Origin of the sequence: Streptomyces sp. HB132 (assembly GCF_016909575.1) — a bacterium.
GTDB lineage: Bacteria > Actinomycetota > Actinomycetes > Streptomycetales > Streptomycetaceae > Streptomyces.
The window spans coordinates 625764-681981 of sequence record NZ_JAFBGA010000003.1 but is presented as its reverse complement, the minus strand read 5'-3'; the positions used below and the strand labels follow the sequence as shown (position 1 = coordinate 681981).

General features: G+C 70.7%; 55 protein-coding genes, 1 tRNA gene and 1 pseudogene (1 of these 57 running past the window's edge). 25 read left to right on the top strand and 32 right to left on the bottom strand.

The window, feature by feature from the left end; all coding sequences use genetic code 11:
• On the top strand, nt 1–790 hold the 3' portion of the coding sequence (locus JOC24_RS10825; protein ID WP_205019974.1) for an EI24 domain-containing protein. It extends 2 nt beyond the left edge of the window; 790 of the gene's 792 nt are visible here — the last part of the coding sequence; its start codon straddles the left edge of the window (only 1 of its three bases is visible, at nt 1); it ends in the stop codon at nt 788–790.
• Between the two features lie 28 nt (nt 791–818).
• Here JOC24_RS10825 and JOC24_RS10820 read toward each other — a convergent pair whose 3' ends face one another.
• Both JOC24_RS10820 and JOC24_RS10815 read right to left on the bottom strand, forming a co-directional pair.
• Complete coding sequence (locus JOC24_RS10820; RefSeq protein ID WP_205019973.1) at nt 819–1811, bottom strand: aldose epimerase family protein; 993 nt, start codon at nt 1809–1811, stop codon at nt 819–821.
• 11 nt (nt 1812–1822) lie between these two features.
• A complete protein-coding gene (locus tag JOC24_RS10815) occupies nt 1823–2737 on the bottom strand; it encodes an SGNH/GDSL hydrolase family protein (protein WP_205019972.1) in 915 nt (304 codons plus the stop codon).
• Nucleotides 2738–3100: 363 nt separating this feature from the next.
• On the opposite strand from JOC24_RS10815, the gene JOC24_RS10810 reads away from it, so the two are divergent.
• Complete coding sequence (locus tag JOC24_RS10810) at nt 3101–3595, top strand: DUF3145 domain-containing protein (RefSeq protein ID WP_205019971.1); 495 nt, start codon at nt 3101–3103, stop codon at nt 3593–3595.
• 64 nt (nt 3596–3659) lie between these two features.
• Here the strand turns inward: JOC24_RS10810 and JOC24_RS10805 are convergent, their stop codons facing one another.
• The 9 genes from JOC24_RS10805 to JOC24_RS10765 all read right to left on the bottom strand — a co-directional run bounded on the left by JOC24_RS10805 (nt 3660) and on the right by JOC24_RS10765 (nt 12318).
• On the bottom strand, nt 3660–4514 hold the full coding sequence (locus JOC24_RS10805) for a histidine kinase (RefSeq protein ID WP_205019970.1): 855 nt from the start codon (nt 4512–4514) through the stop codon (nt 3660–3662).
• Between the two features lie 21 nt (nt 4515–4535).
• Entirely contained in the window at nt 4536–5147 is a 612-nt protein-coding gene (locus tag JOC24_RS10800; RefSeq protein WP_205019969.1) for a hypothetical protein, read from the bottom strand.
• Between the two features lie 11 nt (nt 5148–5158).
• Nucleotides 5159–6610 (bottom strand): hypothetical protein, encoded by a 1452-nt coding sequence (locus tag JOC24_RS10795; protein ID WP_205019968.1) that lies wholly within the window; start codon nt 6608–6610, stop codon nt 5159–5161.
• A gap of 50 nt (nt 6611–6660) precedes the next feature.
• Nucleotides 6661–7110, bottom strand: coding sequence for a hypothetical protein (locus JOC24_RS10790; protein WP_205019967.1), 450 nt, complete (start codon nt 7108–7110; stop codon nt 6661–6663).
• A gap of 305 nt (nt 7111–7415) precedes the next feature.
• Nucleotides 7416–8678 carry a beta-ketoacyl-ACP synthase II gene (gene fabF, locus JOC24_RS10785; protein ID WP_205019966.1) on the bottom strand — a complete coding sequence of 421 codons (1263 nt, stop codon included), beginning with the start codon at nt 8676–8678 and terminating at the stop codon, nt 7416–7418.
• Nucleotides 8679–8757: 79 nt separating this feature from the next.
• Complete coding sequence (locus JOC24_RS10780) at nt 8758–9006, bottom strand: acyl carrier protein (protein WP_028439857.1); 249 nt, start codon at nt 9004–9006, stop codon at nt 8758–8760.
• 63 nt (nt 9007–9069) lie between these two features.
• Nucleotides 9070–10101, bottom strand: coding sequence for a ketoacyl-ACP synthase III (locus JOC24_RS10775; RefSeq protein WP_205019965.1), 1032 nt, complete (start codon nt 10099–10101; stop codon nt 9070–9072).
• A 13-nt stretch (nt 10102–10114) separates the two neighbouring features.
• Nucleotides 10115–11029, bottom strand: coding sequence for an ACP S-malonyltransferase (locus JOC24_RS10770; RefSeq protein WP_205019964.1), 915 nt, complete (start codon nt 11027–11029; stop codon nt 10115–10117).
• Nucleotides 11030–11118: 89 nt separating this feature from the next.
• Nucleotides 11119–12318: a PucR family transcriptional regulator gene (locus JOC24_RS10765; protein WP_205019963.1), complete on the bottom strand. Its 1200-nt coding sequence runs from the start codon at nt 12316–12318 to the stop codon at nt 11119–11121.
• A 78-nt stretch (nt 12319–12396) separates the two neighbouring features.
• On the opposite strand from JOC24_RS10765, the gene JOC24_RS10760 reads away from it, so the two are divergent.
• On the top strand, nt 12397–13068 hold the full coding sequence (locus JOC24_RS10760) for a pirin family protein (protein WP_205019962.1): 672 nt from the start codon (nt 12397–12399) through the stop codon (nt 13066–13068).
• A gap of 10 nt (nt 13069–13078) precedes the next feature.
• On the opposite strand, the gene JOC24_RS10755 is transcribed toward JOC24_RS10760, so the two are convergent.
• The 5 genes from JOC24_RS10755 to JOC24_RS10735 form a co-directional block, all read right to left on the bottom strand.
• Complete coding sequence (locus JOC24_RS10755) at nt 13079–13729, bottom strand: DUF4232 domain-containing protein (protein ID WP_205019961.1); 651 nt, start codon at nt 13727–13729, stop codon at nt 13079–13081.
• Between the two features lie 468 nt (nt 13730–14197).
• Entirely contained in the window at nt 14198–14599 is a 402-nt protein-coding gene (locus JOC24_RS10750; protein WP_205019960.1) for a hypothetical protein, read from the bottom strand.
• Between the two features lie 50 nt (nt 14600–14649).
• Entirely contained in the window at nt 14650–15174 is a 525-nt protein-coding gene (locus JOC24_RS10745; RefSeq protein WP_205019959.1) for a hypothetical protein, read from the bottom strand.
• A gap of 351 nt (nt 15175–15525) precedes the next feature.
• Nucleotides 15526–15720, bottom strand: a complete 195-nt coding sequence (locus tag JOC24_RS10740) for a DUF397 domain-containing protein (RefSeq protein WP_205019958.1) — start codon at nt 15718–15720, stop codon at nt 15526–15528.
• Entirely contained in the window at nt 15680–16528 is an 849-nt protein-coding gene (locus JOC24_RS10735) for a helix-turn-helix domain-containing protein (RefSeq protein WP_205019957.1), read from the bottom strand. Before JOC24_RS10735 ends, JOC24_RS10740 begins: the two co-directional genes overlap by 41 nt.
• Before the next feature lie 84 nt (nt 16529–16612).
• Here JOC24_RS10735 and JOC24_RS10730 point away from each other — a divergent pair.
• Nucleotides 16613–17023, top strand: a pseudogene (locus JOC24_RS10730) (ATP-binding protein); the annotation flags it as partial.
• 2 nt (nt 17024–17025) lie between these two features.
• Here JOC24_RS10730 and JOC24_RS10725 read toward each other — a convergent pair.
• Nucleotides 17026–17847, bottom strand: a complete 822-nt coding sequence (locus JOC24_RS10725) for a serine hydrolase domain-containing protein (RefSeq protein ID WP_205019956.1) — start codon at nt 17845–17847, stop codon at nt 17026–17028.
• Nucleotides 17848–17933: 86 nt separating this feature from the next.
• On the opposite strand from JOC24_RS10725, the gene JOC24_RS10720 reads away from it, so the two are divergent.
• Nucleotides 17934–18389, top strand: coding sequence for a MerR family transcriptional regulator (locus JOC24_RS10720; RefSeq protein ID WP_205019955.1), 456 nt, complete (start codon nt 17934–17936; stop codon nt 18387–18389).
• Nucleotides 18390–18394: 5 nt separating this feature from the next.
• The gene (locus JOC24_RS10715) at nt 18395–19411 is read left to right on the top strand and encodes an aldo/keto reductase (protein WP_205019954.1); all 1017 of its coding nucleotides are present in this window, start codon (nt 18395–18397) and stop codon (nt 19409–19411) included.
• 85 nt (nt 19412–19496) lie between these two features.
• Here the strand turns inward: JOC24_RS10715 and JOC24_RS10710 are convergent, their stop codons facing one another.
• A complete protein-coding gene (locus JOC24_RS10710; RefSeq protein WP_205019953.1) occupies nt 19497–20519 on the bottom strand; it encodes an ABC transporter permease in 1023 nt (340 codons plus the stop codon).
• A complete protein-coding gene (locus JOC24_RS10705) occupies nt 20516–21502 on the bottom strand; it encodes an ABC transporter ATP-binding protein (RefSeq protein ID WP_205019952.1) in 987 nt (328 codons plus the stop codon). Before JOC24_RS10705 ends, JOC24_RS10710 begins: the two co-directional genes overlap by 4 nt.
• A gap of 215 nt (nt 21503–21717) precedes the next feature.
• On the opposite strand from JOC24_RS10705, the gene JOC24_RS10700 reads away from it, so the two are divergent.
• Together JOC24_RS10700 and JOC24_RS10695 are read left to right on the top strand one after the other, a co-directional pair.
• A complete protein-coding gene (locus JOC24_RS10700) occupies nt 21718–22932 on the top strand; it encodes a sensor histidine kinase (protein WP_239580107.1) in 1215 nt (404 codons plus the stop codon).
• Nucleotides 22929–23585, top strand: a complete 657-nt coding sequence (locus JOC24_RS10695; RefSeq protein ID WP_205019950.1) for a response regulator — start codon at nt 22929–22931, stop codon at nt 23583–23585. The genes JOC24_RS10700 and JOC24_RS10695 overlap by 4 nt, the downstream gene beginning before the upstream one ends.
• A 27-nt stretch (nt 23586–23612) precedes the next feature.
• Here JOC24_RS10695 and JOC24_RS10690 read toward each other — a convergent pair whose 3' ends face one another.
• From JOC24_RS10690 to JOC24_RS10665, 6 genes are all read right to left on the bottom strand, one after another.
• Complete coding sequence (locus JOC24_RS10690; RefSeq protein WP_374104489.1) at nt 23613–24821, bottom strand: acyltransferase family protein; 1209 nt, start codon at nt 24819–24821, stop codon at nt 23613–23615.
• On the bottom strand, nt 24818–25861 hold the full coding sequence (locus tag JOC24_RS10685; protein ID WP_205019949.1) for an alpha/beta hydrolase: 1044 nt from the start codon (nt 25859–25861) through the stop codon (nt 24818–24820). The genes JOC24_RS10690 and JOC24_RS10685 overlap by 4 nt, the downstream gene beginning before the upstream one ends.
• Nucleotides 25862–26027: 166 nt before the next feature.
• Nucleotides 26028–26708, bottom strand: coding sequence for a response regulator (locus tag JOC24_RS10680; RefSeq protein WP_205019948.1), 681 nt, complete (start codon nt 26706–26708; stop codon nt 26028–26030).
• A 13-nt stretch (nt 26709–26721) separates the two neighbouring features.
• Nucleotides 26722–28044, bottom strand: coding sequence for a sensor histidine kinase (locus JOC24_RS10675; protein ID WP_205019947.1), 1323 nt, complete (start codon nt 28042–28044; stop codon nt 26722–26724).
• Between the two features lie 137 nt (nt 28045–28181).
• Nucleotides 28182–29096 carry a DUF4429 domain-containing protein gene (locus tag JOC24_RS10670; protein WP_205019946.1) on the bottom strand — a complete coding sequence of 305 codons (915 nt, stop codon included), beginning with the start codon at nt 29094–29096 and terminating at the stop codon, nt 28182–28184.
• Between the two features lie 107 nt (nt 29097–29203).
• Nucleotides 29204–30415 (bottom strand): alpha/beta hydrolase, encoded by a 1212-nt coding sequence (locus JOC24_RS10665; protein WP_205019945.1) that lies wholly within the window; start codon nt 30413–30415, stop codon nt 29204–29206.
• Nucleotides 30416–31450: 1035 nt separating this feature from the next.
• On the opposite strand from JOC24_RS10665, the gene JOC24_RS10660 reads away from it, so the two are divergent.
• Entirely contained in the window at nt 31451–31882 is a 432-nt protein-coding gene (locus tag JOC24_RS10660; RefSeq protein WP_205019944.1) for a peptidase inhibitor family I36 protein, read from the top strand.
• A gap of 80 nt (nt 31883–31962) precedes the next feature.
• Here JOC24_RS10660 and aceE read toward each other — a convergent pair whose 3' ends face one another.
• Nucleotides 31963–34695: a pyruvate dehydrogenase (acetyl-transferring), homodimeric type gene (gene aceE / locus JOC24_RS10655; RefSeq protein WP_205019943.1), complete on the bottom strand. Its 2733-nt coding sequence runs from the start codon at nt 34693–34695 to the stop codon at nt 31963–31965.
• A gap of 482 nt (nt 34696–35177) precedes the next feature.
• Between aceE and JOC24_RS10650 the strand changes: the two genes are divergently transcribed.
• The 6 genes from JOC24_RS10650 to JOC24_RS10625 all read left to right on the top strand — a co-directional run bounded on the left by JOC24_RS10650 (nt 35178) and on the right by JOC24_RS10625 (nt 39905).
• Entirely contained in the window at nt 35178–35615 is a 438-nt protein-coding gene (locus JOC24_RS10650; protein WP_031092598.1) for a DUF3052 domain-containing protein, read from the top strand.
• Between the two features lie 166 nt (nt 35616–35781).
• Nucleotides 35782–36249 carry a peroxiredoxin gene (locus JOC24_RS10645; RefSeq protein ID WP_205019942.1) on the top strand — a complete coding sequence of 156 codons (468 nt, stop codon included), beginning with the start codon at nt 35782–35784 and terminating at the stop codon, nt 36247–36249.
• Between the two features lie 244 nt (nt 36250–36493).
• Nucleotides 36494–37069, top strand: a complete 576-nt coding sequence (locus tag JOC24_RS10640) for a TerD family protein (RefSeq protein ID WP_031092601.1) — start codon at nt 36494–36496, stop codon at nt 37067–37069.
• Between the two features lie 151 nt (nt 37070–37220).
• Nucleotides 37221–37796: a TerD family protein gene (locus JOC24_RS10635; protein WP_205019941.1), complete on the top strand. Its 576-nt coding sequence runs from the start codon at nt 37221–37223 to the stop codon at nt 37794–37796.
• Nucleotides 37797–37867: 71 nt separating this feature from the next.
• A complete protein-coding gene (locus JOC24_RS10630; protein WP_205019940.1) occupies nt 37868–39019 on the top strand; it encodes a DUF475 domain-containing protein in 1152 nt (383 codons plus the stop codon).
• A gap of 151 nt (nt 39020–39170) precedes the next feature.
• Nucleotides 39171–39905 carry a TerD family protein gene (locus JOC24_RS10625; protein ID WP_205019939.1) on the top strand — a complete coding sequence of 245 codons (735 nt, stop codon included), beginning with the start codon at nt 39171–39173 and terminating at the stop codon, nt 39903–39905.
• A gap of 36 nt (nt 39906–39941) precedes the next feature.
• Here the strand turns inward: JOC24_RS10625 and JOC24_RS10620 are convergent, their stop codons facing one another.
• Nucleotides 39942–40826: a TerD family protein gene (locus JOC24_RS10620; RefSeq protein WP_205019938.1), complete on the bottom strand. Its 885-nt coding sequence runs from the start codon at nt 40824–40826 to the stop codon at nt 39942–39944.
• 211 nt (nt 40827–41037) lie between these two features.
• Between JOC24_RS10620 and JOC24_RS10615 the strand changes: the two genes are divergently transcribed.
• The 4 genes from JOC24_RS10615 (at nt 41038) to JOC24_RS10600 (ending at nt 46364) form a co-directional block, all read left to right on the top strand.
• Complete coding sequence (locus JOC24_RS10615) at nt 41038–42198, top strand: HpcH/HpaI aldolase/citrate lyase family protein (RefSeq protein ID WP_205019937.1); 1161 nt, start codon at nt 41038–41040, stop codon at nt 42196–42198.
• Nucleotides 42199–42206: 8 nt separating this feature from the next.
• Nucleotides 42207–44732, top strand: coding sequence for a phosphoribosyltransferase (locus JOC24_RS10610; RefSeq protein WP_205019936.1), 2526 nt, complete (start codon nt 42207–42209; stop codon nt 44730–44732).
• Nucleotides 44733–44830: 98 nt separating this feature from the next.
• Complete coding sequence (locus JOC24_RS10605; protein ID WP_205020028.1) at nt 44831–45643, top strand: HAD family hydrolase; 813 nt, start codon at nt 44831–44833, stop codon at nt 45641–45643.
• Between the two features lie 61 nt (nt 45644–45704).
• A complete protein-coding gene (locus JOC24_RS10600) occupies nt 45705–46364 on the top strand; it encodes an O-methyltransferase (protein ID WP_205019935.1) in 660 nt (219 codons plus the stop codon).
• 44 nt (nt 46365–46408) lie between these two features.
• Here the strand turns inward: JOC24_RS10600 and JOC24_RS10595 are convergent, their stop codons facing one another.
• The 4 genes from JOC24_RS10595 to JOC24_RS10580 form a co-directional block, all read right to left on the bottom strand.
• Entirely contained in the window at nt 46409–46633 is a 225-nt protein-coding gene (locus JOC24_RS10595) for an FmdB family zinc ribbon protein (protein WP_205019934.1), read from the bottom strand.
• 9 nt (nt 46634–46642) lie between these two features.
• Nucleotides 46643–47230: a DUF4383 domain-containing protein gene (locus JOC24_RS10590; RefSeq protein ID WP_205019933.1), complete on the bottom strand. Its 588-nt coding sequence runs from the start codon at nt 47228–47230 to the stop codon at nt 46643–46645.
• A 260-nt stretch (nt 47231–47490) separates the two neighbouring features.
• Nucleotides 47491–48858 (bottom strand): coiled-coil domain-containing protein, encoded by a 1368-nt coding sequence (locus JOC24_RS10585; protein ID WP_205019932.1) that lies wholly within the window; start codon nt 48856–48858, stop codon nt 47491–47493.
• Nucleotides 48859–48928: 70 nt separating this feature from the next.
• Nucleotides 48929–49702: a DUF4097 family beta strand repeat-containing protein gene (locus tag JOC24_RS10580; RefSeq protein WP_205019931.1), complete on the bottom strand. Its 774-nt coding sequence runs from the start codon at nt 49700–49702 to the stop codon at nt 48929–48931.
• 201 nt (nt 49703–49903) lie between these two features.
• Here JOC24_RS10580 and JOC24_RS10575 point away from each other — a divergent pair.
• The 5 genes from JOC24_RS10575 (at nt 49904) to JOC24_RS10555 (ending at nt 54697) form a co-directional block, all read left to right on the top strand.
• Nucleotides 49904–49978, top strand: a tRNA-Val gene (locus JOC24_RS10575).
• Between the two features lie 242 nt (nt 49979–50220).
• A complete protein-coding gene (locus tag JOC24_RS10570; protein WP_030988248.1) occupies nt 50221–50436 on the top strand; it encodes a DUF6243 family protein in 216 nt (71 codons plus the stop codon).
• Between the two features lie 719 nt (nt 50437–51155).
• Nucleotides 51156–52340 carry a globin domain-containing protein gene (locus JOC24_RS10565; RefSeq protein ID WP_205019930.1) on the top strand — a complete coding sequence of 395 codons (1185 nt, stop codon included), beginning with the start codon at nt 51156–51158 and terminating at the stop codon, nt 52338–52340.
• A complete protein-coding gene (locus JOC24_RS10560) occupies nt 52337–53041 on the top strand; it encodes a pyridoxamine 5'-phosphate oxidase family protein (RefSeq protein WP_205019929.1) in 705 nt (234 codons plus the stop codon). The genes JOC24_RS10565 and JOC24_RS10560 overlap by 4 nt, the downstream gene beginning before the upstream one ends.
• A 381-nt stretch (nt 53042–53422) precedes the next feature.
• Nucleotides 53423–54697: an LPXTG cell wall anchor domain-containing protein gene (locus tag JOC24_RS10555; protein ID WP_205019928.1), complete on the top strand. Its 1275-nt coding sequence runs from the start codon at nt 53423–53425 to the stop codon at nt 54695–54697.
• A gap of 162 nt (nt 54698–54859) precedes the next feature.
• On the opposite strand, the gene JOC24_RS10550 is transcribed toward JOC24_RS10555, so the two are convergent.
• Nucleotides 54860–55555, bottom strand: coding sequence for a MerR family transcriptional regulator (locus tag JOC24_RS10550; RefSeq protein WP_205019927.1), 696 nt, complete (start codon nt 55553–55555; stop codon nt 54860–54862).
• Nucleotides 55556–55639: 84 nt separating this feature from the next.
• On the opposite strand from JOC24_RS10550, the gene JOC24_RS10545 reads away from it, so the two are divergent.
• Nucleotides 55640–56116: a DUF6194 family protein gene (locus JOC24_RS10545; protein WP_205019926.1), complete on the top strand. Its 477-nt coding sequence runs from the start codon at nt 55640–55642 to the stop codon at nt 56114–56116.
• Nucleotides 56117–56218: the final 102 nt, after the last annotated feature.

The window sequence follows — 56218 nt, the reverse complement described above, 5'->3', positions numbered from 1 at the left end:
GAGCGATCTCGGGGCGGGTTTCGGTTACTTGATCAAGGGCCAGCGCTGGGCCTTCGGGCACGGCCGGTGGTTCGGCTTCGGTCTGCTGCCCGCGCTCGTCACCCTGGTCGTCTACGCCGGCGCGCTGGTCGGACTGGGCTACGGAGCCGACGACTTCGTGGGCTGGGCCACCCCGTTCGCCGACGACTGGTCCTCGCCCTGGCTGGGGCTCCTGCGCAACACCCTGGTCGTCCTGGTCTTCGTCTTCGGGATATTCCTCGCGGTCATCACCTTCACCGCGGTGACCCTGCTGGTGGGCCAGCCCTTCTACGAGTCGCTCTCCGAAGAGGTCGACCGCAGCGAGGGCGGTGAGGTGCCCGAGTCGGGCCTGCCGCTCTGGCGCGAGCTGTGGATCTCCGCCCGCGACTCCGTCCGCATCCTGCTGCGCGTCGCCCTGTACGGGGTTCTGCTCTTCGCCCTCGGGTTCATCCCCGTCATCGGGCAGACCGTGATCCCCGTCCTCGGCTTCTGCGTCTCCGGCTACTTCCTCTCCGAGGAGCTCACCGCCGTCGCCCTCCAGCGCCGCGGCATGGTGCTGAAGGACCGCCTCGCACTGCTGCGCGGCCGCCGGATGATGGTCCTGGGCTTCGGAGTCCCGCTCGCACTCGCCTTCGTCGTCCCCTTCGTCGCCGTGTTCCTGATGCCGGGGGCCGTCGCCGGGGCCACGCTCCTGGCCCGCGAGCTCACCGCGCCGCCCACGGCGGACCCGGAGCCCACCCCTTCGTCGCCGTACACCCTGCACAAGGGCTGAGAGGCCCCGGTGCCCCCGTAGGACGGGCTCAGCGCACCGAGAAGCCGTACACCGTCGTGGAGGCGAACTCCTCGCCCGGCCGCAGCACCGTGCTGGGGAACTCCGGGCGGTTCGGCGAGTCGGGGAAGTGCTGCGTTTCCAGCGCGATCCCCGCGCACGGCACGAACGGGCCCCCGCCGAGGTGGTCGGCGGTGTACAGCTGCAGCCCCGGTTCCGTCGTGCGGACCGTCAGCAGACGTCCTGAGGCGGGGTCGTACAGCTCGGCGACCGGCTCCCCGCCGGTCTCCTCCAGCACGTAGTTGGTGTCGTAGCCCGGGCCCACGGGCTTCGGCTCCCGGAAGTCGAACCTGGTCCCCTCCACCGGCAGGAACTCGCCCGTGGGGATCTGCTCCCCGTCCCCCGGGGTGATCCGCCCGGCCGCGAGCCGCAGTTCGTGCCCGAGCGCGCTCCCGCTGTCCGCTCCCGCCGGGTTCCAGTAGGTGTGATTCGTCAGGTTCACCACCGTCGGCGCGTCCGTCGTCGCCCGGTAGTCGATCCGCAGCGCGCCGTCCTCGTCCAGGGTGTACGTCACCGACACCGCCAGCCGCCCCGGGAAGCCCTCCTCGCCGTCCTCGGCGACCAGGGAGAGCCGCACGCCGTCCGGCACCTCCTCGGCGTCCCACACCCGCTTGTCGAAGCCGCGCCCACCGCCGTGCAGGGTGTTGCGGCCCTCGTTCCGTGTCGCCCGGTGCGTACGCCCGTCGAGGACGAAGGACCCGCCCGCGATCCTGTTCGCGTACCGGCCGACCACCGCGCCGAAGTAGGGGCCCGCGTGCGTCTCGTACGCCTTGACGTCCGGCAGCCCCAGGGCCACCTCGGCCCGGGTGCCGTCCCTGCCGGGTACCACGACGGACTGCACCACGGCGCCGTACGTCAGCACCCGCACCCGCGTGTCCCCGCGCTCCAGGGTCCAGCGCCGGACCGGCGTACCGTCGGTGAGTGTGGAGAAGTCTTCGCTCTGTACCGCTGCGCCCGTCTTCATGATCAAGAACTTTACGCGGGAGGCCCGGACGCCGTCACATTGCGGTAAGCGATTTCTGCCAGCCTGGCCTGGCCGTTACGACCCGGATGGAACCAGTCCCACTCGCTGAGCTGCTCACCGGTGAACCGGTATTCGAAGACCGCCCCGCCGTCGTAGCGGCAGCGCTCGTCGCGCGCGCAGACGTCCCGCAGCACCTCGTTGTACGCGACCACCCGCTTCTGCACCGCGTTTCTCCGCGAGACGGCCGCGGGCCCCATGTCGTCGGCGTCGCCCAGCATCGACCGGCAGATCCCCAGCTTCCAGATCTGCTTGCCCAGCGGGTTCTCACGCCCGGTCGACCAGAGCCGCTTGAGGTCCGGCACGCTCGACACGTACACCTGTGCCTTCGGGGCCGTGGCGCGCAACTGTCGCATCGAGGCCTCGAAGGAGGCCCGGAAGTCGGCCTCCGGCGTCATGAGCCGCACCGAGTCCCGGCAGGCGTCGTTCGCTCCGATCATCACCGTGACCAGCTCCGGCTCTTCCTTCGCGGCCAGCGCCATCTGTTCCGGCAGCTGCGCCATCCGGGCGCCCGACACGGCGTGGTTCCAGCTGTGCGAGGCCGCCTTCGAGGCCCCCAGGAGGCGCACGGCGAGGCTCCGTACCCCGTCGTCGGTCCCGGTCGCCCAGGACACCTCGGGGCAGTCGGCCAGCACCGAACAGGCGTCGAAGCCGCGCGTGATGGAGTCCCCCACGGCCGCGACGGAAGCGGGGCTCGCGTCCCACGCCGGCGTCGGTGCGGGGGAGGCGCTCCGGGCCCCCTCGGAGTCCCGCCCGGCCGGACCTCCGTCGGAAGTGCAGCCCGTCAGCACGGCGCCACCGGCGAGCGCGACCGCCGCCAGAGTGACCGCGGCACTCCGGGCGCGACGGCGTGACGAATGCTCAGGCATCCCTGCTTCCTCTCCGGCCACACGGGTGATTGTGCCTCCGGCACACCCCGAACAGCCCCAGGTGGCGGCCCTCGCGCCCTCGCGGGTGAATGCTGGGGGAATCATGGGCCCGGGACCGACGGTACGTCACACACCGGCCCCCGGCGCACGGTAGCTTTTCCCCGTCAGAACCAGTGGCGCCCGTCCGGCCCGCCTGAGAAGCTGCGGCTCCGGTAAGTTGACTCACGTCGCATACTGTCCCTTTTCAGGAGATTCACTCCCGATGCTGTTTACTGATGACAACCTCGGGAGCCGGCCAGGAAGAGGCGGTACGGGCGCGAGGCCGCTGGGGAAGGCGAACCTCGTCCCAGACTGGAGGTCCCGGTGACGACACGTGGAGTCCTTTACGTCCACTCCGTACCGCGCGCGCTCTGCCCGCACGTCGAATGGGCGGTGGCGGGCGTACTCGGTGTGCGGGTGCAGCTCGACTGGATCAGGCAGCCGGCCGCGCCCGGCACCTGGCGGTCCGAGTTCTCCTGGAAGGGCCGTGCGGGTACCGCTTCGGAGCTGGCCTCGGCCCTCCGCGGCTGGGACCTGCTGCGCTTCGAGGTGACCGCGGAGCCGTGCCCCACCGCGGAGGGCGAGCGCTACAGCTCGACACCCGGTCTCGGCATCTTCCACGCCGTCACCGGCATGCACGGCGACATCCTGGTCCCGGAGGACCGGCTGCGGGCGGCGCTGGCCAGGTCCCTGCGCGGTGAGACGGACCTGGAGGCCGAGGTCGCCAAGCTCCTGGGCAAGCCGTGGGACGACGAGCTGGAGTCCTTCCGCCACGCGGGCGAGGGCGCGCCCGTGCGGTGGCTGCACCAGGTGGTGTGACCGGAGCACGGGCCGGGCCCGGACCCGGGCCCGGCCCCGGCGCGAGGCTGCGCTCACCACGGCCTCAGGCGGCGCCCGGCCGTCCGGCGGCCCGCCGGAGTTCACCCGCGTCGGGCAGGAGCTCGGTGATCCGCGTCCAGATCGTCTTGGCGTCCACGCGGACGAGCCTGAACGGGGCGGTCGGGGTGACCCGCGCCTCGGGCACGGGTTCGGTGGGCAGCTCGCGCAGCCAGTAGCCGAGGGGGCCGCAGTCCCAGACGGCGAGTCCGCGTGTCTCCGTCCCGTCCCGTCCCTCGGAGCGAGCCCGCCATGCCGAGGTCAGGCGCCAGGTCGAACGCAGCTCGGCGATCAGGTCGGTGACGAGGGTCAGCGCCGGTTCGCCGAGACTCCCGTCCGTCGCCAGGGCCCGGTGGATCGCCTCGCGCTCCTCGTCGGCCGACCGGACGACGCGCTCACCCTCCAGGACCGCGAGCCCCGCCTCGACGGTGCCGATGGTCGTCCCGACGACGGAGGCCGCCGTGTCCCGGACGGTCGAGGACTGCTGGAGGTTCACCATGTCGGCGAGCTTCCACACCAGCATCCTGGGCTCGACGCAGGAGTACTCGGCTTCGGCGGTGCCCGGCCACGACTCGTGCGCGACGACGTGTTCGTCGCCGACGAACACGCCGTGGTGCAGCTTGCCCTGGCGGCCCGCGGCCTCCAGCGAGATGATCACGCCCGGCGTGAGGACCGTCTTCATCAGCGGCAGCAGCGAGGAGGACAGCTTGCCCTCCTCATCGATGAGGCCGCAGTCCAGCAGCTCCTCCCGGGCCGCCACGAACTCGTCGGGCGCGGCGTTCCCCGAAGCCAGCTCGGAGAGCACGATCAGGTGTTCGTCGGCCAGCCGGAAGCGGGACCGGGAAATGTCGAACGAAGGCATACACACTCACTTGGTAGTCGCTCAGGCCTGGGACTCGGCCCAGAAGTTGAAGATCCTCGAGAACCCGGCCCGTACTGCTCCGCGCCGCGTCAGCACGGACCGGTCGACGCCGGTGAAGAGAGCCGCCAGGGACACGTCGGCGGGCAGCACCCGGCCCGTCGCCTGCACGGTCACCTTCCTGCCGTTGCCGACGCCCGACTGCCGCACCCTGATGACGGCGCCGGGGTCTTCGGAGTCGGGCTGCCGGGACAGCTCGTACGCCCGGCGGTTGATCGCCGTGAGCCGGTACGAGTCGCCCAGACACGTCATGCGCAGGGAGCGCCCCCGGTGCGTGGTCGCCCAACGGTTGCGGTGCATCCGCACCAGGGCGTCGCCCACGCGGAGCGTCGAGCGGTTGAGGGTCGGCATCGACACCACGTCCGTGTGCGCGCCGCGCGTCTCGAACGTGGAGGTGGGGATCAGGCCGCCGCGTACCTCCGTGACGAGGACGTTCGGCATGTCACGGCCCGCCGGATACACGACTCGGATGTCGCCGAACTCCGCGGACGTACCCTGCCAGCCGAACTTCTTGAGCCCGACCGGTTGTCTCTCCTTCCAGTACGCGAGCGTGAACGGGCTGATGGTCGTGTGCATGTCTTCCCTCGCTAGTCGAACGGGTTGAGGGCGCTACCCAGCTTCTTCGCCCCGTCGGCGATGCCGTCCCCTATGTCAGAGGCCGTGTCGCCCACCCATTCCCCGGCCTCCTCTATGCCCTTGCCGATGGCTTCGTGGTTGTCCCAGACCAGGCAGCCGGCGTACACCAGGCCCGTGCCGACCGCCAGGCCGGCCGTGACCGGGTTGGGGGCCACGGTCAGCGCGGTCATCGACGCGCTGAACGCCGTTCCGCTGAGGTCGGAGGCGAACTTCGCGGGATCAGCCTTGATCATGTCCGCGTCGTAGGTGGCCAGGTTCGCCACGCCGTAGGCGGTCGCCGCGACGCCGCCGACCACACCCGCGCCCCGGATCCATCCGGCAGCCTTCGCCGCGTTCGCGAGACCGCCGTTCTGTGCGACCTTGGCGAGGTTGGCCTCGGCCGCCGACGGCATGAAGAAGGAGCCGTTGCGCATGAACCCGCCGAACACGGCGGCTTCGTCGGAGCCGGTGACGGCGTTCACCATGCCGGGCGGAACCTTGCTCAGCAGGCTTCCGGGCACGGCGCCGGCCATGCGGTTGTTGATGAAGGTGGAGAGGAAGGTGCCGGGCGCGGTGACGTCCTTGCCCTGCTTGAGGTACTTGAACAGCTTGAAGGCGCCACCCGCTGACCCGCCCAGCGCGGCGGCGAACGCGGAGGCCGTGATCGTGCCCTTCTGGACGGCGGCGAAGAGTTCCGCGACCCTCCTGCTGCCCGTCACCTTCTCCACGCCGTCCTTCTGGAGGCGCTGCAGGTAGTCGTCCAGCGTCTCGCCGTCGCGCATGGCCAGCGAGGCGAGCTGCATGCGCTCCTGCTTCTGCTGGTCGTCCGCCGCCGCGACCTTGGAGGCGTTGCCGTTGAAGCCGTTCGTCGTGCCGTCGTCCCTGCCGCCGCCGGTGTCCTCGACCACGGTTTCGAGGTCCTTCTGGAAATCCTTGTCGGCGTCGTCGACAGCCTTCACACAGGACTTGATGAAGTCGGCCCACGACTGCTCGCTGTCCCGGACGCTCTTGGCGTAGTCCGGGTCGTGGCGTAGGGCGTTGCGCTCGCCCTCGGTGGCCAGTTCGTAGTCGAAGGCGACGTTGCCCTGCTCCGAGACCCTCATGCCCGCTTCGACGGCGTCGGCACGTGCGGTCTTCAGCCGCTCCTTCAGTTCGACGAACTGGGCGTGCGCGTTGAGCAGCAGCGTCGCCGTCGCCTTCGCCTGGGTCTGGGCGGCCTGGTACTCGTAACGGGTGGCCGCGAAGTTCAGGGCGGCGGAATTCGCGCTCACACCCAGCCAGGTGTCGCCGAGCGTGATCTTCTGAACACTGTCCCGGTAACGCTTCTCGACCTTCGCGAATTCATCCGCCATCGACTTCCACTTGTCGGCCGCGGTGGAAAGCTTGCCGAAGTCGGTCGTCATGACTTCGCGATATGTCAGCATGATCAATTCCCCTGGAACGCTTCGAAGTCGTGCGGTGGAGTGTGGCTTTTCTACCGGTAGCCGTCCATCGCCGACGGCGTCCTGATGGCGCTGATGCCGTCATGACGGTCCACGTCGACCCCCGTCAGGGTGACGACTGTGTTCCTGAGGCCGTCGCGTTCCTTGCCCAGTCGGCCCAGGAGCGTCTTGACCTGCCCGTCCCAGGTGGTCTGCACCTTCTTCAGTGCGGTCGCGGTCGCCCATCCGCCGAACGCGCTGACGGTGCCGGCGTTCGACTCGTCCGCGTGCCCGCCCGCCTTCTTGGTGCTCGTCAGCAGTTCGTTCTCTATGACGCCGGCGGCGGCGTTCTTCTCGGACGCGGTCGACGCGAGCAAAGGCCCGCCGCCGGGTCCGGAGCCCGTTGGCGGGCCGTCCTCGGGGAGGCGATTCAATTGCATGGAGGTGGAGTCACGTTCGGCCGCCGCGGCGCGCAACTCGGCCCATTCCTCGTCGAATCCCATGATCGTCAACCCCCGTACTGATGATCGCGAATTTTCGTCGCATCAATATACGACACCGCCGGGGTGCCACTCGTAGCTCTTGATTCATCGGAACTGATCACGCACGGAGGCCGACTTCGGTTCCCGCCGAGGTGAATCGACCGGAATTCGGGAGGAATGCGGATGTGCGTGGACCGGACGGGAGAAGGGGGCCGCCCGGAGAGCGCCGCCCGCCCGGGCCGGCGGAGTCGGTGGAGCGGCGCACACAACGCGGCGGGCCCGCCTCCCGGATCGGGAAGCGGGCCTCGCGGCGACGTGCGCGTGGGTCAGACGGAACGGAACGCCAGGACGACGTTGTGGCCACCGAAGCCGAACGAGTTGTTGACGGCGGAGATCGGCCCCTCCGGCAGCGGCCGCGGCTCACCGCGGACGACGTCGGCGTCGACCGCCTCGTCGAGGTCGTCGATGTTGATGGTGGGAGGCGCCAGCCGGTGGTGCAGCGCCAGGACCGTCGCCACGGTCTCGATACCGCCCGCGCCGCCCAGCAGGTGGCCCGTCATGGACTTCGTGGCGGAGATCGCGACGTGGTCCAGGTCGTCGCCCAGCACCGCGCGCAGCGCCTTGATCTCGGCGATGTCACCCTGCGGCGTGGACGTGGCGTGCGCGTTCAGGTGCACGACCTCCGACGGCTTGAGGTCCGTGGAGTCCAGCAGGTTCTGCATCGCCGCGGCGATGCCGCGCCCGGTGGGCTCGGGCTGCGCGATGTGGTGGGCGTCCGCGGACAGGCCCTGGCCCAGCACCTCGCAGTAGACCCTGGCGCCACGCGCGGCCGCGTGCTCCGCGGACTCCAGGATCACGACGCCCGCGCCCTCGCCGAGGACGAAGCCGTCACGTCCCGTGTCGTAGGGGCGCGAGGCCTTCTCGGGCTCGTCGTTGCTCTTGGACATGGCCATCATGTTGGCGAAGGCCGCGATCGGCAGCGGGTGGATGGCCGCCTCGGTGCCACCGGCGACGACCACGTCGGCCCGGCCGGTGCGGATCATCTCGACGGCGTACCCGATGGCCTCGGCACCCGACGCACAGGCGGAGACCGGGGTGTGGACACCGGCCTGGGCGTTGACCTCCAGGCCGACGTTGGCGGCCGGGCCGTTGGGCATGAGCATGGGAACGGTGTGCGGGGAGACGCGGCGTACGCCCTTCTCCTTCAGCACGTCGTACTGGTCGAGCAGGGTGATCACGCCGCCGATGCCGGAGGCGATGACCGATCCCAGGCGCTCGGGCTGGATCTTCTCGTCCTCACCGGCCTTGCCGGTGAAGCCGGCGTCCGCCCAGGCCTCGCGGGCCGCGATCAGCGCGAACTGCGCCGAGCGGTCCAGCTTGCGGGCGAGGGGCCGGGGGAGTACCTCGCCGGGGTCGACAGCCGCGAGGGCAGCGATCCGGACGGGCAGTTCGGCGAAACGTTCGCCCTCGAGAGGCTTGACGCCGGAACGGCCGGCCATCAGACCTTCCCAGGTCGATGCGGAGTCGCCACCCAGCGGAGTGGTTGCGCCGATACCGGTGACGACCACGGTGCGATTGGTCGGGCTCACTGGAAAATCTTCTCCACGTGTAGAGGGTCGTGAATCAGCGGCGCCACCGCCGGGTGGCGACACACGGGACGGGCTGGGATCAGCCCTGGTGCTTCAGGATGTACTCGGCGGCGTCGCCGACCGTCTTGAGGTTCTTGACGTCCTCGTCGGGGATCTTGACGTCGAAGCGCTCTTCGGCGGCGACGACGACCTCGACCATGGACAGCGAGTCGACGTCCAGGTCGTCGGTGAAGGACTTGTCCAGCTGGACGTCCTCGACCGGGATACCGGCGATCTCGTTGACGATCTCGGCGAGACCGGTGACGATCTCTTCCTGAGTGGCGGCCATGTTGGCGCTCCTTCTGTGTGTTTCTGCGGGGTTCGGGTGTGCGGACCGAAAGGTCCGGTGTGTCTAGGGGAGGGTAACGACCGTCGCGGCGTAGACGAGACCCGCCCCGAAGCCGATGATGAGCGCCGTGTCGCCGCTCTTGGCCTGACCGGTCGCCAGAAGCCGCTCCATTGCGAGCGGAATCGAGGCGGCCGACGTGTTACCGGTGGTTTCCACGTCACGGGCGACCGTGACGTGCTCCGGCAGCTTGAGCGTCTTCACCATCGAGTCGATGATCCGCATGTTCGCCTGGTGCGGGATGAAGACATCCAGGTCCTCCGGGGAGATCCCGGCCACTTCCAGCGCCTGCTGGGCGACCTTCGCCATCTCGAAGACGGCCCAGCGGAAGACTGCCTGGCCCTCCTGCGTGATGGCCGGGAACTTGACCTCGCCGCGCTCGTTGAGCGGCAGGTTCGAGACGTCGCCGATGTGGAGGTCGTTCCACGCCACGGTCTGCTTGATCGTCTCGGACTTGTCGCCCTCGGAACCCCAGACCGTGGGGCCGATGGCCGGCTCCTGGGACGGGCCGACCACGACCGCGCCCGCGCCGTCGCCGAAGAGGAAGGCCGTCGCGCGGTCCTCCAGGTCGGTGAGGTCGCTGAGCCGCTCGACGCCGATGACGAGAACGTATTCCGCCGAGCCCTCGACGATCATGCCCTTGGCGAGGGTGAGACCGTAGCCGAAGCCCGCGCAGCCGGCCGAGATGTCGAAGGCGGCGGGCTTGCCCGCGCCGATCCGGTGCGCGATGTCGGTCGCGACGGCCGGGGTCTGCTTGAAGTGCGAGACGGTGGAGACGATGACTCCGCCGATCTGCCCGGGAGTGATCCCGGCGTCCGCGATCGCCTTGCCGGACGCCTCCACCGACATCATGGCCACGGTCTCCTCGTCGGAGGCCCAGTGGCGGGTGGCGATACCGGAGCGGGAGCGGATCCACTCGTCGGACGAGTCGATCGTCTCGAGGATCACCTCGTTGGGCACGACACGGGTCGGGCGGTAGCCGCCGACACCCATGATCCGCGCGTACGGGGCGCCCTTGCTGGGCTTGATCTTCGACATGCTCTCGGGCTCCTTAGGCGCCTGCGTGCTCGGTGATGAGCGCGCGGGCCGCGTCGAGGTCGTCGGGGGTCTTGAGCGCGAGGGTCTGCACGCCGGGCATCGCACGCTTGGCGAGCCCGACCAGGGTCCCGCCGGGAGCGGCCTCGATGAGGGCGGTGACACCGAGCGCGGCGAAGGTCTCCATGCACAGGTCCCAGCGGACCGGGTTGGCGACCTGGCCGACGAGCCGCGAGACGACCTCGTCGCCGGTGGCGACCGTCCTCCCGTCGGCGTTCGACACGTACGTCACCTTCGGGTCGGTGACCGTCAGCGCGGCGGCGGCCGTGCGCAGCTTCTCCACGGCCGGGGCCATGTGGTGCGTGTGGAACGCGCCGGCCACCTTGAGCGGGACCACGCGGCGTACGCCCTCGGGCTTGTCCTCGGTCAGCTCGGCGATCTGGGCCGCGGTGCCGGCGGCGACGACCTGCCCGGCGCCGTTGACGTTGGCCGGGGTGAGCCCCAGCTTCTCCAGATGCGGGACGGTGACGTCCGGGTCCCCGCCGAGCAGTGCGGCCATGCCGGTCTCGGTGACCGCGGCGGCCTCGGCCATGCCGAGCCCCCGGGTGCGTACGAAGCGGAGCGCGGCTTCGTCGTCGATGACGCCGGCGAGCACCGCGGCGGTGATCTCACCGACGCTGTGCCCCGCGACGATGCCGGGCGAGGCGTCCAGGGCCGCGGCGGACAGGAGTCCCGCGGCGACCAGCAGCGGCTGAGCCACCGCCGTGTCGCGGATCTCGTCCGCGTCGGCCTTCGTGCCGTAGTGGGCGAGGTCGAGCCCGATGGCGTCGGACCATCCCGCGATGCGGTCGGCGGCACCGGGGAGTTCGAGCCATGGAGTCAGGAAGCCGGGCGTCTGAGCGCCTTGGCCGGGAGCGACGAGTACGAGCACCCTCACACTCTCTCTTGCGGACGGCCCCGGACGCCCGTGGGGACAGGGACGAAGAACCGTCAGGGGAATTGTTGGAGTTCGACAAAAGTCTAGGGCTGGGTGTCTCCGGCGGCCAAGCGCCCCAGGATGAGGGCGATCCGCAGCGTGAACGCGGAACGGACGTCGGAGGGCGACCAGCCGGTGACGTCGGTCACACGTCGCAGCCGGTAGCGCACGGTATTGGGGTGCACGAACAACATTCGTGCCGCGCCCTCAAGACTGCTCGCCTGCTCCAGATAGACACTCAGCGTCTCCAGAAGTGCTGAACCCGCTTCTTCGAGCGGTCTGTAGATCTCCTCCACCAACTGATCGCGCGCGGCAGGGTCACCGGCCATCGCACGCTCAGGAAGGAGATCGTCCGACAGGACGGGCCTCGGAGCGTCCTGCCACGCCGAGGAGGCCTTGAGACCGGCCGCCGCGGCCTGTGCGGACCGAGTGGCCGCGAGGAGGTCGGGCACCACGGGTCCGGCGACGACGGGGCCTGCCGCGTACGGTCCGATCAGCGATTTCGCCACGTTCAGGGGGTTGTCGCTGCCGCCGGCGATCACGACCAGGCGGTGTCCGAGCACCCCGGTCAGAACCTGGAGCTTGGCGTGCCTGGCCGCCCTCCGGATCGCCTCCACGGTGAGCTCGCTGTCACCTTCGGGAGCGGTGCCGAGGACGACGCACACATGCTCCGGGGAGTTCCAGCCGAGGGCGGCGGCCCGGGACACGGCACCCTCGTCCACCTCACCGGACAGCACCGCGTTGACCACCAGCGACTCCAGCCGGGCGTCCCACGCGCCGCGGGCCTCGGCGGCCTGGGCGTACACCTGGGCGGTCGCGAAGGCGATCTCGCGCGCGTAGACGAGCAGCGCCTCGCGGAGCACCGACTCGTCGCCGGGCGCCGCGACCTCGTCGATCGCGGCCTCCATGACCTCGATCGTCGTACGCACCATCTCGACGGTCTGCCGCAGGGTGATGGCCCTGGTCAGCTCGCGGGGGGCCGTGCCGAACACATCGGTGGAGATCGCCTGCGGCGTCTCCGGGTGGCGGAACCACTCGGTGAACGCGGCGATACCGGCCTGGGCGACCAGGCCGATCCAGGACCGGTTCTCCGGTGGCATCGCCCGGTACCACGACAGCGACTCGTCCATCCGGGCGATGGCGTTGGCGGCCAGCCGGCCGGAGGACTGTTCCAGCCGTTTCAGGGTCGCGGCGTGCAGGTGGGCGTCATGCGCTGCGGGCTGTTCAGGATCGGGTCGGGGCACGCACACAAGACTGCCTTATCGGGACAGGTGCCCGGAGGGGCGGGGCGGGAGGTCGGCCGACGGGGATACCTTGGGGGTGTGATGGACGTACGCCGCTCCGCGGACCGCTTCCGCGGCGGAGACCCGGCCACGGGTGACTCCGCGGGCATCGAGACGCTGCACGCCTTCTCCTTCGGGCGGTTCTACGACCCGGACAACCTGCGCTTCGGGCCGATCCTTGCCTGCAACGAGGAGCGTCTCGCCCCGGGCGCCGGCTTCGACGAGCATCCGCACAGCCACACCGAGATCGTCACCTGGGTGGTGGAGGGTGAACTCACCCACCGCGACTCGGCCTCGCACGCCACCGTCGTGCGGCCCGGGGACGTCCAGCACCTCAGTTCGGCCGCCGGGGTACGGCACGTCGAGCGCAACGACGGGGAACACCCGCTGACGTTCGTTCAGATGTGGCTGGCGCCCCTTCGACCCGGCGGGGAGCCCTCCTACACCCATGTCGCCGGGATAGCCGACTCCACCCCGTACGCCCTCCCCGAGGCCGGCGCGATGCTGCATGTGCGCCGTCAGTCCGAGGGCGAGCGGACCGCCGTGCCCGATGCCGCGGGCGTCTACGTCCACGTCGTGCGGGGCCGGGTGCGGCTCGCCGACGAGGAGCTGGAACCGGGCGACGCGGCGCGGATCACGGGGGCGGAAGGGCTGGAACTGGAGGCCCTGGAACCGGCCGAGGTGCTGCTCTGGGAGCTCGCCTCGGTGTGAGGGCCGGTCGTCACTGCTTGCCGGTGCCGACCGGGTCCACCACGACCTTCTGGTCGGCGCCGTCGGAGATCTGGAGGCGGAGCGAGACCGGCAGGGCCTTGGAGTGGGTCTCGGCGGGCGGGGTGACCTCGATGGCGCTGACGTAGGCACCCGTGCCCTCGGCCGGCGGGTAGTGCAGCGTGAAGCGGGTGGTCTCGCCGTTGCCGAGGTTGACGAGCGGGGCGTCGACCTCGCTGCGCTTGGCGCTGAGGGGGCCGGAGGCGTCCTGGGACCTCAGGTCGACACCGGGGAAGCCCTTGAGGGTGCAGGCGTCGCCGGTGTTCTTGAGGCTGACGAGGAGGTCTCCCTCGCCCATGCCGTGAGCGGTGTCGAACGCGAGGTTCGCCGTCTTGCAGGGGCCGGTGTTGATCTGCCCGTTGCCGCTGCCCTGGGCGGACGCCGTGGTGGTCGACTCGTCGCCGGATCCCGTGGTCCCGTCGTCGCCGGCAGCGGTGCCGTCGCTGTCGGAGGTTCCGGACGAGGTCGAGGACGCCGAGGCCGACGGGGCGGCTCCGGAGTCGTCGGCCGCGCTCGACGCGGAGTCGCCGTCCCCCTGGCAGGCGGTGAGCGAGAGACCGGCGGTGAGGATCAGGGCGGTCAGCGTGAGCTTCGTGGCGCGCATCGTGTGCTTCCTTTGCGGTCGGGTGCCGTCTGCCCGGCACGAGTGAGCCTTACTGACCTTCAGGACCCGTCTCGGCCGTTCTGACGTTCCACCCGGCCTCCCGCTAATACATGCCTGTTACAGGCGATTGTGGTCCCGGAGCACGCGTCCGCCGTTCCGGCAGGCCCCGGCCCGGCGGGTCGTGCCGTGCGCCCGTACCGCCTCCCCGGCCCGTGAAATGGGGCCCGTACCTCCGGGGCGGCGGTGCCTCGCCGCGTGCCAGGTCGTCCGTTCCCGCAACTCCTGCAGGGATCCCAGGAGACCGCGACCGCTGGGACACAGCCGTGACCCGCGGCCCCTTGAAGATCACGGGCGGCACAACCTCTTCACCCGCGTCTCACCGCACCCGCGCCTCCCGTTCGTCGGCCTGGCCTGGGCCGCGGTGACCGCCTGGCTGGGCGCCGTCCGGCTCCGACGGCGGCCGGGGCCTCAGGCCTTCGGCCGGTCCGCCAGCTTGTCCAGCTCGCGTATCGCCTGACCGTACGAGCTGATGCGGCGCGACACGGTGCCTATGGCGAAGAGCGTCCCGCCGGCCACCGAGAGCGGAACGGACATCCCGAGCACGGCCAGGACCTTCGGCCAGTCCCGTTCCTGTGCGCAGTAATTCCCGTGTATCCCACCCTCGTTGGCGGTGCCGCGGTCCGTGAACAGCCGGGATTCGCAGTCCACGGGGTACTTGTCGTCCGGCTTCCTCTCGGCCTGGTACGACGTCGTCAGCAGCACGGCGCACCAGACCCAGAGGGCGGCGGCCAGGGACAGCAGGACGATGCCCCGGGTGCGGGTCTTCGCGGCCTTGTCGCGGAAGTCGAGTTCGAACTCTCGTGAACGCATAGCGGCCGAATCTATAGGAGTCCGATCTTCGTGGGTCCGCCCGGGCGGGGTCAGGCCGTGAAGCACCGCAGCCACGCGTCCAGGACGGCGAAGTCCCCGCCGGTGAGCCCCCGCCACGCCTCGACGCGATGGAGGAGTGCCGGCCCCGGGTGGTGTGCCTCCACCCAGTACCGGTCGATGTCCGTGATTTCGTCGTCGACCCAGACGAAGGGGCGCCCGCAGGCCCATCCGACGAGCCCGGGGGTCTTCCAGTGCAACCCGCGCGGTCCCTGGACGAGGGGCGGATCCGGCCAGCTCACGACCGGCAGTTCCGGCAGCCCGAGCCACGGAGTGAGGTAGGCGTTCGCTTCCGACATCCACGTCGTCGCCCACACGAGCTCGCACGGCAACGCCAGCAGCCGGGGCCCATGACCCGGGTCGGCCCTGTTGACCAGCGGGTTCGCTTCGGCCCCTCCGGGCTCGCGCCCCGCGTCGAAGACCGGATAGCCGTCCGGGAGCTGCTCCCGGGTCGCGCCGAAAGGAATGAGCGGGCCGTCGACGTCGAGGAAGAGAAGGGGCGGATGAGAACCGGTCACGCCTGCACGGTAACGCCGTTGAGGTGTGTGCGCCCTGCGGAACGTTCTCGCCCGTCCGGCGCCCGCACCGCCGTGCTTCCCCAGGCTTGGGACGAAAGTCCCGGCGCCCAGCCCGAGTTCGTGCTGGTGGTCCCCGATCCGGAACCACGCGCAACCGGGGGTGCTCGACGTAGGGCTCCACGCCGAGCAGTTCGGTGTACCGCTTCGCGGCCGCCAGGTCCGAGGTGTGGAACCTGACGGTGGTGAGACCCCGCGAGACCCCGCCAACATGGGCGCTCCTTCGTCGACCGGTGCCGCCGGGGGAGATTGCCCTGCCTGCAGGTCCGTTTCCGTCGTAGTGGGGTCGGGCGGTCAGCGCAGCCCGTCCACGAAGGCCTGCCAGGCGCCCGCGCTCATGACGAGAACGGGGCCGGCCGGGTCCTTGCTGTCCCGGACGGGGACGGAGGCGGCGCAGCCGTCGGCCACCTCGACGCATTCGCCGCCGGTGTTTCCGCTGTACGACGACTTACGCCACTCTGCGCTCGTCAGGTTCGGACCGGTCGCCATATCGCTCCTCCATCACACGGGCGATCAGTGCCGCGGAATCCTCGATGGAGAGGGCGGCCGCCTGCAAGTGAGCGTAACGGCGTGCGGCCTCCCTGATGGTCTCGGGGTTGGCGGTCATGTGGCCGGAGATGAGGTCCTCCGTGTAGATGATGTCCGGGTCGTTCTCGAATCTCATTGAGGTGAAAGACCCGGCGAGGCTTGAGTGTTCACCGGCTGAGAACGGCAGCACCTGGATCCGCGTCCACCGGTGCCTCGTGAACTCCAACAGACAGGCCAGTTGGTTCCGCATGACCTCGCGGCCGCCGATCGGCCGGTGCAGGACCGCCTCGTCCAGGATCGCCCAGGCCAGGGGTGGTTGCTGCCGCTCCAGGATGCGCTGGCGTTCCAGCCGGGCGGCGAGCAGCCCCTCCAGGTCGTCCGGCATGCCGGTGAGCAGTACGGCCCGCGCGTACTCCTCCGTCTGCAGCAGCCCGTACACCAGCTGCGCCTGGTAGGTGGAGATGTACGTCGCCTTCGCCTCCATGTCCGCGTACTGCTGGAACCAGGTCGGCAGTTGGCTTCGCAGGACCAGGCCGACCAGGCGTGAGAAGACCCCGTCCGTGCCCAGTGCCGCGTCCAGGCGTTCCGAGAAGTCGCGGGTCGGCACCTTCTTCGTCGTCTCGATCTGGCCGATCAGTGAGCCCGTGCAGAAGATGATCTCGCCGAGCTGGCCCTGCCGCAGGCCGTGGGCCTCCCGCTGGCGGCGCAGTTCCCAGCCGTAGTAGTCCAGTGGGGAGGCGCTGGGGTCGAGTGACTGCACGTTGGACACGGCGGGGTGCCTCTCGCTTCAACGCCTGGCGGCGTTCGTTTCAGGTCGTAGCCGAGAGTAATCAGCGCACTGCACTCTGGTGACATGAATCACGTATCCGATACCCGGACCGGTGACGCCGAGGGCGCGGCCTACCGTGCCGAGTTCGCGCTGGGGGAGCACTCCGCCCGCCATCTGCGGCGCATCCTGCGGCTCTACCTCACCGGCTGGGGCCTGCTCGACGTGGCGGACGCGGCGGAGCTGGCCCTCACCGAGCTCGTCGCCAATGTCGTACGGCATGTGCCCGGCCGTCGCTGCCAGACGCTGATCATCCTGCTCCCGCGCCGGGGTGTGCGGGTCGAGATCTCCGATGCGTCGCCCCGCCTGCCCCACGCGGTCGCGGGGGACGCGCTCGACGAGGGCGGGCGGGGACTGCTGCTGGTGGAGGCCGTCACCGACGGCTGGGGTGTCGAGGCGCGCGGTGACGGCCGGGGGAAGACGGTCTGGTTCGAGTGCGGTCAGCGGGAGGCGCCGAGCTCCGCCAGTACCGCGTCGGTGAACGGCGTCCAGACCTCGGCCGCCCACGGCCCGAAGGCCCGGTCCGTCAGCGCGACGCAGGCCGCGCCCGCCGCGGGGTCGATCCACAGGAACGTGCCGGACTGGCCGAAGTGGCCGAAGGTGGCCGGGGAGGACGAAAGCCCGGTCCAGTGCGGCGACTTGGAGTCACGGATCTCGAAACCGAGCCCCCAGTCGTTGGGGTTCTGATGACCGTAGCCGGGGAGCACACCCTTGAGGCCGGGGTGGACGACGGTCTGGGCCTCCAGGACCGTACGCGGGTCGAGGAGTCGCGGGGCCTGCACCTCGGCGGCGAACCGCGCCAGGTCGTCCACCGTCGAGACGCCGTCCTTGGCGGGTGAGCCCTCCAGCGTCGTCGAGGTCATGCCCAGGGGTTCGAGGACGGCCTGGCGCACGTACTCGGGGAACGGGATCTCCGTGGCCTTCGCGATGTGGTCGCCGAGTACTTCGAAGCCCGCGTTGGAGTACAGCCTGCGGGTGCCGGCAGGTGCGGTGACCCGGTGCTCGTCGAAGGCGAGACCACTGGTGTGGGCGAGGAGGTGGCGGACGGTCGAGCCCTCGGGGCCGGCCGGTTCGTCCAGCTCGACGGCGCCCTCCTCGTAGGCCACCAGCGCCGCGTAGGCGGCGAGTGGCTTGGTCACCGAGGCCAGCGGGAAGCGGTGAGCGGTGGGACCATGAGTACCCAGGAGCGTGCCGTCCGAGGTGACGACGGCGGCCGCCGCGGTGGGGACGGGCCAGTTCTCGATCATCGCCAGGCTCTGCATGCGTACGAGCCTAACGGGCGCCGGAACCGGGATCGCCACCCGTTTGCGCTTGCCTGGAGTGCACTCCAAGGTTCTAGCGTGGAGGCATGACGGTCATGGAGAGCATTTCCGCACGGACGGACACCTGCGCTTCCGCCCCGAGGGCGCATCCGCGCCCCGAGGGCCAGGACCGCTACACCATCAGCGAGGTCGTCGCCTTCAGCGGCCTCACCGCCCACACGCTGCGGTGGTACGAGCGGATCGGTCTGATGCCGCACGTCGACCGCTCCCACACGGGACAGCGGCGGTTCAGTAACCGCGACCTGGACTGGCTCGCCTTCGTCGGCAAGCTGAGGCTGACCGGAATGCCGGTCGCCGACATGGTCAGGTACGCCGAACTGCTCCGCGAGGGCGACCACACCTTCGCGGAACGGCAGGAGCTGCTGGAAGCGACCCGACGCGATGTGCGGACGCGGATCGCGGAGCTGCAGGGAACCCTGGCCGTACTCGACTTCAAGATCGACTTTTATGGCGGCGCCCGTGCGGCGTCGGAAGGGGCCTGAACGACATGAGTGAGACCCGGAAGATCGCGACAGCGGAGCTCGGCACCGGAGGCCCGCGGGTCGGCGTACAGGGACTCGGCTGCATGGGGATCAGCGAGTTCTACGGGGACACCGACGAGGCTGCCGCCCGGGACACCCTGGAAGCGGCACTGGAAGCGGGCGTCACCCTCTTCGACACCGCCGACGTCTACGGGCGCGGGGCCAACGAGACCTTCCTCGCACCGTTCCTGGCGGCGCACCGCGACGAGGTCACGCTGGCCACGAAGTTCGCCATCGAGCGGACCGACGACGAGCGCTACCGGGGCGTCCGCAACGATCCCGCGTACATCCGCGACGCCGTCGAGGGCAGCCTGCGCAGGCTGGGCACCGAGGTCATCGACCTGTACTACATGCACCGCCGCGACCCGCTCGTCCCGCTCGCCGAGTCGGTGGGCGCGATGGCCGAGCTGGTGCGGGAGGGCAAGGTCAGGCAGCTCGGGCTGAGCGAGGTGACCGGGGACGAGCTCCGCGAGGCGCACGCCGTGCACCCGATCGCGGCCCTGCAGTCCGAGTGGTCGCTCTTCAGCCGCGACGTCGAGCGCAGCGCAGTGCCCGCCGCCGCCGACCTCGGGGTGACGCTCGTCCCGTACTCCCCGCTCGGCCGCGGGTTCCTGACCGGGGCGTTCGCGGACGCGGTCAAGGACCTGGAGCAGGGCGACTTCCGGGCGCACCAGCCGCGCTTCACCGGCGAGAACGCGAAGACCAACGCCGCCCTGCTGGAACCCGTGTACAAGATCGCGACCGCGCATGGCGCGACGGCCGCGCAGATCGCCCTGGCCTGGGTGCAGCAGCAGGCCCAGGTGCACGGCCTGACCGTGGTGCCGATCCCGGGCACGCGCAAGCGCAGCCGCCTGCTGGAGAACGTCGGGGCGACCCGGCTGACGCTGACCGAGCAGGAACTCCGGTCGCTGGAGCCCATCGCGGGCCGCGTGGCGGGCGACCGCTACCCGGACATGAGCAGCACGGCCGCCGCGCGCGAGTAGGCGGCACGGGCACCCGCCCATCCCGGACGCCGCGGAGGTCCTGGCAGTCCAGGACCTCCTCGGCCTACCCCGCCTCTTCCTTCCGTCACAGGAGACGCTTGCGGCCCCAGGCGATGACGAAGGTGACGACGGCAGCGCTGACGGCGAGCATGACGCCTGCCCCGAGCCACTGCATCGTGTGCATCTGCGAGACGGGGAGGTAGTCCATGGACCAGCCGACGACGTGCTTGGAGTCCATGCAGGCGCTGTGGGCCCGCGCGTCCTCCGAATGCTCCAGACACGTGGTCCAGTCCAGGCGGTCCCCGGAGCTGGTGAGGAAGTAGGTGCCCTGCCCCTGCTGCTCGGCCTCGGCGGGCAGCTCCGGCGGCGACATGCCGGGCCCGACGCCCTTGTGGGTGCTGATCGTCAGGACGTTCCCCAGGCTCCGCCAGCACTCGCTCCAGACGAACCCGATCGCACCCACGATGCCGAGGGTGACCACCATCGAGACCAGCGTGCGGCGCAGGACCATACCGACCGCCACGCCCACCGTGAAGGTGAGCAGGGCGTGGGCCACCGGCACCGGCCCCGTGACGCTGAAGAAGGCCGTCCACGTCAGGCCTTCGGAGAACGACTTCACCGGGCTCCACCACCAGGTGAACACGGCGGTGAGCGCACCCGTGCACAGCGTGACCAGCGCGGCGGGCAGGGCGAGCTTCATGGTCAGCCAGCGCAGCCGGCTGACGGACTGTGAGGTCACCAGCTTCGCGGTCCCCGTCTCCAGGTCGCCCGCGATGAGCGGGGCACCGAGGAAGACACCCAGCAGGATTGGGATGTAGCCCAGGTAGCTCCCGATGCTGAACAGAGGGCTGGACCGCTCCTCGAACTCCGGGGGCAGGCTGCCGGACTTCCGCGTGGTCGGGGAGAGGGTGCTCAGGTAATCCGTCATCTGCCCGCGCAGGTACACCATGGCGATCACGCCGAGCAGGGTGAGGCCGATGAGGGTCCAGAACGCCGCGCGGTGCTGGCGCCACACGAGCCAGACCGGACCGCCCAGCCGGGGAACCCACCTGTTCCCGGGGCGCGCGGCAGACGTCGGGCGGGCCGGGTCGCGAGTCAGCGTGGTCATGCGGTCACAGCCTTCCGCCGGTCGCGGGTGATGATGTCGTGGATGTCGCCGACCTGGGCGCTGGGAGCGATCAGCGGCGGTGCGTCGGGTGAGCGCAGATATCCCAGCAGCAGTTCCTCCAGGGTGGGAGGCTCCGCCCGCCCGCCGTACTCGACCGGCCCGCCGAGACGCACCAGGACGCCCGGCCGGCCCTCGCCGCTGTGCGCGTCGATGACCCGGTGCGGGGCGACGACCGGGGACGGGCCGCTCCCCGCGACGTCGAGCAGGGCGTGGGCGGCGCGCAGTTCGTCGACCTCTCCCGCGAGACGCAGCCCTCCGTCCGCGATGACCAGCAGGTAGTCGCAGACGTACTGGAGTTCGGCGAGCATGTGCGAGGACACCAGCACCGTCGTGCCGTGCTCGGCGGCCTCCCGCGTCAGCGTGGTCATGAGTTCACGGCGTACCAGCGGGTCCAGGTCGGACATCGGCTCGTCGAGGACGAGCAGATCCGGGCGCTTCCCGAAGGCCAGGGCGAAGGCGACGCGGGTGCGCTGACCGCCGGACAGGGTCCCGACCTTCGCCCCCATCGGCACCTGACCCGCGTGGACGATGCCCTCGGCGACCTCCTGGTCCCAGCGGGGGTTGAACTCGCGCCCCAGCCGCAGGGTCTCGGCCACGGTGAAGCGCCGGAACAACGGCTTCTCCTGTGTCAGGAACGCGGTACGCAGGACCGCCTCCGTCGATCCCGGTGCCGCGCCGAACACCCGCAGGGCGCCCGTCGTCGGACGGATCATGTTGTTGGCCAGGCCCATCAGGGTGCTCTTGCCGGCGCCGTTGGGGCCGACGAGCCCGCAGACCCGCCCGGCCGGCAGCCGGAAGGACACGTCCCGCAGTGCCCAGCCGCGCCGGTACTTCTTGCCGAGCCCCTGGGCCTCGATCGCCGGCTCACCGACGGGGGGCCCGAAACCCGTTCCGCTTGCGTGGTGCGTTCCTGCGTGGTCCATGCGTGGCTCCTGTGCGTGTGGGGAGGGGCGACCGTGTACGTGTGGGGGGAGGGAGGCCACCTCGTGCGTGGGGGAGGGGCCGCCTTGTACAGTCGCGAGCGCCGTCCGGTGGAGACCACTCTTCTCCGCCGCGCCCCGCGGCGGATCGGGCGAAAGACAGATCATGCGAGGCCGACTCCCACTTTCGGCCGGTCGGCGGGAGGACCATGAGGGAGATGCCGGAGACGGTGGACACGGCGGCGGAGCCCACGACCGCACGAGGGAAGCGTCTGCTGTTCCTGCCCGTCACCGTCCAGCTGCTGCTCGCCGGGTCCCTGATCGCTCTCGTCGTGATGGACTGGATGGGCGGCATCTACTGGACACCCGGGCGGCCGGACGAGATCGGTTCCGCCAAGCTGGCCGGCGCCCTGCTGTGCGGGATCCTCGCAGTCGTCTCGCCCCGGCTCGGTGACCGGGCGCTCCCGGCGACCGCCGGGGTACTCGCGATCGCGTCGCTGTTCTTCTCGGCCGCGATGCACGTGATGCTGTCGGTCGGCTCGCAGGCGCTCGGCTTCGCCGAGCCGGCGGCTCTGGTGTGGCTCCTGCTGCTCGTCGCGCGACGGGGCAAGCCGTCGTGGGCCGCAGTGGCCGTCCCCCTGCTGCTCATGGCGATCGTGCTGAGGCCGGTGTCGGTCTCGGTGAGGCAGACCACCACGATCATGGCGCTGTTCCTGGCCCTGGTGGCGGTCACGGCGCTGGGCATCGGCCTGGGGATGCGCCTGCTCCTGGTGGACCGGCGGCGGCAGGCGGCGGCTCTCAAACTGGAGCAGCGGACGGAGTTCGCCAGGGACCTGCACGACTTCGTCGCCCACCACGTCACCGGCATCGTCGTACAGGCGCAGGGGGCGCGGGCGATCGCGGACCGGCGGCCCGAACTGGTGCCGCCCGCGCTGGAGCGGATCGAACAGGCGGGCTCGGAGGCGCTGAACTCCATGCGGCACATGGTGGGGATGCTGCGTGACGCCGACGGAGAGGTGGCGCTGACGCCCCTGGCGGGCATCGGAGAAGTGCGTTCGCTGGTCGAGGAGTTCTCGGCCGTCGGCGGCGCGCGGGCCCAGCTCGAACTGGAGGGGGCCTTCGACGACCTTCCGGTGGAGGTGACCACCACCGCGCACCGAGTGGTGATGGAGGCCCTCACCAACGTACGCAAGCACGCCCACGGGTGCACCGAGGTGCGGGTGCGCGTGGACCGCTCGGCGGACCGGGTCACCGTGCGGGTCAGCGACGACGGACGGCCGCGCCCCGTCTCCCGGAGCGGCTTCGGGCTGAAGGGACTGGCCGAGCGGGTGGGCCTGATCGGCGGAAGCGTCCAGGCCGGGCCGGTGACGGCCGGTGGCTGGGGCGTCGAGGCGACGCTCCCGGCGACCACCGCGGGGGTGGCCGCCTCATGACGATCCGCGTACTGATCGCCGACGACCAGGCCATGGTCCGCGCCGGCTTCGCGATGATCCTCGGGGCCGAGGACGACATCGACGTCGTCGCTGAGGCCGCCGACGGGGTGTTCGCCGTCGAACTCGCCGAGCGCCACCGGCCCGACGTGGTGCTGATGGACATCCGCATGCCCCGCATGGACGGGCTGGAGGCCCTGCGGAGACTGACTCGCCCGGGCACCGTGAACCCGCCGAAGATCGTCGTGGTCACGACGTTCGACGACGACGAGTATGTCCAGCGCGCCCTGAGCGAGGGCGCCTCCGGGTTCCTGATCAAGGACTCCGGCCCCGCCCTGCTGGTCGAGGCGATCAGGGCCGCCGCCTCGGGAGAGGCGCTGGTGAGCCCCGCCATCACCGTCCGCCTGCTGCGGCAGCTCAACAGCAGCGCGGCCCCGGCCAGGAAACCGCACACCGCCCTCTCCGCCCGTGAGAGCGATCTCGTACGTCTGGTGGCCAGAGGGCTGACCAACGCCGAGATCGCCACCGAACTGACCATCTCCGTGGGCACGGTGAAGACACACCTCGGCAACGTGCAGACCAAACTGTCCGCCCGCAACCGCGTGGAGATCGCCGCCTGGGCCTGGGAATCCGGCCTGGTCGACGGGCGGGGCTGAGCCCGTTCCGCGTCTTCCCGGGATGCCTCAGGCCAGTCGCAGGGCGAACACCGCGAAGCCCGTGGCGAGCAGCCCGGCGGCCGCCCGGCGGACGTTACTGGCGCGGTCGCCCGTCTCCCAGGGGTCCTCGAACCGCCGGGCGTAACGGGAGATCAGCACCAGCAGACCGGCGAACAACGGCAGCCACGCCAGCCGGGCCACGATCCAGCCGACCGAGTCCGGGCTCGTCGTCAGCCCAGGTACCACGCCCGCGAACGACGCCGGGACCGCCGCGGCCAGCATCGCCGTCTGGTGCCAGCACAGGATCGTCATCGCCGACAGGTTGATCACTACCACGGGGGCCCACAGGACGGGACGGCGCAGCGCCCGGCCGATCCGTCCGTGCAACAGGACCGCCGCACCGCTCTGCGCCGAGGCCAGCGCCAGGACCAGCAGCGACGGCGGATGGGAATTGGTCCTCGCCTCGCCCGGTACGCCGACCATCGACGCCGGGTAGTGGAAGGCGAGCAGCAGTACGGCGAAGAGGGCCGTGCCACCGACGAGCAGGAGCCGGGCGCCGCGCCGGGAGAGACGGCCCTGCCCCCAGCAGACGCCGAGCTGATAGGCGAAGAGCCAGCCGGGCAGGATGTTCAGCACCCCGACCCAGGACGGCACGGCGTCCGCGTACGGTCCGTAGCGCAGGAAGTCGACCACGGCGACCGAGCCGATCAGCGGGACCGCCGCCCAGCCGCCGAACCTCCTGGCCAGACGCACGCAGCAGGGTGTGAGCGCCGTGACCAGGGCGTACACCCCGACGAACCAGAGCGGCTGGATCACCAGCTTCGCGCCCGTGCGCAGGGTGTCCTCGGGCACGCCGGCGGCGTACAGCACCGGGATCATCAGGGCCCACACGGCGGTCACACCGAGCACCGGTCTGCCCAGCCGGACCATCCGGCCGCGCAGCCACGCCCCGCCGGTGGACGGCCTGCGGTGGTAGGAGAGGACGGAGGCGTAGCCGCCGACCAGGAAGAAGACGCCCAGCATCTGGAGCACCCAGCTCACCGGGGCGAACCCGGCGAACGCGGAGAGCGGGCTGGCGTTGTGCAGGGCGCCGTCGCCGTCCCGGGTGAACCCGCCGAGGAGCCAGTGGCCGGCGGGCACCGCCATCAGCGCGAGCGCGCGCAGCCCGTCGACCGCGCGGTCGCGGTGGGCCGGGGTGGACGCGTCGATCCGGGAGACCAACTGCCGCACAGTCACCGGGAGTCCCCCTCGGCGATGGCCGCGAAGGCGCGCAGCGAGTCCGTGCCGGGCGCGAAGTAGCCGGTGTGGCCCTTCGCGTCCTCGGCGGGCACCCGCCGGGCCCCGAACGCCTCGCCGGCGGGGTCGGCGCCGTGCCCGAGACCTGCCACCTCGACATGCGGCACGTCGTCGATCCAGTCGGTGTCGTCCTTGGCCGCCCAGACCCGCGCCCGGGTGCGCAGACCCGCGACGTCGTCGGCGCGCATCCCGGGGGAGCCGAGCACGACCAGATCCCTGGCCCCGAGCCCCCGGGCCGCGAGCCCGCACACCACCGAGCCGTAGCTGTGGCAGAACACGGCGGGCGAGGGCAGCCCGTCGGCCGCCAGCCCCGCGGTGAACCGGGTCAGCCGCACGGACCCCGCCTCCGCCAGACCTCCGGTCGCCGCGTCCGGACCGAGGCCGACAGGCGTGGTGTAACCGGCCCAGGCGATCACCGCGTTGCCGGGGCCCGTCTCCGCGTACAGCGACTTCGCCATGCCCGCCGGAGTGCCGTACACGTCGCCGCGCCGGTCGAAGGTCCCGGCGTCGATGTCCGACCCGGGTACGACGACGGACACGTGCCGCGCGGAGCGCAGGTCCCCGAACACCTCGGCGACCTGGCCGCGGCCTCGCGGATCGAACGCCAGGATCCGTCGGCCGGGCGCGGCGAGACGGGCGTAGCGGGGATCGTGAGAGGCCCGCAGGGCAGAGGCGTTGGCGCGGTAGCGGAGCTCCAGGGGCGCCCCGTCCAGATTGCCGACGACCAACGGGTGCCGTTCCAGCAGCAGCTGCTGCTCAGGCGCACTCAACCCGCCGAAGAAGGACCCGACTTGTTCCGGGGTCGCGTGGGCCGGGTCGGGCAGCTCCCGCCCCAGCACCCCGTCGGCACGCCACGAGCTGCTGCCGGGCGGGGGGCCCGTCACCGCCCGCTGGGTGCCCCCCGACGCCCAGCCGACCGTGCCCGCCGCCGCTGTCATCGCCAGTGCGACCGCGGCCAGTGTCCTCGTGAACCGGCGCATCGTGCCCTCCCCCTACCGCTCGCGCACACCGTTCGGCGTGCGGAGGAGGAAGGTAGGAAGGAGACGTGTGACAGGGCGTCACCCCGAGGGGCCAACTGTCCGGTGCTACCTGAGTAGGGGACGTACGGGGGGACAGCCCCAGCCCGAGCCGGGCGGTACCGGGAAGCTACGCCTCCCCCGGGGCCACCAGCCCCGACTCGTACGCGAAGATCACGGCCTGCGCCCGGTCGCGGAGCCCGAGCTTGGCCAGCACCCTGCCGATGTGGGTCTTCACCGTCTGCTCGGCCAACACCAGCCGCGCCGCGATCTCCTGGTTCGACAGGCCACGGGCGATCAGCTCCAGGACCTCCGTCTCACGCGGTGTCAGACCGTTCAGCCGCAGCGCCGGTCCGCCGGCCGGTGCCGCGGGCCGCTGACGCGCGAAGTCGGCGATGAGCCGCCGGGTCACGGACGGTGCGAGCAGCGCGTCACCCGCCGCCACGACCCGTACCGCCGAGATCAGATCCGCGGGCGGGGCGTCCTTCAGGAGGAAGCCGGACGCCCCGGCGCGCAGAGCCTCGTAGACGTAGTCGTCGACGTCGAACGTGGTGAGCATCAGAACCTTCGGCCGGTGGACGACTCCCACCGGCGGACTCAGCAGCTCCCGGGCGGCGGCCAGCCCGTCCATCTCCGGCATCCTGACGTCCATCAGGACGACATCCGGATGCACCGACCTGCTGACCTCGACACCCTGTCGTCCGTCCGGGGCCTCACCCACCACGTCGATGTCGCTCTGCGCCGACAGCAGCGCCGCGAAACCGGCCCGCACCATGGCCTGGTCGTCGACGATGATCACGCGGATGGTCACAGTTCCTCCGGAGTCACGGATGCCGGGGCGGCGGCAGGGGGAGCCGCGCGGCGACCCGGAAGCCCCCGTCGGGCAGGGGGCCGGTGTCGAGCGTGCCGCCGGTCAACCGTACGCGTTCCCGCATGCCGACCAGCCCGTGTCCCGTCCCCGACGTCTCCAGCGGCGAACCCGGTCGCTGTGCACGGTCGTTGACGACCAGCACGGTCAGATGACCGTCGCGCGCGGTGACCGACACCCGGGTCCGCGCCCCCGGAGCGTGCCGGACCACGTTGGCCAGAGCCTCCTGCACGACGCGGTACGCCGTCAGATCCACCGCCTGCGGTACCCCGCCCCGGTCCACCGCCTCCGCCACCTCCGCCGCCATCGACAGCTCGGCCGGAAGCCCCGCCCGCACCATCGCCTCCACCAGCTGCTGGACCCGGTCGAGACCGGGCTGCGGGGCCAGCTCACCCCGGCTGCCGTCACTGCGGAGCACCGACAGCAGCCGGCGCATCTCCGTCAGGGACTCCCGGGCGCCGTCCGCGATCGACGCGAACTCCGCCCGCACCTCCTCGGACATCCCGCCGATCCGGTACGGAGCCGAGTCCGCCTGGACGGTGATCACCGACATGTGGTGCGCGACCACGTCGTGGAGCTCACGGGCGATCCGGGTGCGCTCCTCCAGCAGCGTCCGCTGCGCCCGCTCGGCCTCGCTGATCGTCTCCTGCTCGACGAGTCTGCGCTGCGCCTCGCTCCGCTCCCGTACCGCAGCCCCGATCACCAGCACCACCCCGCCGAGGACGAACAGCAGAAGCGCGCTGCCGTCCCGGTGCGAGGGCGCGATCAGGTCCAGCAGCAGCCCGGCCGCGCCCGTCGCGAGCCACACTCCGGTCACCGTGCGACGGCTCTCCCGCAGACCGAGCGCCAGCAGCACGAACAGATAGCCGATGGTGGCCGGCGGGGTCCACGGCCAGATGACGTCCTGGTACTCGGGCCGCCCCAGCATCACCAGCGCGCCCACGACGTCTGCCGCGAAGACGATCCACCAGGCCTGCAGCGGCCGGTGCGCCAGCATCAACAGGGGTGCGGCCTGTCCGACGGCAAGGGCTCCGGCCAGTCCGCCGGGCACCCCGTAGTCGCCCGTCAGCACCTGGATCGTGACGGGGACGAAGACGGCGGTGAGCGCGACCACCACGGCGTACGGCAGCAGCCGCAGCCAGCGGCGCGGAGACCCGGCGAACAGAGGGGTCGGCGGATGGGAGGCGTGGGACAGCCCGTGGGCGAGCTCGCGCAGATTGCGGCGGGCGGCGCTCAGCAGACCGTCGGCGGGCGGGGGCCCGGCGGGGGACGTGGTCATGGTCGGGTCAGACTAGGCACGGAGTGCGCCGCGCGGCGTCATACCCGGGGCCCGATCGCCGGTCCCGGCCCCGTACCCGAGTAGGGGCCGGGGCGGACGCGCGCCGTGACGCGGACGGCACACGGCCCGGGGCCCGCCTACAGCTCGGCCAGCAGCTCCGCCTTCTTCGCGCTGTACTCCGCGTCCGTGACCAGCCCCGCCTGGTGCAGGCCCCCCAGGTGGTGCATCCGCTCGGCGATGTCCGCCGGGTCACGCCTCGCGCCGCCCACCGGGACGGGCGCCGTGGCGACGGGCACCGACTGCGTCCGTCGTACGGACTCCAGGACCGCCGCGGCGAAGGGGAGCGACTCGTGCACCGGTCCGTAGCCCAGGCCGAAGACGACGGCGGCGGGGTCCTGGTCCGGCTGGGCCCGGCCCACGGACGGCTGCGCCGCGCCCGGGGCAGGATCCGGTTCCGGGCCGCCCGCGTCGGTGCCTCGCGGCACCAGCCGGAGATACCCCTCGAACGCCTCGGGCGAACGCCACTCGACTCCACCCAGGTCCGCCACGGGGAACGTCTGGTCGCCCGCCTTCCACTTGGCGCTCGACGCACCCGTCCAGAACCACCGGAACGAGACCAGGGACCCGTCGAAGCCGGCCCGGCCGTCGTACGCCTTGAAGTGCATCGGCGCCTCGGGGGCCGTCACCAGGAAGCCTTCGGCCGGACGGGACGCCTCGGGGCCGAGCACGGCGCGCAGCTCATCGGCGTAGTACTCGGCGAGCGTCTCGCGTTCGGCGGGCAGCACCAGACGGTAGGGGTCGCTGCTCTCCTTGAGCTGCCCGGCCGCGGCCTCCAGCAGCGGATCGGCACCGGGTCTCGGCACCGCGTGCAGGACCACCGTGCCCCGCTTGCCCGGGGCCAGCGTCACCGAAGACAACGCCGCGTACGGTATGCGGCGTTCGCGCAGGCTCTGGAAGAGCCTCGGTGTGCGGATTCCCCGTTCGAAGCGGATGAGCACGGAGTCGGTGTCGAACTCCCAGGTGGCATGAATTCCGGCCAGCACATCACCCATGTGCCTCATCGTATGTGGCACAGGCCCGGACGTCCCCCTTCGGTACCGGCGAAATCGGGCAGGCCGTTCGCCGCTCTCTACGCGCGTCAGACGGATTTCTACGCGCGTCAGGCCTCCGACTCGCCGGACATCTCCCGGTGGCACGCATCGTCGGCGCTCGCGCAGCTGACCGAGTCATAGGCACCCACGCCGATCGCGGCGAAGTTGCTGAGGCTCTCCGTGCCCGGCTCGAAATAGCCGCTGTGCCCTGTCGCACCGCTCGCCGACACGATCCGCGCGCCGAAGGACGGGTCCACCGGGTCGGCGCCGTGCCCGAGCCCGCCGACCTCCATGTTCGGCACGTCCTCGATCCAGTCGTCGCCGTCCCGCATCGCCCACACCCTGGCCCGGGTCTTCAGCCCTTCGGCGCTGTCCGCCCGCATCCCGGGACTGCCCGCGACCGCGATGTCGGACACCCTTGACGGCAGCTGGTGCGCCGCCACACCACACAGCACGGAGCCGTAGCTGTGGCAGAACAGCGAGACGTCCGAGTTACCGGGCAGCGCCTCGACGAGGGCGTTCAGCCGCAGGGCGCCTTCCGTCGCGAGCCCGCCCAGCACGGCGTCCATGCCGATGCCGGCGGGCGCCGTGTAGTCGGCCCACGCGATGACCGCCGTACGCGAAGCGGGACGGGCGGAGCGCTCCGCGCCGTACAGCGACTGCGCCATGCCCACGGGTGCGGCGTTCTTCTTGGTGCCCGTGCGCTCCAGCGTCAGAAGACTCGTGTCGACGCCGGGCACGACGACGGAGACCCGCTCGGCCCGGTCGAGGTCGCCGAACACCTCGGCGGCCCGGCCGCGCCCCGAAGGATCGAAGGTGAGGATCTGCCGGTCACCGGCGAGCAGGGAACGGAAGCGGTCCAGCCGGAGCAGGGCCTGACGGCGTCCGTCCGGCGACAGCTTCAGGTCCTGAGCCCGCTGTTCCTCGGCCGATTCGGCCTGCTCCAGGGCATGACGGTTCGCCCGGTAGCGCAGGGTGACCGGCGCGCCGTTCAGATTCCCCACCACCAGCGGGTACTTGTCGGTCAGAGCGACCTGCTGGCCCGCCGTGAGCGTCGAGAAGAAGTGGGCGAGCCGGTTCGCCGGCGCGCTGACATCCGGAAGGGCGTGACCAGCTATCCGATCCTTCGCCCAGGAAGCGAGCGCGGTCTCGCGCGGCGCGGCTGAGTGCTGATGACGCACGGCGGTCCAGCCGGTGGTCGCCAGCATCACGAACACGACCGCGATGGCGAGCAGAGCGCGCCATGCGGTGAGCGTGGGGGAGGAGTCGAAGGAAGTCACTGCGCCCCACCCTAGGAGACGTGCGCGCGACGCCGCCGCAGGGGTGACGCGGATCACTCGACCGCGGGGAATTGACCGCCCGTCTCCTACTCTCCGTGTGCGCCGGATTCACACTGCGGTGCGCCGGAGGCGCGTCGGCCACTCGAAATGGCCCGGGAGGCCGGGTCATTGTGAGTTCGGCCATGCGGAGCCGGTGAGGGGTGCGGCACAGTCGTCCGGTTCGCGTAAAGGCGCGCCCGCCGTGATGCCTCGACTCCCCCGGAGTGCAGGTCCGGGCCGGTCCAGGTGGAGTTCGGCCGACTCCCGCAGCGCGTCCGCTCCCGGGCCCTCGCGTCGGCCCCGCGGTTGGCCGTGCCGCCCCGGAGGGTGCGGCGACGGTCGCCCGGGGGTGCGGACTCGCCTCGGCGAGCCCCTTCACGCTCCGCGATCGGTGGAGGGGTTCGGCGCTCCGGATCGATGCTTGCCGCCGCATGCGGGGGCGTGCGACGAGGGGGTGATTCGGTCATCCGATAGGCTCTCGTTCGGACTTGTGGCGTTATGTTCCTTTTGTTCCACAGTGCGGGGGCGGCTCAGGTGCTCGTGGAGGCCCGTCGCGTTGCCTCGAAAGGGGCACCCCCGGTGGGGCGTTGACGCATCCCCGTGAGGGAACGGGAACACCCCGCCAGGATCGAAGCGACCATCACGGGTGTCACCCATGACACGTTCGTGTCGGGCACGAGCCCGGTCTCCCCGGCCCCCGGCGCCGGCACGGCGGTCGACGCCCGGTCCGCACGCCCACCGTGCGCGGGGCCAACACCCGGGCGGGGGCGGGCGCAGGCCCGAGGCGAGCCCGCCGGCGACGCCCGGCCTCCCTCGGGCGGCCCCGAGCGTCCGGCGTCAACACAGCGGTTCACAGAGCCCCGCCGGACGTCCCGGTGGGGCTGTCGCCTATCAGGGTGGTCCGCTGCCCGGCCCCTTCCCGGTCCGCGCTTGCGCAGGTCAGAGTGCGGACATGGCGAGCCGACCGGCTCGCCCGACCACGGGGGTTGATCCACCATGCGCAAGACCGTCCTCGCCGCCACCCTGGCGGCCACCGCACTCGTACCGGCCACCGCCCTGTCCTCGGGCGCCGCCGCACCGGCCGCCCACCACGGGGCCGCCGCACCGGAAAGCTCCCGCAGCGCCCCGCAGGCCGCACCCGCCGGTCTCGCGCCGTGCGGCGCCGGGCAGCTCTGCCTGTGGGCGAAGCCCGACTTCTCGGGGGCCAGGCAGGCCCACGAACTGTCCACCGTCGACATCGAGAGCTGCGTCCCGCTCCCGGCCGGCCGCAGCGCCCAGGCGCTCGTCAACCGCACCGGGCGCCCGGTCACGACCTTCCAGTCCGCCGAGTGCGCGGAGACCGGCGAGTTCGAGACGTACCCGGGCGGCGGCACCTGGGTGCCCCGGTCGCCGTACACGGTCAGGGCCTTCAAGATCTGGGAGAACTGAGGGCCGGCCGAGGAGGCCGGGGACGCCGAAGGGCGGCGGACCCTCGGGCCCGCCGCCCTTCTTCCGGAACTGCGTGTTCCTTACGCGTCACCGCCGGCCGGGCCGGGGCCCGCGGCGGCCACGTCCAGCAGCTCGTAGCGGTCGAGCGCCGTCTTCAGCGCCGAGCGGTCGATTTTGCCTTCCTTCGCCAGCTCGGTCAGCACCGCGAGCACGATCGACTGCGCGTCGATGTGGAAGAAGCGGCGGGCCGCACCCCGGGTGTCCGCGAAACCGAAGCCGTCCGCACCCAGCGACTGGTACGCGCCGGGCACCCAGCGCGCGATCTGGTCGGGCACGGAACGCATCCAGTCCGACACCGCCACGAACGGGCCCTCGGAGCCGGAGAGCTTCTCCGTCACGTACGGGACGCGCTGCTCCTCCTCGGGGTGGAGCAGGTTGTGGTGCTCCACCTCCACGGCGTCACGGCGCAGCTCGTTCCAGGAGGTCGCCGACCACACGTCCGCCTTCACGTTCCACTCGTCGGCGAGGATCTGCTGGGCCTCGACCGCCCACGGGACCGCGACACCGGACGCCAGGATCTGGGCCGGGATGTGGCCCTTCTCGCCGCTGCGGTAGCGGTGCACGCCCTTGAGGATGCCCTCGACGTCCACGTCGGCGGGCTCGGCAGGGTGCTGGATCGGCTCGTTGTAGACGGTGAGGTAGTAGAAGACGTCCTCGGATGCCTCGCCGTACATCCGGCGCAGACCGTCCTTCATGATGTGCGCGATCTCGTACCCGAACGCCGGGTCGTAGGAGACACAGGCCGGGTTCGTCGAGGCGAGCAGCTGCGAGTGGCCGTCCGCGTGCTGGAGACCCTCACCGGTCAGTGTCGTACGGCCGGCCGTCGCGCCCAGCACGAAGCCGCGCGAGAGCTGGTCGGCCATCTGCCAGAACTGGTCGCCGGTCCGCTGGAAACCGAACATCGAGTAGAAGACGTACACCGGGATGAGCGGCTCACCGTGCGTGGCGTACGCCGAACCCGCCGCGATCAGCGAGGCGGTGCAGCCCGCCTCCGAGATGCCGTCGTGCAGCATCTGGCCGGTCGGCGACTCCTTGTACGCGAGCAGCAGCTCGCGGTCGACCGACTCGTACTGCTGACCCAGCGGGTTGTAGATCTTCGCACTCGGGAAGAACGCGTCCATGCCGAACGTGCGGTACTCATCGGGGGCGATCAGCACGAAACGCTTGCCGATCTCCTTGTCCCGCATGAGGTCCTTCAGGACACGGACGAACGCCATCGTCGTGGCGATCGACTGCTGGCCCGAGCCCTTCTTCGCGGTCGCGTACGCCTTCTCGTCGGGAAGGGGCAGTGGCTTCGACCGCACCACACGCGTCGGGACGTAGCCGCCCAGACCCTGGCGGCGGTCGTGCATGTACTGGATCTCCTCCGAGTCGCGGCCCGGGTGGTAGTACGGCGGGTTGCCGTCCTCCAGCTGCTTGTCCGCGATCGGGATGTGCAGGCGGTCACGGAAGCGCTTGAGGTCGTCCGCCGTGAGCTTCTTCATCTGGTGGGTCGCGTTGCGGCCCTCGAAGTTCGGCCCGAGCGTCCAGCCCTTGACCGTCTGCGCCAGGATGACGGTCGGCTGCCCCTTGTGCGCCTTGGCCGCCGCGTACGCCGCGTAGACCTTCCGGTGGTCGTGGCCGCCGCGCCCCAGGTGCAGGATCTGCTGGTCGGACATGTCCTTGACCATGTCGCGCAGCCGCGGGTCGTCGCCGAAGAAGTGGTCGCGGATGTACGCGCCCGTCTCGGTCGCGTACGTCTGGAACTGGCCGTCCGGGGTGGTGTTCAGCTTGTTGACCAGGATGCCCGTGCGGTCCTGCGCGAGCAGCGGGTCCCAGCTGCGGTCCCAGACCAGCTTGATGACGTTCCAGCCGGCGCCGCGGAACTGCGACTCCAGCTCCTGGATGATCTTGCCGTTGCCGCGTACCGGGCCGTCGAGGCGCTGCAGGTTGCAGTTGACCACGAAGGTGAGGTTGTCCAGGCCCTCACGGGCGGCGATGGACAGCTGGCCCAGCGACTCGGGCTCGTCCATCTCGCCGTCACCCAGATAGGCCCAGACGTGCGACTTGGAGGTGTCGGCGATGCCGCGCGCCTCCATGTAGCGGTTCATCCGCGCCTGGTAGATCGCGCCGAGCGGGCCGAGACCCATCGAGACGGTCGGGAACTCCCAGAAGTCAGGCATCGACCGCGGGTGCGGGTAGCTGGACAGCGCGTGCCCGGCCTTCGACTTCTCCTGCCGGAAGCCGTCGAGCTGGGCCTCGCTCAGCCGGTCGAGGAGGAAGGCGCGGGCGTAGATCCCCGGGGACGCGTGCCCCTGGAAGAAGATCTGGTCGCCGCCGAGGCCGTCGTCCTTGCCGCGGAAGAAGTGGTTGAAGCCCACGTCGTACAGCGAGGCGGAGGAAGCGAAGGTGGCGATGTGACCGCCGACACCGATCCCGGGACGCTGGGCCCGGGAGACCATCACCGCGGCGTTCCACCGCGTCGCGTTGAGGACCTTGCGCTCGATCTCCTCGTCGCCGGGGAAGAAGGGCTCGTCCTTCGTGGCGATCGTGTTGATGTAGTCGGTGCTGCGCATCTCGGGCACGGCCACGCGCTTCTCGCGCGCACGCTCGATGAGCCGGAGCATCAGATAGCGGGCCCGCTCGCGGCCGCGCTCGTCGACGGCGGCGTCGAGGGAGTCGAGCCATTCCTGGGTCTCTTCAGGATCGAAGTCCGGGACCTGGCTCGGAAGGCCGCCAATGATGATCGGGTTGCGATCGGATCCGGAAGCCACGCTGTTCCTTCGCTGTTCGGTGGTGCTCTTCGGGGCCTGGTTGCGGGAAACGTACCCCCGGGATGGCTGCTGTACGCCGCCTCCATCGTGTACCGCGAGGACCGCAAACGTCATCTCTACTGTGGGGTAACACAAGGTTCCCGAGCGGCGTGTCCGGGAACGAGTATCAGCAGTACGAGGGCGGTCCCGCCCAAACCGCAACCATACGCCCAACCCGGCCAAGCGTTCCCAAAGCCCGTTCGAATCCGAATGGCGGAGCGAAACGGCATAAGCTGAGGAAGGACGTAAAGGGCCCGGACACCACTTCGGGCCCCGCGGGAGACATGCCGGTAGTTGCGGCGACGTGGCAGGGAACGTCACCGTTTAGGCGGTCTCGGACGCCGGGTACTTGCGCGATTCGCCGAGCCCGTGTGGACTACGGCCAACGCCCCGCGCACGCGCGTGGCTGAAGCATTTTCCGAAACATGATCAGGAGGCAACCCGTGAGCGCGACCGCGGACCACGCGGAGGAACGGACCAACACGGCCGCAAGGCTTGGGTTCGAACCCGGACAGGTGGTCCAGGAGATCGGCTACGACGACGACGTCGAGCAGGAGCTCCGTGAGGGCATTGAGGCCACAATCGGCCAGGAACTCGTCGACGAGGACTACGACGACGTCGCTGACGTCGTCCTGCTCTGGTTCCGCGACGAGGACGGCGACCTTACGGACGCGCTGGTGGATGCCATTGGTCTGATCGAGGACGGTGGGGCGGTCTGGCTGCTGACGCCCAAGACCGGCCGAGACGGATACGTCGAGCCGAGCGACATCAACGAGGCTGCCCAGACAGCTGGTCTCGCCCAGACCAAGAGCATCAGTGCGGGCAAGGACTGGACGGGCAGCCGTCTGGTCACCCCCAAGGGGGCCCCGGCCAAGCGCTGAGAGCTCTTTCATCACCCGAGGCCCCCGACGGCACCACCCCGTCGGGGGCCTTCGTACGTGCCCGTACGGGCCTGCCGACGTTTCGAGGGGGACGCTGCGTAGGGTGGGTCTCACCCGGACGGCCCAGGCCGGGAAAGTGCGACGTTGGCGAAGGGACGCGTTTCACATGGCGATCGAGGTCGGCACGCAGGCTCCGGATTTCGAGCTGAAGGACAACCACGGACGGACCGTGAGGCTCTCCGACTTCCAGGGTGCCGACGGCGCCAAGAACGTGGTGCTGCTCTTCTACCCCTTCGCCTTCACCGGCGTGTGCACGGGGGAGCTGTGCGCGCTCCGCGACGAGCTGCCGAGGTTCGAGAACGCCGACACCCAGCTGCTCGCCGTCTCCAACGACTCGATCCACACGCTTCGCGTCTTCGCCGAGCAGGAGGGCCTCGAGTACCCGCTGCTCTCGGACTTCTGGCCGCACGGGGAGACCTCGCGGGCCTACGGCGTCTTCGACGAGGAGAAGGGCTGCGCGGTGCGCGGCACGTTCGTCATCGACAAGCAGGGCGTCGTCCGCTGGAGCGTCGTCAACGGCCTGCCGGACGCGCGGGACCTGAACGACTACATCAAGGCACTCGACTCGATCTGATCCGGGGCGGCCGGCCGCGTCCGTTCTTCCGGGGCCCTGGGGCCCGCCCCGCGTGCGACGCGGGGTCCGGGATGTGCGGGATCCGGGGTTTGCGGCCCGCCGTATCAGGGGATCTCCTGGCGGCGACCGGCCAAAAGCCTGTTTTCGCCGGGAACCGGTCACTAGGATCCAATCGTTGATCCGATGCCAACGCACGACGGGGGTGCTGGTGTCTGCCGGCCCTCTCAAAACTTTTGGAGGACTCGTGGGAGTCAGCCTCAGCAAGGGCGGCAACGTCTCGCTGACCAAGGCCGCGCCGAACCTGACGGCGGTCATCGTCGGTCTGGGCTGGGATGCCCGGACCACCACCGGCGGTGACTTCGACCTCGACGCCAGCGCGCTGCTGACGAACGCCGAGGGCAAGGTCGGAAGCGACGGGAATTTCGTCTTCTTCAACAACCTCAAGAGCCCCGACGGCTCGGTCGAGCACACCGGTGACAACACCACCGGTGAGGGCGAGGGCGACGACGAGGTCATCAAGGTCAACCTCGCCGGTGTCCCGGCCGATGTCGACAAGATCGTCTTCCCGGTCTCGATCTACGAGGCCGAGAGCCGTCAGCAGAGCTTCGGCCAGGTGCGCAACGCGTACATCCGCGTGGTGAACCAGGCGGACAACAGCGAGCTCGCCCGCTACGACCTCAGCGAGGACGCCTCGACGGAGACCGCCATGGTCTTCGGCGAGCTCTACCGGAACGGCGCGGAGTGGAAGTTCCGCGCCATCGGCCAGGGGTACGCCTCGGGTCTGCGCGGTATCGCGCAGGACTTCGGCGTCAACGTCTGAGCAGGTCCAAAGGACCCTCCGGACACATCAGCACCCATCTCGTCCGGCGCCGCACCCCGTGCGGCGCCGGACGTCTCGGCAGGGCACCCCGCGTCCGTCAGGCGTCCGTGCCGAGCCGGAAGACCGTCCAACGACTCGGGGAGGACACACCATGGGCGTCACGCTCGCCAAGGGAGGCAACGTCTCCCTCTCCAAGGCCGCACCCAATCTCACTCAGGTGATGGTCGGGCTCGGCTGGGACGCACGATCCACGACGGGAGCCGATTTCGACCTCGACGCCAGCGCACTGCTGTGCCAGTCGGGCCGGGTCCTCGGTGACGAGTGGTTCGTCTTCTACAACAACCTCACCAGCCCCGACGGCTCCGTCGAGCACACCGGTGACAACCTCACGGGTGAGGGCGAGGGCGACGACGAGTCGGTCATAGTGAACCTCACCCAGGTCCCGGCGCACTGCGACAAGATCCTTTTCCCGGTCTCGATCCATGACGCCGACAACCGTGGGCAGAGCTTCGGCCAGGTGAGCAACGCCTTCATTCGCGTGGTGAACCAGGCGGACGGCCAGGAACTGGCGCGGTACGACCTCAGCGAGGACGCGTCCTCGGAGACCGCGATGATCTTCGGTGAGCTCTACCGATATGGCGGGGAGTGGAAATTCCGTGCAGTCGGACAGGGGTACGCGTCGGGGCTCCGAGGCATCGCTCTAGACTTCGGGGTCAACGTTTCGTAAAGCCGCGCACGGCGCGGGGGAGCCCCGTACTCAACCGGGGGAGACCCGTTACATACACGATGGGGTAGCCAGTGCTTCTGAAAACCTTCGGCTGGTCGTTCGCGGTTACCGCGCTCGGCCTGGTCGCAGCGGTGTTCTACGGGGGGTGGCAGGCATTCGGCGTCGTCGCGATCCTGTCGGTCCTCGAGATCTCGCTGTCCTTCGACAACGCGGTGATCAACGCCGGAATCCTGAAGAAGATGAATGCCTTCTGGCAGAAGATCTTCCTCACCATCGGTGTGCTCATCGCGGTCTTCGGTATGCGGCTGGTCTTCCCCGTCGTGATCGTGGCCATCAGCGCCCAGCTCGGCCCCATCGAGGCCATCGACCTCTCGTTCAACGACCCCGACCGGTACAAGGAACTGGTGACGGACGCCCACCCGTCCATCGCTGCGTTCGGCGGCATGTTCCTGCTCATGATCTTCCTCGACTTCATTTTCGAGGACCGTGACATCCAGTGGCTGCGCTGGATCGAGCGTCCGCTCGCCAAGCTCGGCAAGGTCGACATGCTGTCGGTCTGCGTCGCGCTCATCGTCCTGCTGGTCTCGGCCATGACCTTCGCGACGCACGCGCACCAGCACGGTGGCGGGCACGCCGACAAGGCGTCGACCGTCATGCTCTCCGGTATCGCGGGTCTGATCACCTACCTCGTGGTCGGCGGTCTCTCCGGGTACTTCGAGAACAAGCTCGAGGAAGAGGAAGAGCGCGAGCAGGAGGCGGAGGAAGAGGCCAGGAAGGCCGGCAAGCCGGTGTCCGGGGTGGTCCTCGCGGGCAAGGCCGCGTTCTTCATGTTCCTCTACCTCGAGGTCCTCGACGCGTCCTTCTCGTTCGACGGCGTCATCGGCGCCTTCGCCATCACCAACGAGATCGTCCTGATGGCCCTCGGCCTCGGTATCGGTGCCATGTACGTCCGTTCGCTCACCGTGTACCTGGTCCGCCAGGGCACCCTGGACGACTACGTCTACCTGGAGCACGGCGCGCACTACGCGATCGGCGCCCTGTCGGTCATCCTGCTCGTCACCATCCAGTACGAGATCAACGAGCTCATCACCGGTTCCGTCGGGGTCATTCTGATCGGCTGGTCCTTCTGGTCCTCGGTGCGGCGCAACAAGGCGATCGCGGCGGCCGGCGGAGACGGCGGAGACGGCTCCGATTCCAAGGCGGAAGTCTCCTCCGGGGTGTGACCCGGTAAGGAATGAGGAACGCTCTCTCTGCGGGGCGGCCCACGGCGGCGGTTCTCCGGGAACACCCGGACCCGGCCCGGTGGCCGCCCCGCAGTGGTGTGGGCCGTACAGCAGGGGCGGGCGGTACTTACCGATACATGTGGGGGTTGGGATGGCCTTCTGGGACGGCCTGTTTCCGCGGCGGGCGTCGCAGTTCGAGTCGGGTAACTCCGCGACGAACGCGATCGTGCTCTCCAAGCGGAACGCCACGGTCTCTCTGAACAAACAGGGCGCGCTGTCGGGCAATCTGCGCGTCAACCTGTCCTGGCGGATGCGTACGTCGGACATCGGCGGCAGGTCGCGGCAGAGCGGCCGGCTGCTGCGTCCGCTGAAGCTCTTCCAGCCCGACGTCGTCCAGGCGCACACCCAGGGCATGGTCAACGTCGACCTCGACCTGGGCTGCATGTACGAACTGGCGGACGGGACCAAGGGCGTCGTGCAGCCCCTGGGCAACCTCATCGGTGACCTGAACACCGCGCCGTACATCAGGCTCAGCGGCGACGACCGATTCGGGGCGCCGTCGGGCGAGACCGTCTACGTGAACCTCGACAAGCGCGACGAGATCAAGCGCCTGCTGTTCTTCGTGTACATCTACGACCAGACCCCGGCGTTCGACCGTACGCATGCCAAGGTGACGCTCTACCCGGGCAACGGCCCGCGCATCGAGATCGAGCTGGACGAGCGGGCCCCGCAGGCCCGCTCCTGCGCGGTCTTCACCGTGGAGAACGTCAAGGGCGAGCTGATCGTGCGCCGCGAGGTGAAGTTCGTGTACGGCTTCCAGTCCGAACTGGACCGGATGTACGGCTTCGGCATGCAGTGGGGGCGCGGCTACAAGACGCGGGCCTGAGTGCCCGCCGTGAAGGGCGGCGGCCGCGCCTCCGGTTCACGACCGGAGGAACTGCGGGCCCTGCGGGGGGAGCACGAAATTCGGGTCGGCGGCGTGTGCCGCCGCCGCCGCGGGCTGCGGGTAGCCGTACGCCGGCTGGGCCGCGGGCTGGGGATAGCCGTAGGCGGGCTGAGGGGCCGCCGTGGGCGGCTGCGGGTACCCGTAGGCGGGCTGGGGCGCCACGGGCGGTTGTGGATAGCCGTAGGCGGGCTGCTGGTGCTGGACCGTGGCCTGCGAGTCCGGTGCGGGGGTGTCCGGTGCCGGAGGGAAGGACCCGGACGGGTCGGGAGCACCGGGCACCGCCGCCGGGCCGGGCTCCGAGGCCGCCTCGGCCTCGTCCACCGAGATACCGAAGGCGGTGGCCAGTCCGACGAGGCCCGTCGGGTATCCCTGCCCCACCGCCCGGAACTTCCAGCCGTCACCGCGCCGGTACAGCTCGCCGCAGATCACGGCGGTCTCCTCGCCCGTCTCGGCCCGGACGTCGAAGACCGCGAGCGGCTCACCGTCGGCGGACGCCGCGTCGTACAGCGATATCCGCAGGTCCGTCACCCGCTCGAACGCCGCCTCGTCGCAGGACGCGGCGATGACGACCTGCTCCACGGAGGGGTCGAGCGAGGAGAGATCCGCCTCGATCGTGTCCGTGAGACCCTCGGGACCGCTGCGCTTGGGCAGACGCCGTACGAGGCCCGAAGGGTGCCGCGGCTGGTTGTAGAAGACGAAGTCCTCGTCGGAACGCACCCGGCCGGAGGGATCGATCAACAAGGCGGAGGCGTCCACGTCGGGGACCCCGGCGCCCGGGGTCCAGCGCAGCACGGCCCGTACGGCCATGGCGTCGAGAGGGACGTTCGAGCCCTTCAGCATCGCGTGCGTCATGGCGGTCATCCTGCCTGCTGGAGGGGCGTCCGGACAACGCGGGGGTACGGAACAGTAGGCCGGTCATGGTTCGGGGGGAGCACGCAGGCGCGCCGCGCGGAGTGTGAGATACGCCGGGGACACCCGAAGTTCACACGGCCGGGGAACCGGCGACACCCGCCCGAACGTACTATTACCGGCCATACGTTTATCCGTCTCTATGGCAGTACGGGGGAATCACATGCGTCATTTCGGGCACATCTCGCCGGCTGTCCGGGAGAGTCTGTTCTTCAGGGAGCCGTGCGAATTCGACGCGGGTTCCTCCTCCCACCTGCTGTCGGTGGCTCTGGGTGCCACGCTCTACAGCCCCGCGACGCGGCCCCGGCTCGCGGACGACGTGATCAAGCAGACCGGGCAGGGCGTCGTCTCCATGGTGCTCTGCCTGGAGGATTCCATCGACGACGCCGAAGTGGTCGGCGCCGAGGCCAATCTGGTCCGGCAGTTCGCCGATCTCGACGCGCGGAACGCCGATGTGCCGCTGCTCTTCGTCAGGGTCCGCGAACCGGAACAGATCACCGATCTCGTGCGGCGGCTCGGAAGCTCCGTCCGATTGTTGTCCGGATTCGTACTACCCAAATTCACGGAAGAGCGGGGCGAGCTCTTCCTGGAAGCCCTGACCGCGGCCGAGGCGGACAGCGGGCACCGGCTCTTCGCCATGCCCGTCCTCGAGTCGCCCGAGCTGCTGCACCTGGAAACCAGGGGCGAGACACTCCAGGGAATCGCCCGCACCGTCGACAAGTACCGTCGGCGCGTCCTCGCGCTCCGGCTCGGCGTCACCGACTTCTGCTCCGCCTACGGTCTGCGCCGGGCCCCCGACATGACGGCGTACGACGTCCAGATCGTCGGCGCCGTCATCGGCGACGTCGTCAACGTGCTGGGCAGGTCGGACGGCACCGGCTTCACCATCACCGGGCCCGTCTGGGAGTACTTCCGCCTCCAGGAGCGCATGTTCAAGCCCCAGCTGCGCCGCAGCCCCTTCATGGGGCAGGCCGAGGAACTGCGCACCGCGCTCATCGAGCACGACCTCGACGGGCTGCTGCGCGAGATCGAGCTGGACCGGGCCAACGGACTGCTCGGCAAGACGTGCATCCACCCGTCGCACGTCCTGCCCGTGCACGCGCTGTCCGTCGTCAGCCACGAGGAGTACACCGACGCGCGGGACATCCTGCGACCCGAGCGGGGCGGCGGCGGAGTGCTGCGCTCCGCGTACACGAACAAGATGAACGAAGTGAAGCCGCACCGCGCCTGGGCCGAGCGGACCCTGCAACGGGCCGAGGTGTTCGGCGTCGCGCGTGAGGACGTCGGCTTCGTGGAACTCCTGGCCGCCGGTGTGACGAGCTGAGCGCGGACATGGACGAGCGCGGGCCGGCGAACGAGCCCCAACGGGAAGAAGAGGCAGTGGACGTGGAGTGGTCGGGTAACTGGGTCGCGGGGCGGCTCGGGATCGAGCTGGCCGGCGGCGGGGAGATCCGGGAGCTGCTGGGCCTCGCCCTGCGCCGTAACCCCAAGCGGGCCCATCTGCTCGTGTCGAACGTCCTGGGCAAGCACGTGCCGCAGCGGCCGTCCGTCGTCCACGGTGCGGGCTTCGAGCTCGGCGAACGGGTACGCGACCTCCTCGGCGAGGCGGAGGCCCGCCGCGCGGTCGTCCTCGGCTACGCGGAGACGGCCACAGGCCTCGGCCACGCCGTCGCGGACGGGCTCGGAGTGGCCCCGTACCTCCACTCGACGCGGCGCCCCGTCGCCGGGGTCGCGCAGGCGGGCGGCTTCGAGGAGGCGCACTCGCACGCCACCTCCCACCTGCTGCTGCCCGAGGACCCCGACCTGCTGGCCGCCGGCGCGCAGGGCTCGCCGCTGGTCCTGGTCGACGACGAGTTCTCCACCGGCAACACCGTGCTCAACACCATCAGGGCCCTCCACGCCCGCTACCCCCGGGAGCGGTACGTCATCGTCGCCCTGGTGGACATGCGGTCCGAGGCCGACCGGGGGCGGCTCGCCGGCTTCGCCGAGGAGGTCGGGGCCCGCGTCGACCTGGTGGCCCGCGCCCGTGGCACCGTGCGCCTGCCGGACGGGGTCCTGGAGAAGGGCCGGAGCCTGGTCGCCGCGCACGAGGCCGACGACACCGCGGGCGAACCACCGCCCCCGCGGTCCGCCCCCGCGCGCGTCACCCTCGACTGGCCCGCCGGCGTGCCCGACGGCGCGCGCCACGGATTCACCCCCGCCCACCGGGCGGCCCTGGAAGCCGCGCTGCCGGCCATGGCAGGCCGCATCGCCGACGCCCTGGGCGATGCCCGGCGGGTGCTCGTCCTCGGCTTCGAGGAGCTGATGTACGCGCCGCTGCGCCTCGCCACCGCACTTGAGGACGCCACCACGGCCGACGTCCGCTACTCCACCACCACCCGCTCACCCGTCCTCGCCGTCGACGACCCCGGCTACGCGATACGCAGCCGGCTCGTCTTCCCCGCCCACGACGACCCCGCGGACGGACCGGGCGACCGGTACGCCTACAACGTGGCGGGGGCCGGCTTCGACGCCGTCGTCGCCGTCGTCGACTCCACCGCCGACACCCCGGCGCTGCACGCCCCCGACGGACTGCTGGCACGGCTCGCCGGTCACACCGACCGGGTGCTGCTCGCGGTCGTTCCGTCGTACGTCCCGACGCCGGCCGCCGACAGGGTGCCGGCGCCGGACGCCGGCACGGTCCGGACGCCGACCTCGCACAGGCAGGAAGCCGCCATGCTGCCCGAACCCCTCCGGGGCCCCGCCTTCTCCTCCTACGCCGCGGAGGACGTCGGCTGGCTCCTCCAGGACCTCTCGGACACCCGACTGGAGGCCCCCACCGAGGAGCGTGAGGAGGCGATCCAGAGCGGCGGCGCCCACTACGCCGAATCGCTGCCCGTCGAATACCAGCCCAGCCCGCAGTACCAGGAACTGTTCAAGGCCGCCCTGGACACCTCGGCGGCCCGTATCGCCCGGGCCGTCGGCACCGTCACCGAGACGGTCCTCGCCGAACGCGGTCCCCGCCCCGTCCTGGTCTCCCTCGCCCGGGCCGGCACCCCCGTCGGCGTCCTCATGCGCCGATGGGCCCAGCACCGGCACGGTCTCGACCTGCCGCACTACGCCGTCTCCATCGTCCGGGGCCGCGGCATCGACGCCAACGCCCTGCGCTGGCTCGCCGCGCACCACGACCCGGCGGACGTCGTCTTCGTCGACGGGTGGACCGGGAAGGGTGCCATCACCCGCGAACTCGCGGCGGCGCTCGAGGACTTCGAGGGCTTCGACCCGGAGATCGCCGTGCTCGCCGACCCCGGCGGCTGCGTACGGACGTACGGGACGCGCGAGGACTTCCTCATCCCGTCCGCCTGCCTCAACTCGACCGTGTCCGGGCTGATCTCCCGAACGGTCCTGCGCGCGGACCTGGTCGGGCCGCACGACTTCCACGGCGCGAAGTTCTACCGGGAACTCGCCGGCACCGACGTCTCCGGCCTGTTCCTCGACACCATCGCCGCCCGCTTCGACGAGGTCGCCGCCGCCGTGGACGCCGAGGCCAAGGAACTGCTCGCGGCGGACCGCGCCCCCACCTGGGAGGGATGGGGCGCCGTCGAGCGGATCAGCGAGGAGTACGGCATCCACGACGTGAACCTGGTCAAGCCCGGTGTCGGCGAGACGACGCGGGTGCTGCTGCGGCGCGTCCCCTGGAAGATCCTGGCCAAGCGGGGGGCGGGTGCCGACCTCGACCACGTACGGCTGCTCGCCGAGCAGCGCGGAGTGCCCGTCGAGGAGGTCGGGGAACTTCCGTACACCTGCGTCGGGTTGATCCACCCCAAGTACACCCGCGGCGCCACCGGCGCGGACGGCACGGCGGTGAAGGGGAAGTGAGCGAAACCGTGGAAACGCCCGTGAGCACACCTCTGGACGGCCTTGTGACCGAGCCCCTGAGCGCCGCTGCGCACGCCACCTCCGGCGCCCCGGTGACGATGGTGGCCAGTGACCTCGACCGCACCCTCATCTACTCGGCGGGGTCCCTCCAGCTGACCATGCCGGACGAGCAGGCCCCGCGTCTGCTCTGCGTGGAGGTGTACGGCCACGCGCCCCTCTGCTACATGACGGAGACGGCCGCCGCGCTGCTCGACGAACTGGCCCGCACCACGGTGTTCGTCCCGGCCACCACCCGGACCCGGGAGCAGTACGGGCGCATCCACCTGCCCGGTCCCGCCCCCCGGTACGCCATCTGCGCCAACGGCGGACACATCCTCGTCGACGGCGTCTTCGACCCCGACTGGCACGACCACGTCCTCCGCCGGATCGCCGGCGAGTGCGCCTCCCTGGCCGAGGTCCGGGCCCATCTCCAGTCCTCTGCCGACCCGGCCTGGCTGCTCAAGGAACGGGTCGCCGAGGACCTCTTCGCCTACCTCGTCGTCGACCGTGCCGCCCTTCCCGAGGGCTGGGTGAAGGAGCTGTCGGCCTGGGCGGACGCCAAGGGATGGACGGTCTCCCTCCAGGGCCGAAAGGTCTACGCCGTGCCCAAGCCGCTCACCAAGAGCGCCGCGATGCACGAGGTGGCCCGCCGCTGCGGCGCGACGCTGACGCTCGCGGCCGGTGACTCGCTCCTGGACTCCGACCTGCTGCTCGCCGCCGACCGGGCCTGGCGCCCTGGCCACGGCGAGCTCGCCGACTGCGGCTGGGGAGCGCCCAACACCGAGGTGCTCCGGGAGCGGGGCGGCGCCGCGGGAGAGGAGATCCTGCGGCGTTTCCTGCGTGCGGCAGACCCCCGGCGGGCGGGTCGCTGATCGACGGCGAGCGTGATCCTCGGCAAGCTGGTGAGGGACGCCGCGAACCGAGGAGACGCCGATGACCAGAGGTAACAGCACCAAGATCACCGACGAGCTGTACGCGTACACGCTGGCCCACAACCCTCCGCTGGACGCGGTGCAGCAGGAGCTGGTGGAGACGACCTACGCCGAGCTGCCCGGTGTGGCGGGCATGCAGTCGGCGCAGGAGCAGGGGCCGCTGCTCGCCTTCCTCGTCAGGCTGACCGGTGCCAGGCACATCGTCGAGGTCGGTACCTTCACCGGCTTCTCGGCGCTGTCGATGGCCCGGGCGCTGCCCGCCGACGGGGTGCTGACCGCCTGCGACATCTCCGAGGAGTGGACGGCGTACGGCCTGGAGGCCTGGAAGAAGGCGGGCGTCGCCGACCGGATCGACCTGCGGATCGCGCCCGCGCTGGACACCCTGCGCGCGATGCCGGACGAGCCGCACATCGACATGGCCTACCTGGACGCGGACAAGGGCAACTACATCGCGTACTGGGAGGAACTGGTCCCGAGGATGCGCGTCGGCGGGCTCGTCGTCACCGACAACGTCCTCTTCCACGGCGGTGTCACCGATCCGCTGGCCACCGGGGACACCGCCGCCATCAGGGGCTTCAACGACCATGTGGCCGCCGATGCCCGGATGGACAGCGTGCTGCTGACCGTGTCGGACGGGCTGACGCTCTCGCGCAGGAAGTAGCGGGGCGCCGCTCCTGCCCGCGCGAGAGGTGGGGCGCCCCGGGTTCAGCCGCAGCAGCCGCCACCGCAGCAACCGCCGCCTCCGCCTCCGCCCGCGGGCGCGGAAGCCGGTGCGGAGGACGCCGAGCCACCCACCGCCACGGTGGAGAGCAGCTTCACGGTGTCCTCGTGTCCGGCGGGGCAGGAGGCGGGATCGGACGACTCGGCCATGGGACGGCTCAGTTCGAAGGTCTCGTCACAGGGGCGGCAGCGGTACTCGTAACGGGGCATGGCCCCAGATTAGAGCCTCTTACCCCTCGTGACCTCGGGCATCGGACCGGGAGCTCGGCGCTCCTGCCGCGCGACCTCCTCGGGGTGGCGGGCCCGCCAGTAGGGATTGTCGTGCGCCAGGCCGCCGCTGACCCTTCCGTACATGCCGAACGTCATGAGCAGCAGCCCGGCGATGAAGCTGAACAGGACGTTCTGCATCTGGAAGGCCAGGAAGTTCATGCTGCTGTCCAGCAGAGCCAGATTCACGAAGCCGCTGATGATGAAGGCGATGCCCAGGACCATGTTCAGGGTCGAGGCGAAGTTTCCGCCGATGACCATGCCGACGAAGAGCAGCAGCCCGACGCAGATGGACAGGATGCTCAGCGCGCCGTTGGTGTTGAGGCCACCCACCGTGTCACCGCCGGTGTCGAAGAACCCGATGCGGTCGATGAGGCCCAGGATGCCGAAGGCGAGGAGCAGCAGGCCCATCAGGCCCGCCCCCACACGGTAGAAGCGGCTGAGACTGTGATCGACGGGCAGGTGTTCGTCGAGGCGGATGGCCCTGCGACGGATGGGCGTGCCGCGTCGGTGCGCGGGATGCAGGACGGGTGCGGCCATGACGGCCTCCTTCGGCCGAATACGGCCATGACGCCTCGGCGGGAGCCGCTGCGTACTACCAGGATCGGCCCACCGGCCGCGGGGGACAAATCAGCGCTTGTCGGGCGGCTTGTCGCCGGCCGGCCGGGTGCTCGGCCGCTGAACCGGTCACCCCTGCCGCCCCCTCGGCCGGTCACCCCGGTCGCGCGCCGGCCGGTCGCCCCGGCTGATCGCGTCGGCGAAGGCGGCACGAGGGCGGTGCACGGAGGCCGGGCGCCGCGTCAGGCGCCGCCGCCCAGCTCCTCGCGGATCGCGGTGACCACCCGGTTCGCCGTCTGCCGGACGGCCTCCGTCTCGGTCAGGAAGTGCCAGTAGTCGGGGTGGCGCCCGTCGAGCCCGGCGACCGCCCGGTCCAGCCGCGCCACGGCGTCGTCCAGCGGCCGGGCATGGCGCGGGTCGGGCGTGTTCCGCCCGGCCATCGCGAGGCGCTGGGCGTCGCGGATCGCGAACCGGGTGCGGTCGATCTCAGCCTGCGGATTCTTGGCCACCGCATCGAGCCGCTGCAGCCGGTCGCCGGCGGCGGACACCGCCTCGTCGGTCGAGTTGAGCAGGGCCCGGACCGTACTCAGCCTGGACGTCGCATCGGCCCAGCGCTGCTCGGACCGTGCCGTGGCGGCCTCCGTCAGCTTCGCCTCGGCCTGCCGGACGTTCACCGCCGCCTGCTCGGGAACCGGCTGCAGGTCCTGCCAGCAGGCGGCCGAGAAGCGCCGCCGGAGCTCGCTGAGCACCGGCTCGACCTGCCCGGCGCGCGTCGTCAGCGCCTGGGCCCGGGTACGCAGCGAAACCAGCCTGCGGTCGATCTCGGCGGCCCGCTCGGGAAGCCTGTCCGCCTCCGACCTGACCGCCTCCGCGTCCCGCAACACCTGGTCGGCACGCTGCAGTGTCTCGGCCACGCCGTGCTGCCCGGCGCCCTGGTTGAGCTTGGTCAGCTCCGGGGCGAGGGCCGCGAGCCGGGCGGCCAGATCGTCCGCCCGCAGCCCGGACGCGCGTACGGCGTCCAGGGCGTTGCTCGCGGCGAGCAACGCCTGACGGGCCCGCTCCACGGCGGGAGCGAGCCGCGCGAGCTGGGTCTCCGCGCTGCTGAGCAGTGTCCCGAGGCCCTGGGCGAACCGGTCGAGCTCACCCTTCACCCGTACGAGCTCGTCCTTCGCCCGGGTCAGCTGGGTCCGCGCACCGGCCGCCGCCGAGGGTTCCAGGTCGTCCCGGTCGAGGTCGTGGGCGTCGACGGCGGTGATGTACTGATGGCTGACCTCGTCGATCCGACGGCCCAGCGCGGCGAAGTCCTCCGCGGTCCTGCGGGCGCGGGGGGAGCTGTCCACGGCGGTGATCGTCTCGATGGAGATCCGCAGATCGCGCTGAGCGGTGTCCAGGTCGTAGAAGGCGGCTGCCGCCGCGTCCTTCGCCGCCTGTGCGTCGGCCCGCTGGTTCTCCCCGCGACCCCCGAACCAGCGCCGCGTGCCGCCGCCCGCGAAGGCGCCCGGCAGTGCCGCGAGGACCAGAGGGACCGGCAGCAGCATCAGCACCAGGACGTCCCGGACGGCGGAACCAGCACTCGATTTCCCCTGCGGCCGCGTAGGTGTCGCCGTCACATCCCTCTCCCGTGCCGTTTCGCCCTGCCCGGTTCATTCTCGCACCAGTTAGGACGAACGCACGGGCCGGTTAGTTCGCACTTCGCACAGTGACTTCGCCGTTGTCGCTGCGGGCCTTCACCACGTGCCTGCTGCTCTCGCTACGGGGCACGTCGACGGAGACCTCACCGTTGTCGGCCTCCGCGGCCACCGCGTACGCCCTCTTCCCGGCCGGCAGGGAGATGGAGATGCTCCCGTTGTCACTGACGGTGTCGACCAGGTCCGGGGCCCGGGTGAGGCCGATCCTGACCGACCCGTTGTCGGAGCGCGCGATCACGGACCTGCCCGACACCCGCGCGGCCTCGATCGAGCCGTTGCCGGAGTCCAGCTCCAGCGGCCCGGAGACGTCACGCACATCGATCTCGCCGTTGTCGGCGGAGATCTTCAGGGGGACGTCGAAGCCGGCCGCGGTGACCCTCCCGTTGTCCCCCTGCACCGTCAGGGCCATTCCACGAGGCACCTTCACCTGGTGGTACGCCTCACAGTTGCTGACCACCCCCCGGCACTTCACCTCGAGCCTCAGCTCGTCCCCCTCCAGCTTCCACACGGGGTCCGGCCCACTGCCCAGCATGACCCACCCGTCGAAACGGCGGGTCACCTCGATCTGCTCCACGTCGGCGGGCACGAGATCCAGGATCGAGTTCTCGGCGTCGATGGTGAGCGTCTTCCCACCGAAGGCGAACGACTTGTGTTCCGCGGGGGCATCCTCCGCGTCCGTACCGCCACAACCGCTGAGCGCGGCGACGAGAAGGGCGGTCCCGGCGGTGGCGACGAGGGCGTCGGTGCGTCGTGAACGGATGGTCATGGTGTCAAGTCCCCCTGGGAGCGCTGCCGATGTGGCTTCACCGTATGTACGGGCCCACCCCGCGCACGATCCGGACGGCTACCGTCTCCGGGGTGGGGGTATCCCCACCCCCGAATACCCGAGGGCCCGGGGGAGCGGCGGGGGCGGGTGACCGGATTGCCGACGGGGGGCGTGGGCCATGTAATCTGTTGGCTCATCCGCGGGTGCGTAGCTCAGGGGTAGAGCGCTGCTCTTACAAAGCAGATGTCGGCGGTTCGAAACCGTCCGCGCCCACCAGCAGGAAGCACGACGAAGGCCCAGGTCACCGGCACCGAACCGGGAGCCTGGGCCTTGCTCGTCCATCAGTCGAGGGGCGGGGAAGAGGCGTCGTGCCGGTTACGTGCCGGATGCTTCGCCGGAATTCCGCCGGCCGGCCCGTCCCGGGAGCGTGATGGGCCCCTGCTGACGTCCTTCGACGTCGCCGCCCGTCCCCTACCGACGAATCCGTAGATCACTTCACATCATTACCGGGAGAACCCGTGACCGTGAGCAAGAACATCAACAACCCCGTGGGCATGGGCGGCGGCCAGCGCAAGAGGCTGTCCCGCGCCGAACGGCAGAACAACGGTCCGCACCGCAACCTCGACCGCCAGGGCGCAGCCGACCAGAAGGCGGAGCTGGTGCGCAAGATGCGCGAGAAGGCAGGCGCGGCCGAGGGCGCCGGGCAGGCGGGCGACGACACCGCACAGAGCTGAGGTACCGCCGCCGCAGGGTGGCACCGCACGGGGCAGGGCCCGGACCGCGACGCGCGGTCCGGGCCCTGCTGCCGTACCGGGCGCGACCGCCCCCGCTCAGCTCCCGGCCGTCCCTCCGGGGCAGCGATCTGCGAAGGTCCGGCACCGGACGCGGCCGGGTGATCGCGGACGCCCGCAGGCCTCGTGTTCTCCGTGAGGGGGCGCTGTGTATGTCCGGTGCGGCCGGGCACAAGGGAGTCGTCGGGCCGCCCGCTCGCGACTCGGCCCTCGCATGTATGTTCACTTGATCTCACAAATTTGCTTACCGAACCTACCCATCGCAAACGGGTTGAAGCTGTCCGGAGCCCGCATGGGTGGCGCCGGACCGTCGGAGACCCTGGTGATGCGGCTTGTCCGGCTCTCGTGAATTCTGGGGGGAGGGCTGGTCGCGATGCTTGATTTTCGGGCGAATTGCTCAGATTCGTGATCACGGGCGAGACATGAGGGGTGGGTTCCGCCCTGGCGCCTCATGTGCACAATGACTCGTCCGCTGATCACACTTTTGCTGTTCTGAACCCGAGCGACACGGAACGTCCTTCTAAGATTGCGAACTCTTTCTTGTCAGCACATCTGGTACGCCTGGTGATCCCCTCGCTCCGTGCGACACCCGCTGCCCCCCACGGTGTTTCCGCTCGACGAACGAGGAGGCGTCGCCGCCTCGCGCTCTTCGGGGGCAGAGCGTGACGTCCGCCCCGCTGACGTACCGGGAGATCTCCCTGGTGCGCACGAGCCTCTCGGTGGTCGCGCCGCAGGCCACGGAGATGACCGTCTACTTCTACGCGATCCTCTTCGCCCGGCACCCCGAAGTGCGGGCGTTGTTCCCGGAGAACATGGACGTCCAGCGGGACCGGCTGCTGCGCGGACTGCTGCGGATCATCGATCTCGTCGACGACGTCGACAACCTCGTGCGGTTCTGTTCCCGGCTGGGCCGGGACCATCGTAAGTTCGGGGCGCTGGACGCACATTACCCGGCAGTAGGCCAGTGTCTGGTCTCCTCCCTGGAGCGGTACGCCGGAACCGCGTGGAACCCCGAGGTCGCCGCGGCCTGGACCCACGCGTACAACCTCGCCGCCGAAGTGATGATCGCGGCCGCCGCCGACGACACCCGCCTGCGCCCTGCCTCCTGGGAGGCGCAGATCGTCGGGCATCAGCACCGCGGCCACGGCATCGCCGAGATCACCGTGCAGCCCGACCAGCCCTACCCGTACGTGGCCGGGCAGTACGTGAGCATGGAAACCCCCTGGTATCCGCGTACCTGGCGGCACTATTCCCCCGCCCACCCGCCGCGCACGGACCACACGCTGACGTTCCACGTCCGGGCGGTCCGCCAGGGCCAGGTCAGCAACGCTCTGGTTCACCACGCGGTCCCGGGACACAGGGTGCGGCTCGGCCCGCCCCAGGGCGACATGACCCTTGCCTCGGCGGGTGACCGTGACCTGTTGCTGGTGGCCGGCGGGACCGGTCTCGCGCCGATCCGCGCGCTGATCGAGGAAGCCGCCTTCTCCGGAATGCGCCGCTACGTGAGTCTCTTCGTCGGCGCCCGCACCGCCGAGGAGCTGTACGGCCTCAACGACATGCTGCGCCTGGCGCAACGCCACCACTGGCTGTCCGTCCGTGCGGCCGTCTCCCACGAGAACATTCCCGGCCAGCAGGGCACGCTCCCGCAGGTGCTGCACGAGTTCGGCCCCTGGGACCGGCACGAAGCCTTCCTGTGCGGTCCGCCCGACATGGTCACCACCGCGGTGCGTACCCTGCTGCACCAAGGCACCCCCCGAGCTCACATCCACCACGACCCGCTCGACACCCCCATCCTCACCGCGCCCCTCACGCCGCCCCGATCCGGTCAGGAGTTCGACCAGTTGTGACCAGCCACGACGCCACCCCCTCGCAGGGAGAGCGCCTGCTGCAGACCCATCTGGGCACCAGCGAACGCGCCGACGCCTTCTACGACCGGCAGGTCCACCCGCACCTGACCGAGGCCATGCGCGAATTCATCCAGCGCCAGTCGATGGTGTTCCTGTCCACCGCCGACGCCCGCGGTCACTGCGACGCCACCTTCCGCGGCGGTCCTCCCGGATTCGTCGCCGTACTCGACGACCGGACCCTGGCCTACCCCGAGTACCGCGGGAACGGTGTCCTGGCCAGCGCCGGCAACATCACCGAGAACCCGCACATCGGTCTGCTCTTCATGGACTTCACCCGCGACCACGTCGGACTGCACGTCAACGGCTCCGCCCAACTCGTGGGCGACCAGGAGCTGCGGGCCGTCCACGCCTGGATACCCGTCGACCCCGCCCCCGGGCGGCACCCGGTGCTGTGGACGGTCATCACCCTCCACGAGGCGTACATCCACTGCTCCAAGCACATACCGCACCTCGAACCCGCCCCCCGTCCCCTGGGGTTGGCCCGGGCACGTCGCAGGGACGCCGACTACTTCGTCGAGCCGGAACCGGCGCCCGCGGAGTACGGTGCGGTGCGGGGCGCGGCACCCACCGGCCCCGGCGTTCCCCATCACGCGTACGGCGATGCGAACGCGCACCCGCTGAGCGGCTCACGCGACCGCTGAGACGGGGCCGGGGGTGCCGTAGCCGCCGGAAGAACCGCCGAGTCCTGCCGGGCGGTCGTCACCCCCGCATCGTTCCCGGTCACGAAGGAAACGAGGACCCCGAGGGCGGCAGGCGTCCACCTGCCGGAGCGACTTCGTGGACACGCAGGATGACGCGCACGTCGCCATGTGGCCTTCCTCACAGTGAAATCGCGGGCGGTGAATGCAACTGCACCCTTTCGTCTCGTCTGTCTGTCCCGGCGTCGCCGTGTCGGCCGGGGTGGGTGAAGGAAATGTGACGGCTGATCACGGACCCGGTCATACGATCTTCCCGAGTCGCATCTGCGTGCCCCATTCCGCTGCGACCCCTTCTCTTCTTTACCCGAACCTCGAAGGGCTTTTGTGAAGATTCGCCGCATTCTCGCGACAGCTGTTGCAGCCGCAGTGACCACGCCTGCCGTCCTGCTGTCGGTCACCCCCGCGTTCGCCGACGGCAAGCCGGCAGCGCAGACGCAGGAGAAGCCGTCCCTCGCGGAGCTGGAGAAGGCCGCCGCCGCGGCACAGGCCGTCTACGACGATGCCGTAGCGGCCGAGAGTGCTGCCGTCGCGGCTCTCGAGGCGGCCGGCTCCGACACCGATCCCCTGACCGTGGCGGCCCAGGAGGCCGCGGCCGCGGCGGTGGCCGCAGCCACCGCGAAGACCGACGCCGACCAGGCGGTCGTCGACGCCAGGGCGGCGCTCGAGAACCTCCCGGAGACGGCCACCGACGAGCAGAGGACCGCCGCGGAGACGGCCCTCGCCGAGGCGGAGGCCGCCGCCACGGCCGCCGGCGAGGTCAAGACCGCCGCTGATGCCGAGGCCGCGGAAGCCGCGGACGCGCGGGACGACGCGCGGGTCGCCGCGGCCCGGGCGGTAGGCGTGGCGAGGAAGGCCACCAAGGCGGCGCTCGCCGACAAGACCGCCGCCGACGAGGCGCTGGCCAAGGCGAAGGAAGAGGCTGCCGAGGAGGGCGACGACGACTGCGTCTCCGAGGCCCGGCTCACCACGGTCGTCAAGGGGCTGCCGTCCACGGTGGTCGCGGGCACGAAGGCCGACTTCGAACTCCGGGTGACCAACGGCTCCGACGAGACGATGGACAGGGTGTTTCCGTTCGCCTACATCGACGCGACCGACCGGAGCGGCCTCAAGGACCTCGGCGACCTGGTGCACCTGCAGTGGTTGCCCGCCTCCTCGTCGACATGGAAGAACGTCGACAACGAGCACTACATGGACCCCATCAGCCGGCTCGGGGCGGGTGCCCACGCCGACCTCAAGATGCGCCTCAAGATCGACGCCTCGGCACCGGCGGGCAACGGGGTCACCTTCGTGGCCGGTGACTACTGGAACGACAACGGCACCTGCGGCAGGGGCCCGGACCTCGAGGGTTACGAGTTCCTGATCGCCGCCGCGGGCAGCAAGCCCGGCAAGGTCGACGACGCCGAGCCGGGCACGACCAAGCCGAACACCTCGGACCTCAAGCCGCAGAGCAGCACGTCGGGCGGACCCGTCCGCGGCAGCCTCGCCGCCACGGGCACGTCCTCGACGTCGCAGCTCGCCCTCGCGAGCGGCGCGGCCCTGGCGATCGGTGCGGGCGCGGTGTTCGTCGTACGCCGCCGCAAGGCCGACTCGCACGCCTGACGCGTGAGGCGGGGTGTGGACCGGGCCCTCCGGCCCACACCCCGACCGTCCGACGGGCCCGACACCGCAGGCGCGGTGTCGGGCCCGCTGTCGTACCCGGCCCGACAAGCCGGCGGAGCACACGTCGGAGCGTGCTCCGGACGGGTGTTGACGGAAGGGCGGTCACTTCCCCGCGGCGGCGAGGACCGCACTGAGTGCGGCGGTGGCGTCGAGCAGGGCACGGGAGCGCGCGGTGATGCTCGCGTCCCGGGCGGTCAGCGCGGCCTCGACGTCTTCTTGCGCGTACCCGTGCCGCAGGCGCGGCATCAACGCCCGGAGCGGGTCGATCCGGTAGCCCGCGCTGCGCAGTTGGTGCACGATCCGGGCGTCCCGGGCCTGGGCCGGTGAGTACCGTCTCGTCCCTCGCGGGGGCGACCGGTCGGGCACGGCGATGCCTTCGGCGTCCCAGTGCCGCAGTGTCGACGGGCGTACTCCGAGCGCGGCGGCGAGTTCCAAGACGCTCATCGAGTCCGATGCGCGTACGTCTTCGACCGGCTCGGAGGCGATCGCCGCCACGGCCTCCCGGGCGAGTGCCAGGTCCGTACGCTCCCGGTCGAGCCCGGCGTGTGCCGCGTCCAGCACGGCGAGCGCCTCTGCGGCCGGACGCTCGTGCACGGCACGGAGGATCCGCTTGGCCTCGACCGGACCCGCGCCGCTCGCGAGCGCGCGGTAGGCCAGTGCGGACTGCAGGTGGGTCTCCCCGTAGATCCGGTAACCCGCAGCCGTCCGCGTCGCGGGCGGCAGGACACCGTCGCGTTCGAGGTTGCGGACCTGTTGGACGGAGCACCCGGCGTGACGCGCCACATCGACCGTGCGCATGACCGATTTGAGGGTTGGCACCCAACACCTCGCAGGTTTCCGGTTCGAAGTCTCCACAAGCACCTTAATGAAACGCTTGAGCACATGACCATCGACGAGATCATCGACTTCGTGGAACGGCTCAGCGGGGGCCTGGCCTTCAGACCGGAACCCGGCGACGGCTCACCGGAGATCAGCTGGGGGGACGTCTTCTTCTACTACGCTCCCGACGGTGTCGTGCCGGAAGCGACCCAACCGTTCGCGACGATCGTGACGAAGAACTACCCGGGCGACGAGAGTTCGCGCCTGGACCGCCCCGACACCTTCCGCGTCAACGTCGCCGCGGGCAAGAAGGAGTTCATCGGCCGGACGGGCCACGCACCGCGCGAGCAGGCCGTCGACGCCGACCCCGGTGTCACGGACGCCGTCATCGCCCACCCCGTCCACGGTCCCGCCGCCTGGCTCGCGGTGGTGAACCCGGGCCGGCGGACGGACGAGGCGGTTCGTGGGCTGCTCCGCGCGGCCCATCAGCGCGCCCGCGCGCGCCACGAGCGACGGACAGGACCGGCACCGGGTCGGTAAGCGGCCTCCGCCGGCTTTCCCGAACAGCCTTCCTCGTGGAACTCTCCGAAGCCGAGGCGGCGGAGGGCGAACCGACGTCCGGGCAGGCTCCCCGTCCTTCAG

Bases quoted from the DNA above. Each gene is read 5' to 3' on its own strand.
- JOC24_RS10820 (WP_205019973.1), bottom strand. From the start codon at position 1,811: ATGAAGACGGGCGCAGCGGTACAGAGCGAAGACTTCTCCACACTCACC.
- JOC24_RS10815 (WP_205019972.1), bottom strand. From the start codon at position 2,737: ATGCCTGAGCATTCGTCACGCCGTCGCGCCCGGAGTGCCGCGGTCACT.
- JOC24_RS10805 (WP_205019970.1), bottom strand. From the start codon at position 4,514: ATGCCTTCGTTCGACATTTCCCGGTCCCGCTTCCGGCTGGCCGACGAA.
- JOC24_RS10800 (WP_205019969.1), bottom strand. From the start codon at position 5,147: ATGCACACGACCATCAGCCCGTTCACGCTCGCGTACTGGAAGGAGAGA.
- JOC24_RS10795 (WP_205019968.1), bottom strand. From the start codon at position 6,610: ATGCTGACATATCGCGAAGTCATGACGACCGACTTCGGCAAGCTTTCC.
- JOC24_RS10790 (WP_205019967.1), bottom strand. From the start codon at position 7,110: ATGGGATTCGACGAGGAATGGGCCGAGTTGCGCGCCGCGGCGGCCGAA.
- JOC24_RS10780 (WP_028439857.1), bottom strand. From the start codon at position 9,006: ATGGCCGCCACTCAGGAAGAGATCGTCACCGGTCTCGCCGAGATCGTC.
- JOC24_RS10775 (WP_205019965.1), bottom strand. From the start codon at position 10,101: ATGTCGAAGATCAAGCCCAGCAAGGGCGCCCCGTACGCGCGGATCATG.
- JOC24_RS10755 (WP_205019961.1), bottom strand. From the start codon at position 13,729: ATGCGCGCCACGAAGCTCACGCTGACCGCCCTGATCCTCACCGCCGGT.
- JOC24_RS10750 (WP_205019960.1), bottom strand. From the start codon at position 14,599: ATGCGTTCACGAGAGTTCGAACTCGACTTCCGCGACAAGGCCGCGAAG.
- JOC24_RS10740 (WP_205019958.1), bottom strand. From the start codon at position 15,720: ATGGCGACCGGTCCGAACCTGACGAGCGCAGAGTGGCGTAAGTCGTCG.
- JOC24_RS10725 (WP_205019956.1), bottom strand. From the start codon at position 17,847: ATGCAGAGCCTGGCGATGATCGAGAACTGGCCCGTCCCCACCGCGGCG.
- JOC24_RS10720 (WP_205019955.1), top strand. From the start codon at position 17,934: ATGACGGTCATGGAGAGCATTTCCGCACGGACGGACACCTGCGCTTCC.
- JOC24_RS10715 (WP_205019954.1), top strand. From the start codon at position 18,395: ATGAGTGAGACCCGGAAGATCGCGACAGCGGAGCTCGGCACCGGAGGC.
- JOC24_RS10710 (WP_205019953.1), bottom strand. From the start codon at position 20,519: ATGACCACGCTGACTCGCGACCCGGCCCGCCCGACGTCTGCCGCGCGC.
- JOC24_RS10705 (WP_205019952.1), bottom strand. From the start codon at position 21,502: ATGGACCACGCAGGAACGCACCACGCAAGCGGAACGGGTTTCGGGCCC.
- JOC24_RS10700 (WP_239580107.1), top strand. From the start codon at position 21,718: ATGCCGGAGACGGTGGACACGGCGGCGGAGCCCACGACCGCACGAGGG.
- JOC24_RS10695 (WP_205019950.1), top strand. From the start codon at position 22,929: ATGACGATCCGCGTACTGATCGCCGACGACCAGGCCATGGTCCGCGCC.
- JOC24_RS10685 (WP_205019949.1), bottom strand. From the start codon at position 25,861: ATGCGCCGGTTCACGAGGACACTGGCCGCGGTCGCACTGGCGATGACA.
- JOC24_RS10675 (WP_205019947.1), bottom strand. From the start codon at position 28,044: ATGACCACGTCCCCCGCCGGGCCCCCGCCCGCCGACGGTCTGCTGAGC.
- JOC24_RS10670 (WP_205019946.1), bottom strand. From the start codon at position 29,096: ATGGGTGATGTGCTGGCCGGAATTCATGCCACCTGGGAGTTCGACACC.
- JOC24_RS10660 (WP_205019944.1), top strand. From the start codon at position 31,451: ATGCGCAAGACCGTCCTCGCCGCCACCCTGGCGGCCACCGCACTCGTA.
- JOC24_RS10645 (WP_205019942.1), top strand. From the start codon at position 35,782: ATGGCGATCGAGGTCGGCACGCAGGCTCCGGATTTCGAGCTGAAGGAC.
- JOC24_RS10635 (WP_205019941.1), top strand. From the start codon at position 37,221: ATGGGCGTCACGCTCGCCAAGGGAGGCAACGTCTCCCTCTCCAAGGCC.
- JOC24_RS10625 (WP_205019939.1), top strand. From the start codon at position 39,171: ATGGCCTTCTGGGACGGCCTGTTTCCGCGGCGGGCGTCGCAGTTCGAG.
- JOC24_RS10620 (WP_205019938.1), bottom strand. From the start codon at position 40,826: ATGACCGCCATGACGCACGCGATGCTGAAGGGCTCGAACGTCCCTCTC.
- JOC24_RS10615 (WP_205019937.1), top strand. From the start codon at position 41,038: ATGCGTCATTTCGGGCACATCTCGCCGGCTGTCCGGGAGAGTCTGTTC.
- JOC24_RS10610 (WP_205019936.1), top strand. From the start codon at position 42,207: ATGGACGAGCGCGGGCCGGCGAACGAGCCCCAACGGGAAGAAGAGGCA.
- JOC24_RS10605 (WP_205020028.1), top strand. From the start codon at position 44,831: ATGGTGGCCAGTGACCTCGACCGCACCCTCATCTACTCGGCGGGGTCC.
- JOC24_RS10600 (WP_205019935.1), top strand. From the start codon at position 45,705: ATGACCAGAGGTAACAGCACCAAGATCACCGACGAGCTGTACGCGTAC.
- JOC24_RS10595 (WP_205019934.1), bottom strand. From the start codon at position 46,633: ATGCCCCGTTACGAGTACCGCTGCCGCCCCTGTGACGAGACCTTCGAA.
- JOC24_RS10590 (WP_205019933.1), bottom strand. From the start codon at position 47,230: ATGGCCGCACCCGTCCTGCATCCCGCGCACCGACGCGGCACGCCCATC.
- JOC24_RS10580 (WP_205019931.1), bottom strand. From the start codon at position 49,702: ATGACCATCCGTTCACGACGCACCGACGCCCTCGTCGCCACCGCCGGG.
- JOC24_RS10550 (WP_205019927.1), bottom strand. From the start codon at position 55,555: ATGCGCACGGTCGATGTGGCGCGTCACGCCGGGTGCTCCGTCCAACAG.
- JOC24_RS10545 (WP_205019926.1), top strand. From the start codon at position 55,640: ATGACCATCGACGAGATCATCGACTTCGTGGAACGGCTCAGCGGGGGC.